General features: G+C 71.6%; 49 protein-coding genes, 1 tRNA gene and 1 pseudogene (2 of these 51 only partly in view). 22 read left to right on the top strand and 29 right to left on the bottom strand.

Annotation, left to right across the window (positions count from 1 at the left end; genetic code table 11):
* Window positions 1-600, bottom strand: the 5' portion of a protein-coding gene (locus ACZ6BG_RS28960) for a LacI family DNA-binding transcriptional regulator (RefSeq protein ID WP_030357814.1). Its footprint begins 522 nt before the window's first position; only the first 600 of its 1,122 coding nucleotides appear in the window; the start codon lies at window positions 598-600; the stop codon falls past the left edge of the window.
* A gap of 482 nt (window positions 601-1,082) precedes the next feature.
* On the opposite strand from ACZ6BG_RS28960, the gene hisC reads away from it, so the two are divergent.
* The 6 genes from hisC (at window position 1,083) to ACZ6BG_RS28990 (ending at window position 11,804) form a co-directional block, all read left to right on the top strand.
* On the top strand, window positions 1,083-2,171 hold the full coding sequence (hisC, locus tag ACZ6BG_RS28965; RefSeq protein WP_469006832.1) for a histidinol-phosphate transaminase: 1,089 nt from the start codon (window positions 1,083-1,085) through the stop codon (window positions 2,169-2,171).
* A 269-nt stretch (window positions 2,172-2,440) separates the two neighbouring features.
* Window positions 2,441-3,985: a cytochrome ubiquinol oxidase subunit I gene (locus ACZ6BG_RS28970; RefSeq protein WP_469006835.1), complete on the top strand. Its 1,545-nt coding sequence runs from the start codon at window positions 2,441-2,443 to the stop codon at window positions 3,983-3,985.
* A gap of 14 nt (window positions 3,986-3,999) precedes the next feature.
* Window positions 4,000-5,019 carry a cytochrome d ubiquinol oxidase subunit II gene (gene cydB / locus ACZ6BG_RS28975; protein ID WP_469006840.1) on the top strand — a complete coding sequence of 340 codons (1,020 nt, stop codon included), beginning with the start codon at window positions 4,000-4,002 and terminating at the stop codon, window positions 5,017-5,019.
* Window positions 5,020-5,064: 45 nt separating this feature from the next.
* Window positions 5,065-8,721 carry a thiol reductant ABC exporter subunit CydD gene (gene cydD / locus ACZ6BG_RS28980; protein WP_469006843.1) on the top strand — a complete coding sequence of 1,219 codons (3,657 nt, stop codon included), beginning with the start codon at window positions 5,065-5,067 and terminating at the stop codon, window positions 8,719-8,721.
* A 115-nt stretch (window positions 8,722-8,836) separates the two neighbouring features.
* Window positions 8,837-10,573, top strand: a complete 1,737-nt coding sequence (locus tag ACZ6BG_RS28985; protein ID WP_469006845.1) for a sensor histidine kinase — start codon at window positions 8,837-8,839, stop codon at window positions 10,571-10,573.
* Between the two features lie 151 nt (window positions 10,574-10,724).
* Complete coding sequence (locus tag ACZ6BG_RS28990; protein ID WP_469006848.1) at window positions 10,725-11,804, top strand: M23 family metallopeptidase; 1,080 nt, start codon at window positions 10,725-10,727, stop codon at window positions 11,802-11,804.
* 134 nt (window positions 11,805-11,938) lie between these two features.
* On the opposite strand, the gene ACZ6BG_RS28995 is transcribed toward ACZ6BG_RS28990, so the two are convergent.
* The 7 genes from ACZ6BG_RS28995 to ACZ6BG_RS29025 all read right to left on the bottom strand — a co-directional run bounded on the left by ACZ6BG_RS28995 (window position 11,939) and on the right by ACZ6BG_RS29025 (window position 19,464).
* Window positions 11,939-12,805, bottom strand: a complete 867-nt coding sequence (locus ACZ6BG_RS28995) for an HAD hydrolase family protein (RefSeq protein WP_469006851.1) — start codon at window positions 12,803-12,805, stop codon at window positions 11,939-11,941.
* Window positions 12,806-12,919: 114 nt separating this feature from the next.
* Window positions 12,920-13,822: an LLM class flavin-dependent oxidoreductase gene (locus tag ACZ6BG_RS29000; RefSeq protein ID WP_469006853.1), complete on the bottom strand. Its 903-nt coding sequence runs from the start codon at window positions 13,820-13,822 to the stop codon at window positions 12,920-12,922.
* A 136-nt stretch (window positions 13,823-13,958) separates the two neighbouring features.
* Window positions 13,959-14,405, bottom strand: a complete 447-nt coding sequence (locus tag ACZ6BG_RS29005) for a hypothetical protein (protein WP_469006855.1) — start codon at window positions 14,403-14,405, stop codon at window positions 13,959-13,961.
* Window positions 14,406-14,637: 232 nt separating this feature from the next.
* On the bottom strand, window positions 14,638-15,600 hold the full coding sequence (locus ACZ6BG_RS29010; protein WP_469007205.1) for a MerR family transcriptional regulator: 963 nt from the start codon (window positions 15,598-15,600) through the stop codon (window positions 14,638-14,640).
* A gap of 176 nt (window positions 15,601-15,776) precedes the next feature.
* Window positions 15,777-16,793, bottom strand: a complete 1,017-nt coding sequence (locus ACZ6BG_RS29015) for a metal-dependent hydrolase (RefSeq protein ID WP_469007207.1) — start codon at window positions 16,791-16,793, stop codon at window positions 15,777-15,779.
* A 53-nt stretch (window positions 16,794-16,846) separates the two neighbouring features.
* Entirely contained in the window at window positions 16,847-18,628 is a 1,782-nt protein-coding gene (locus ACZ6BG_RS29020; RefSeq protein WP_469006857.1) for an SDR family oxidoreductase, read from the bottom strand.
* Window positions 18,625-19,464: a M24 family metallopeptidase gene (locus tag ACZ6BG_RS29025; RefSeq protein ID WP_469007209.1), complete on the bottom strand. Its 840-nt coding sequence runs from the start codon at window positions 19,462-19,464 to the stop codon at window positions 18,625-18,627. The genes ACZ6BG_RS29020 and ACZ6BG_RS29025 overlap by 4 nt, the downstream gene beginning before the upstream one ends.
* A gap of 359 nt (window positions 19,465-19,823) precedes the next feature.
* Here ACZ6BG_RS29025 and ACZ6BG_RS29030 point away from each other — a divergent pair, with 359 nt between their 5' ends.
* The 5 genes from ACZ6BG_RS29030 (at window position 19,824) to ACZ6BG_RS29050 (ending at window position 23,804) form a co-directional block, all read left to right on the top strand.
* On the top strand, window positions 19,824-20,861 hold the full coding sequence (locus tag ACZ6BG_RS29030; protein ID WP_469007211.1) for an ABC transporter ATP-binding protein: 1,038 nt from the start codon (window positions 19,824-19,826) through the stop codon (window positions 20,859-20,861).
* Window positions 20,851-21,732 carry an ABC transporter permease gene (locus ACZ6BG_RS29035; protein ID WP_469006860.1) on the top strand — a complete coding sequence of 294 codons (882 nt, stop codon included), beginning with the start codon at window positions 20,851-20,853 and terminating at the stop codon, window positions 21,730-21,732. The genes ACZ6BG_RS29030 and ACZ6BG_RS29035 overlap by 11 nt, the downstream gene beginning before the upstream one ends.
* Before the next feature lie 52 nt (window positions 21,733-21,784).
* A complete protein-coding gene (locus ACZ6BG_RS29040) occupies window positions 21,785-22,696 on the top strand; it encodes an ABC transporter ATP-binding protein (RefSeq protein ID WP_469006863.1) in 912 nt (303 codons plus the stop codon).
* Window positions 22,697-22,707: 11 nt separating this feature from the next.
* Window positions 22,708-23,430: an ABC transporter permease gene (locus ACZ6BG_RS29045; RefSeq protein WP_469006867.1), complete on the top strand. Its 723-nt coding sequence runs from the start codon at window positions 22,708-22,710 to the stop codon at window positions 23,428-23,430.
* Window positions 23,431-23,537: 107 nt separating this feature from the next.
* Window positions 23,538-23,804 carry an SGM_3592 family protein gene (locus ACZ6BG_RS29050; protein WP_469006871.1) on the top strand — a complete coding sequence of 89 codons (267 nt, stop codon included), beginning with the start codon at window positions 23,538-23,540 and terminating at the stop codon, window positions 23,802-23,804.
* Window positions 23,805-24,287: 483 nt separating this feature from the next.
* Here ACZ6BG_RS29050 and ACZ6BG_RS29055 read toward each other — a convergent pair whose 3' ends face one another.
* The 9 genes from ACZ6BG_RS29055 to ACZ6BG_RS29095 all read right to left on the bottom strand — a co-directional run bounded on the left by ACZ6BG_RS29055 (window position 24,288) and on the right by ACZ6BG_RS29095 (window position 34,739).
* Window positions 24,288-25,118 (bottom strand): HAD family hydrolase, encoded by an 831-nt coding sequence (locus tag ACZ6BG_RS29055; RefSeq protein ID WP_469006873.1) that lies wholly within the window; start codon window positions 25,116-25,118, stop codon window positions 24,288-24,290.
* Window positions 25,115-26,404, bottom strand: a complete 1,290-nt coding sequence (gene serS, locus ACZ6BG_RS29060; RefSeq protein ID WP_469006875.1) for a serine--tRNA ligase — start codon at window positions 26,402-26,404, stop codon at window positions 25,115-25,117. The genes ACZ6BG_RS29055 and serS overlap by 4 nt, the downstream gene beginning before the upstream one ends.
* Before the next feature lie 702 nt (window positions 26,405-27,106).
* The gene (gene pheA, locus ACZ6BG_RS29065; RefSeq protein ID WP_469006877.1) at window positions 27,107-28,042 is read right to left on the bottom strand and encodes a prephenate dehydratase; all 936 of its coding nucleotides are present in this window, start codon (window positions 28,040-28,042) and stop codon (window positions 27,107-27,109) included.
* Between the two features lie 98 nt (window positions 28,043-28,140).
* On the bottom strand, window positions 28,141-29,400 hold the full coding sequence (gene efeB / locus ACZ6BG_RS29070) for an iron uptake transporter deferrochelatase/peroxidase subunit (RefSeq protein WP_469006879.1): 1,260 nt from the start codon (window positions 29,398-29,400) through the stop codon (window positions 28,141-28,143).
* Window positions 29,401-29,406: 6 nt separating this feature from the next.
* On the bottom strand, window positions 29,407-31,533 hold the full coding sequence (locus ACZ6BG_RS29075) for a copper resistance CopC/CopD family protein (protein ID WP_469006882.1): 2,127 nt from the start codon (window positions 31,531-31,533) through the stop codon (window positions 29,407-29,409).
* A gap of 16 nt (window positions 31,534-31,549) precedes the next feature.
* On the bottom strand, window positions 31,550-32,158 hold the full coding sequence (locus ACZ6BG_RS29080) for a copper chaperone PCu(A)C (protein WP_469006884.1): 609 nt from the start codon (window positions 32,156-32,158) through the stop codon (window positions 31,550-31,552).
* A complete protein-coding gene (locus ACZ6BG_RS29085) occupies window positions 32,155-32,853 on the bottom strand; it encodes an SCO family protein (protein ID WP_469006886.1) in 699 nt (232 codons plus the stop codon). Before ACZ6BG_RS29085 ends, ACZ6BG_RS29080 begins: the two co-directional genes overlap by 4 nt.
* 72 nt (window positions 32,854-32,925) lie before the next feature.
* Window positions 32,926-33,660: a YcnI family copper-binding membrane protein gene (locus ACZ6BG_RS29090; protein WP_469006888.1), complete on the bottom strand. Its 735-nt coding sequence runs from the start codon at window positions 33,658-33,660 to the stop codon at window positions 32,926-32,928.
* Between the two features lie 191 nt (window positions 33,661-33,851).
* Window positions 33,852-34,739 carry a hypothetical protein gene (locus ACZ6BG_RS29095; protein WP_469006890.1) on the bottom strand — a complete coding sequence of 296 codons (888 nt, stop codon included), beginning with the start codon at window positions 34,737-34,739 and terminating at the stop codon, window positions 33,852-33,854.
* A gap of 204 nt (window positions 34,740-34,943) precedes the next feature.
* Here ACZ6BG_RS29095 and ACZ6BG_RS29100 point away from each other — a divergent pair, with 204 nt between their 5' ends.
* The 3 genes and pseudogenes from ACZ6BG_RS29100 (at window position 34,944) to ACZ6BG_RS29110 (ending at window position 36,225) form a co-directional block, all read left to right on the top strand.
* Window positions 34,944-35,450 (top strand): ATP-binding protein, encoded by a 507-nt coding sequence (locus ACZ6BG_RS29100; RefSeq protein WP_469006893.1) that lies wholly within the window; start codon window positions 34,944-34,946, stop codon window positions 35,448-35,450.
* A 61-nt stretch (window positions 35,451-35,511) separates the two neighbouring features.
* Window positions 35,512-35,922 (top strand): annotated as a pseudogene (locus ACZ6BG_RS29105) (SDR family oxidoreductase); the annotation flags it as partial.
* Window positions 35,923-36,075: 153 nt separating this feature from the next.
* Complete coding sequence (locus ACZ6BG_RS29110; RefSeq protein ID WP_469006896.1) at window positions 36,076-36,225, top strand: hypothetical protein; 150 nt, start codon at window positions 36,076-36,078, stop codon at window positions 36,223-36,225.
* Window positions 36,226-36,240: 15 nt separating this feature from the next.
* Here the strand turns inward: ACZ6BG_RS29110 and ACZ6BG_RS29115 are convergent, their stop codons facing one another.
* Complete coding sequence (locus tag ACZ6BG_RS29115) at window positions 36,241-37,047, bottom strand: NAD(P)H-binding protein (RefSeq protein WP_469006898.1); 807 nt, start codon at window positions 37,045-37,047, stop codon at window positions 36,241-36,243.
* A gap of 115 nt (window positions 37,048-37,162) precedes the next feature.
* On the opposite strand from ACZ6BG_RS29115, the gene ACZ6BG_RS29120 reads away from it, so the two are divergent.
* Complete coding sequence (locus ACZ6BG_RS29120) at window positions 37,163-37,597, top strand: winged helix-turn-helix transcriptional regulator (RefSeq protein WP_469006901.1); 435 nt, start codon at window positions 37,163-37,165, stop codon at window positions 37,595-37,597.
* Window positions 37,598-37,607: 10 nt separating this feature from the next.
* Here the strand turns inward: ACZ6BG_RS29120 and pdxR are convergent, their stop codons facing one another.
* Entirely contained in the window at window positions 37,608-39,098 is a 1,491-nt protein-coding gene (gene pdxR / locus ACZ6BG_RS29125; RefSeq protein ID WP_469006904.1) for a MocR-like pyridoxine biosynthesis transcription factor PdxR, read from the bottom strand.
* 41 nt (window positions 39,099-39,139) lie between these two features.
* On the opposite strand from pdxR, the gene ACZ6BG_RS29130 reads away from it, so the two are divergent.
* Window positions 39,140-39,676 (top strand): carboxymuconolactone decarboxylase family protein, encoded by a 537-nt coding sequence (locus tag ACZ6BG_RS29130; RefSeq protein WP_469006906.1) that lies wholly within the window; start codon window positions 39,140-39,142, stop codon window positions 39,674-39,676.
* Here the strand turns inward: ACZ6BG_RS29130 and ACZ6BG_RS29135 are convergent.
* The 3 genes from ACZ6BG_RS29135 to ACZ6BG_RS29145 all read right to left on the bottom strand — a co-directional run bounded on the left by ACZ6BG_RS29135 (window position 39,639) and on the right by ACZ6BG_RS29145 (window position 44,150).
* On the bottom strand, window positions 39,639-40,874 hold the full coding sequence (locus ACZ6BG_RS29135; protein WP_469006908.1) for an MFS transporter: 1,236 nt from the start codon (window positions 40,872-40,874) through the stop codon (window positions 39,639-39,641). The two genes, ACZ6BG_RS29130 and ACZ6BG_RS29135, sit on opposite strands and share 38 nt — an antisense overlap.
* A 222-nt stretch (window positions 40,875-41,096) precedes the next feature.
* The gene (locus ACZ6BG_RS29140) at window positions 41,097-42,617 is read right to left on the bottom strand and encodes an aminopeptidase P family protein (protein ID WP_469006910.1); all 1,521 of its coding nucleotides are present in this window, start codon (window positions 42,615-42,617) and stop codon (window positions 41,097-41,099) included.
* A gap of 75 nt (window positions 42,618-42,692) precedes the next feature.
* Window positions 42,693-44,150 (bottom strand): PP2C family protein-serine/threonine phosphatase, encoded by a 1,458-nt coding sequence (locus tag ACZ6BG_RS29145; protein WP_469006912.1) that lies wholly within the window; start codon window positions 44,148-44,150, stop codon window positions 42,693-42,695.
* Between the two features lie 614 nt (window positions 44,151-44,764).
* Here ACZ6BG_RS29145 and ACZ6BG_RS29150 point away from each other — a divergent pair.
* Window positions 44,765-45,583 (top strand): bifunctional DNA primase/polymerase, encoded by an 819-nt coding sequence (locus ACZ6BG_RS29150; protein ID WP_469006914.1) that lies wholly within the window; start codon window positions 44,765-44,767, stop codon window positions 45,581-45,583.
* A gap of 54 nt (window positions 45,584-45,637) precedes the next feature.
* Window positions 45,638-46,255: a hypothetical protein gene (locus ACZ6BG_RS29155; protein ID WP_469006916.1), complete on the top strand. Its 618-nt coding sequence runs from the start codon at window positions 45,638-45,640 to the stop codon at window positions 46,253-46,255.
* 283 nt (window positions 46,256-46,538) lie between these two features.
* Here ACZ6BG_RS29155 and ACZ6BG_RS29160 read toward each other — a convergent pair whose 3' ends face one another.
* From ACZ6BG_RS29160 to ACZ6BG_RS29170, 3 genes are all read right to left on the bottom strand, one after another.
* On the bottom strand, window positions 46,539-47,567 hold the full coding sequence (locus ACZ6BG_RS29160; protein WP_469006918.1) for a DUF5926 family protein: 1,029 nt from the start codon (window positions 47,565-47,567) through the stop codon (window positions 46,539-46,541).
* A gap of 147 nt (window positions 47,568-47,714) precedes the next feature.
* Window positions 47,715-48,353: an ATP-binding protein gene (locus ACZ6BG_RS29165; RefSeq protein ID WP_469006920.1), complete on the bottom strand. Its 639-nt coding sequence runs from the start codon at window positions 48,351-48,353 to the stop codon at window positions 47,715-47,717.
* Between the two features lie 53 nt (window positions 48,354-48,406).
* Window positions 48,407-49,249 carry a glycerophosphodiester phosphodiesterase gene (locus ACZ6BG_RS29170; RefSeq protein WP_469006921.1) on the bottom strand — a complete coding sequence of 281 codons (843 nt, stop codon included), beginning with the start codon at window positions 49,247-49,249 and terminating at the stop codon, window positions 48,407-48,409.
* Between the two features lie 197 nt (window positions 49,250-49,446).
* On the opposite strand from ACZ6BG_RS29170, the gene ACZ6BG_RS29175 reads away from it, so the two are divergent.
* Together ACZ6BG_RS29175 and ACZ6BG_RS29180 are read left to right on the top strand one after the other, a co-directional pair.
* Window positions 49,447-51,027, top strand: a complete 1,581-nt coding sequence (locus tag ACZ6BG_RS29175; RefSeq protein ID WP_469006922.1) for a S1C family serine protease — start codon at window positions 49,447-49,449, stop codon at window positions 51,025-51,027.
* Window positions 51,028-51,079: 52 nt separating this feature from the next.
* Window positions 51,080-51,164 (top strand) — tRNA-Ser (locus ACZ6BG_RS29180).
* 361 nt (window positions 51,165-51,525) lie between these two features.
* Here the strand turns inward: ACZ6BG_RS29180 and ACZ6BG_RS29185 are convergent.
* Window positions 51,526-52,866 carry a tetratricopeptide repeat protein gene (locus tag ACZ6BG_RS29185; protein WP_469006925.1) on the bottom strand — a complete coding sequence of 447 codons (1,341 nt, stop codon included), beginning with the start codon at window positions 52,864-52,866 and terminating at the stop codon, window positions 51,526-51,528.
* Window positions 52,867-53,527: 661 nt separating this feature from the next.
* On the opposite strand from ACZ6BG_RS29185, the gene ACZ6BG_RS29190 reads away from it, so the two are divergent.
* Complete coding sequence (locus tag ACZ6BG_RS29190) at window positions 53,528-54,112, top strand: hypothetical protein (protein WP_469006927.1); 585 nt, start codon at window positions 53,528-53,530, stop codon at window positions 54,110-54,112.
* A 5-nt stretch (window positions 54,113-54,117) separates the two neighbouring features.
* Here the strand turns inward: ACZ6BG_RS29190 and ACZ6BG_RS29195 are convergent, their stop codons facing one another.
* Both ACZ6BG_RS29195 and ACZ6BG_RS29200 read right to left on the bottom strand, forming a co-directional pair.
* Window positions 54,118-54,519, bottom strand: a complete 402-nt coding sequence (locus ACZ6BG_RS29195) for a hypothetical protein (RefSeq protein ID WP_469006929.1) — start codon at window positions 54,517-54,519, stop codon at window positions 54,118-54,120.
* A gap of 460 nt (window positions 54,520-54,979) precedes the next feature.
* Window positions 54,980-55,213, bottom strand: a complete 234-nt coding sequence (locus tag ACZ6BG_RS29200) for a hypothetical protein (RefSeq protein ID WP_469006931.1) — start codon at window positions 55,211-55,213, stop codon at window positions 54,980-54,982.
* Window positions 55,214-55,873: 660 nt separating this feature from the next.
* On the opposite strand from ACZ6BG_RS29200, the gene ACZ6BG_RS29205 reads away from it, so the two are divergent.
* Window positions 55,874-56,113, top strand: a complete 240-nt coding sequence (locus ACZ6BG_RS29205; RefSeq protein ID WP_468453723.1) for a hypothetical protein — start codon at window positions 55,874-55,876, stop codon at window positions 56,111-56,113.
* 127 nt (window positions 56,114-56,240) lie between these two features.
* Here ACZ6BG_RS29205 and ACZ6BG_RS29210 read toward each other — a convergent pair whose 3' ends face one another.
* Window positions 56,241-56,629 carry the final stretch of a bifunctional DNA primase/polymerase gene (locus ACZ6BG_RS29210; protein WP_469006933.1) on the bottom strand. 754 nt of this gene lie beyond the right edge of the window, so only the last 389 of its 1,143 coding nucleotides appear in the window; its start codon lies off the right edge, out of view; its stop codon occupies window positions 56,241-56,243.

The following is a 56,629-nucleotide window of genomic DNA, read 5'->3' on the forward strand; positions in this document are numbered from 1 at the left end:
GGCCGCGAGGTGTTCGAGGATCTCCAGGACCGCGGCCTCGTGGTCGTTGTCGACCCAGGCCGTGACCGGCAGGGACCCGGCGGGCCGCCCGTCGGAGACCACCGGAAGCCCCTGCCGCACCAGCTCGCTGACCACCGGGTCGTGGTCGGAGGGGTCGACGACGACGGTGCCGTCGAGGGCGACGTTCGACCACACGTCGACCGGGCTGCGGCGCGAGGTGGCGGGGAGGATGACCAGGGCGTAGCCCCGGGCGAGGGCGGCCGAGGTCGCGGCTCTCGCCATCTCCGCGAAGTACGCGAATTCCGTGAAGGTGAAAGGTTCATCCCCGTACGTCGTCACGGTGAGGCCGATGAGGCCCGACTTCCCGGTACGGAGTGTTCGGGCCGCGGCCGACGGGCGGTAGCCCAGGCGGTCGGCGACCTCGCGGACATGGCGTCGCGTGGCGTCGGGCAGCCGCCCCTTGCCGTTGAGTGCGTCGGAGACAGTCGTGATCGAGACACCGGCTGCGGCGGCGACGTCTCTGATGCCTGCTCGGCTCTGCCGGTTGCCCCGGCGGGCGGTCTCCGCTCGGCTCACCTGGTGCTTCCCTGCTGCTGTCATGGCGAGCCGATAGTAGGGCTCATGAGGGTGGGTAGTGCGGACGCATATGCACCCATTGACAGGCACGTTTCTGCATGGCGGAAAACACCCAATGACCTTCGAAACAAAGGGAGTTGGGTGTTCAGGGAGGTATCGCTCCCTTGTCGTCGCGCAGGGGCCTGCCAAATGGCCGAGGTCTCGAAGAGGTCTCAACTCACCTTCACGGGTGATGCGCGCCACGGAGTGAGCCACCGGCGCGCGCAGCCGAGGGGAGCGCTCCCCCCGTTTCGCACGCTGTCGCCCCCGGAGGCGGCTTCCGGTGTACGTCTGCGGCGGCTGGTGCGTACGGTGGCAGTGGGCCCGTGCGGCCGCGGCTCAAACCTGTCGCTGACCCGGCCCGGAGGCGTCCTGCCCAGCCGGGAGCCGTCACCCCATTCGCAGGGGCGCCGAATCCTCATAGGGTGAGAATCATTGAAGACCGGATGATCACGAGGAGGACCGCGGTGAGCGAGACGAGCCCCAGGCTGCGCGCCGAGCTGGAGGGGATCCCCGCCTACAAGCCGGGCAGGAACGCCGAGACCGGCGAGGGCGGCGGCCCCGTCGTGTACAAGCTGTCCTCCAACGAGAACCCCTACCCGCCGCTCCCCGGCGTCATGGAGCGCGCCGTCGCGGCGGCCGGCTCCTTCAACCGCTACCCGGACTACGGCTGCGACCGCCTCCTGAACGAGATCGCGGACCGCTTCGGGGTGCCCGTCTCGCACGTCGCCACCGGCGTCGGCTCGGTCGGCCTCTCGCAGCAGCTGGTCACGGCGACGGTCACGCCGGGCGACGAAGTGCTGTACGCCTGGCGGTCCTTCGAGGGGTACCCGGTCGTCACCACGGTCGGCGGCGGCAAGTCCGTGATGGTGCCGCTGGCGCCGGGGGAGGTCCACGACCTCGACGCGATGGCCGACGCGATCACCGACCGCACCCGCCTGATCTTCGTCTGCAACCCGAACAACCCCACCGGCACGGTCGTCAAGAAGGCCGACCTGGTGCGGTTCCTGGACCGGGTGCCGAAGGACATCCTGGTCGTGATCGACGAGGCGTACGTGGAGTTCGTCCGCGACCCCGAGACGCCCAACGGCCTCGAGCTGTACCGGGACCGGCCGAACGTCTGCGTCCTGCGCACCTTCTCCAAGGCGTACGGCCTCGCGGGCCTGCGGGTCGGCTTCGCGATCGCCCACGAGCCGGTGGCCGCGGCGCTGCGCAAGACCGCGGTGCCGTTCGGCGTGAACCAGCTCGCGCAGGACGCGGCCGTGGAGTCGCTGCGGTCCGAGGACGAGCTGCTCGGCCGGGTCGGCGCGCTGCTCGGGGAGCGGACGCGGGTGCAGGACGCGCTGCGCGGGCAGGGCTGGACGGTGCCCGAGACGCAGGCCAACTTCGTGTGGCTGCGTCTTGGCGACCGGACGGCGGAGTTCGCGGCCACCTGTGAGGCGGCCGGAGTGATCGTGCGGCCGTACCCGGGCGAGGGCGTCCGGGTCACGATCGGCGAGACCGAGGGCAACGACATCTTCCTGAAGACGGCGGAGGCGTTCCGCAAGGAGCTCTAGCCCTCCTGGCCGGGGAGAGGACGTCCCGGCCGGGGAGAGGACGCGGGAACTCGCGAGGTGGCGGCTGCTGCCTCGCGAGTTTTGTTGTGCGCGGGCCCCGCCCCGTTCCCGCCGGTAAGGGGGACCCCCCTGACGAACCTCGACCGTACGTGCGACATAATGCTTGTGAATGTGAACGCGTTCACAAGCGTGTCCCAGTTGCTCCAGGGATGTCTATGACATAAGGGGCAAACTGCCGCGTAGACCACGGCACGTAAGGAGAAGTCGACGTGGACCTGGCTCTGGCGCCGGAAACACTGGCGCGATGGCAGTTCGGCATCACCACCGTCTACCACTTCCTCTTCGTCCCCCTGACGATCTCCCTGGCCGCCCTCACGGCGATCCTTGAGACGGCGTGGGTGCGGACGGGCAAGGAGCACTACCTCAGAGCGACCAAGTTCTGGGGCAAGCTGTTCCTGATCAATATCGCGATGGGCGTCGTCACCGGCATCGTCCAGGAGTTCCAGTTCGGCATGAACTGGTCCGACTACTCGCGCTTCGTCGGCGACGTCTTCGGCGCCCCGCTGGCCTTCGAGGCCCTGATCGCCTTCTTCTTCGAGTCGACCTTCATCGGCCTGTGGATCTTCGGCTGGGACAAGCTCCCGAAGAAGCTGCACTGCGCGACGATCTGGATGGTGTCGATCGGCACGATCCTCTCGGCGTACTTCATCATCGCCGCGAACGCCTTTATGCAGCACCCGGTCGGCTACAAGATCATGGAGCGGGACGGCACCAAGCGTGCCGAGCTCACCGACTTCGCGAAGGTGCTGTTCCAGGAGACGACGCTCGTCAACTTCTTCCACGTCATCGCGGCGTCGATCCTCGTCGGCGGCGCCTTCATGACCGGCATCGCGATCGTCCACCTGCGCAAGAAGCAGCACATCCGGACCATGCGGATGTCGCTGCGGCTCGGCCTGGTGACCGCGTTCGTCGGCACCCTGCTCACCGTGATCAGCGCGGACACGCTCGGCAAGGTCATGTACGAGCAGCAGCCGATGAAGATGTCGGCCGCCGAGGCCCTGTGGGAGTCCGAGAAGCCGGCGCCGTTCTCGCTCTTCGCGTACGGCGATGTCGCCAAGGGCCACAACGAGGTCGCCATAGAGATCCCCGGGGTCCTTTCCTTCCTCGCGAAGAACAACTTCAGCGCGGAGATCCCCGGCATCAACGACCTCAACAAGGAAGCCCAGGAGAAGTTCGGGCCCGGCGACTACCGGCCGAACATCCCCACCGCGTACTGGTCCTACCGCTGGATGATCGGCTTCGGCGGCGTCTCGATGGCCCTGTGCACCGCCGGACTCTGGCTCACCAGGCGGAAGTTCTGGCTCGCCCCCGAGCACCACACCGGCGCGGACGACGTACCGAAGCTGATGCTCACCAAGAACAAGGAGCTGGCGCCGAAGCTCGGGATCTGGTGGTGGCGGCTCTCGCAGTGGACGCTGATCTTCCCCCTCATCGGCACCGCCTGGGGCTGGATCTTCACCGAGACGGGCCGCCAGCCCTGGGTCGTCTACGGCGTCCTGAAGACCGAGGACGCGGTCTCCCCCGGTGTCTCGCAGGGTGAGGTCCTCACCTCGCTGATCGTCTTCACGCTGATCTACGCGATCCTCGCCGTCATCGAGGTCAGGCTGCTCCTCAAGTACGTCAGGAAGGGTCCGCCCGAGCTGACCGAGGCCGACCTCAACCCGCCCACCAAGATCGGCGGCCCGCCCGGCGGGGCGAGCGCGGACAGCGACGCCGACGCCGATGCCGACCGGCCCATGGCCTTCTCGTACTAAGGAGCTGGGCGCACATGGAACTGCACGACGTCTGGTTCGTCCTGATCGCCGTCCTGTGGATCGGCTACTTCTTCCTCGAAGGCTTCGACTTCGGGGTGGGTGTCCTCACCAAGCTGCTCGCCCGGAATCGGACCGAGAAGCGCGTTCTGATCAACACCATCGGTCCGGTCTGGGACGGCAATGAGGTGTGGCTGTTGTCGGCGGGTGGCGCGACCTTCGCGGCCTTCCCCGAGTGGTACGCCACGCTGTTCTCCGGCTTCTATCTGCCGCTGCTGCTCATCCTGATCTGCCTGATCGTGCGCGGCGTCGCCTTCGAGTACCGGGCGAAGCGGCCCGAGGAGCGCTGGCAGACCAACTGGGAACACGCGATCTTCTGGACCTCGCTGCTCCCGGCGCTGCTGTGGGGCGTGGCCTTCGGCAACATCGTGCGCGGCGTGAAGATCGACGCGCAGAAGGAGTACGTGGGCAACTTCTGGGACCTGCTCAATCCGTACTCGATCCTGGGCGGTCTGGTCACCCTCACCCTGTTCACCTTCCACGGCGCGGTGTTCACGGCGCTGAAGACGGTGGGCGACATCCGGATGCGGGCCCGCAAGACGGCGCTCGCCCTGGGACTGGTCACGGCGGTGCTCGCGCTCGGCTTCCTCATCTGGACCCAGGTCGACAACGGTGACGGCAAGAGCCTGGCCGCGATGATCGTGGCGGTGGTGGCGCTGGTCGCGGCCATCGTGGCGATCAAACTCGGGCGCGAAGGCTGGTCATTCGCCTTCTCGGGGCTGACGATCATCGCCGCCGTGGCCATGCTCTTCCTGACGCTCTTCCCGAACGTCATGCCGTCGTCGCTGAACGAGGACTGGAGCCTCACGGTCACCAACGCCTCGTCGACGCCCTACACCTTGAAGATCATGACGTGGTGCGCGGGCATCGCGACCCCGGTCGTGCTGCTCTACCAGTCGTGGACCTACTGGGTGTTCCGCAAGCGGATCGGTACGCAGCACATCGCGCCGGACCTTCCGGCCGACGCCGCGCACTGAGCCAACTCTCTGTATGCCCAAGGTTCTTGGGAGGGTGTGTTTCACGTGAAACCGATCGACCCGCGTCTGCTCCGGTACGCCCGCTCCACCCGTGTCTTCCTGGCCGCGGTGGTGGTCCTCGGCCTGGCCGGGGCGGGGCTGGTCGTCGCCCAGGCCATGCTGATCGCCGAGATCGTGGTGGGCGGCTTCCAGCACGGGTACGGCGTCGGTGACTTGAGGACACCGCTGGCCCTGCTCGTGGCTGTGGCCGTGGGCCGGGCGGCGGTGTCGTGGCTGACCGAGCTCGCCGCGCACCGGGCGAGCGCGGCGGTCAAGTCGGAGCTGCGGGGGCGGCTCCTGGAGCGGGCGGGGGAGCTGGGCCCGGGGTGGCTGAGCGGTCAGCGGACGGGGTCCCTGATCAACCTGGCCACGCGGGGCGTGGACGCGCTCGACGACTACTTCTCGCGCTATCTGCCGCAGTTGGGGCTCGCCGTGGTGGTCCCGGTGGCCGTGCTCCTTCGGGTGGTCACCGAGGACTGGGTGTCGGCGGCGATCATCGTGGGCACGCTGCCGCTCATCCCGGTGTTCATGATGCTGATCGGCTGGGCCACCCAGGCCCGTATGGACCGGCAGTGGCACCTGCTCTCCCGGCTGTCCGGGCACTTCCTCGACGTGGTCGCGGGACTGCCCACGCTGAAGGTGTTCGGCCGGGCCAAGGCGCAGGCCGAGTCGATCCGGAAGATCACCGGGGAGTACCGGCGGGCGACGATGCGGACGCTGCGCATCGCGTTCCTGTCGTCCTTCGCCCTGGAGCTGCTCGCCACGATCTCGGTGGCGCTGGTCGCCGTCACCATCGGCATGCGCCTCGTCCACGGGAACATGGAGCTGTACGACGGCCTGGTGATCCTGATCCTCGCGCCCGAGGCGTATCTGCCGCTGCGGCAGGTGGGGGCGCGGTATCACGCGGCGGTCGAGGGAGTGGCCGCGGCGGAGGAGATCTTCGCCGTCCTAGAGGTGCCGGTTCCGGCCGGGGGCACGGGGGTCGTGCCCGCGGACGGTGCGGTCGGCGTGGCGGTGGACGGGGTGGGCGTCCGGTACCCGGGACGGGCGGTCGACGCTGTCCGTGGGGTGTCGTTCGCCGTCGAGCCCGGGGAGACGGTGGCCCTGGTGGGGCCCAGCGGGTCGGGCAAGTCGACCCTCCTGAACGTGCTGTTGGGCTTTGTGCCGCCCACCGCGGGGCGCGTCCTGGTCGGCGGTGCCGATCTGGCCGACGTGTCCCTCGGCGGATGGCGGGAGCGGGTCGCCTGGGTGCCGCAGCGGCCGCACCTGTTCGCCGGGACCATCGCAGAGAACGTGCGGCTGGCCCGTCCCGGGGCGGCGGACACGGACGTCGTGGAGGCGCTGCGTGCCGCGGGTGCCTGGGAGTTCGTGGCCGGGCTGCCCCGGGGCGTCGAGACCGTCCTGGGGGAGGACGGGGCCGGGCTTTCCGCCGGGCAGCGGCAGCGGATCGCCCTGGCCCGGGCGTTCCTGGCCGATCGGCCCGTGGTGCTCCTGGACGAGCCGACCGCCGCGCTCGACGGGGAGACCGAGGCGGGCATCGTCGAGGCGGTGCGGAGGCTGGCCGTGGGCCGGACCGTGGTGATGGTGGTCCATCGGCCCGCGTTGCTGGCGGTCGCCGACCGGGTGGTCCGGGTGGACGCCGTGGTGAGCGGTGCTGTGGGAGACGGGCTGTGCCCGCCTGCCCCCGAACTCTCGGCTTCGCTTGAGCAGAGGACGCCCCTGACGCCCAGCGGCACGAGCCGCGAGGGCGGTGGTGGCGGTGCGGGCTCCGCCGCCGGGGAGAGCGGCTTGCTCGATCAGGCTGTGCCTCTTGGTGAACGGGCGGGCGGCGGGGAGGGTTCCCGCCGGCGGGGCGGGGATCTGGCCCGGGTGCGGGCGGCGGCGCGGCAGCGCAAGGGCAGGCTGGCACTGGCCCTGCTGCTGGGGAGCCTCGCCGTCGGGAGTGCCGTCGGGCTCATGGCCACGTCCGGGTGGCTGATCTCGCGGGCCTCCGAGCAGCCCCCGGTGATGTACCTGATGATCGCCGTCACGGCGACCCGCGCCTTCGGCATCGGACGGGCCTGCTTCCGGTACGCCGAGCGCCTCGTGTCGCACGACGCGGTGCTGCGGATGCTGGCCGACACCAGGGTCGCGGTGTTCCGGCGCCTGGAGCGCCTCGCCCCCGCGGGCCTGCGCACGACCCGCCGCGGCGACCTGCTGTCCCGCCTCGTCGCCGACGTGGACGCCCTCCAGGACTACTGGCTGCGGTGGCTGCTGCCCGCGGGCGCCGCGGCCGCCGTCGGCCTAGGAGCCGTCGGCTTCACCGCGTGGCTGCTCCCGGAGGCCGGCGCCGTCCTCGCCGTGGGCCTGCTGGCCGCCGGAGTGGGCGTGCCCCTGCTGAGCGGCGCCGTCGCCCGCCGCGCGGAGCGCAAGCTGGCCCCCGCGCGCGGGGTGCTCGCCACGAGGGTCGCCGACCTGCTCACGGGGACGGCGGAGCTGACGGTCGCGGGCGCCCTGCGCCGACGTACCGACCGGGCGAGGGAAGCCGACGCCGAGCTGACCCGGATCGCGTCCCGGACGGCGACCGCCACCGCGCTCGGTGACGGGCTCACCGCGCTGGCCACCGGCCTCACCGTCGCCGCGGCGGCCCTCGTCGGCGTCCAGGGCCTGCACGACGGACGGCTCAGCGGCGTCGCGCTCGCCGTGGTCGTCCTCACCCCGCTCGCCGCGTTCGAGGCCGTGCTGGGGCTGCCGCTCGCCGTGCAGTACCGCCAGCGCGTCCGCAAGAGCGCCGAGCGGGTCCACGAGATCCTCGACGCACCCGAACCCGTCCAGGACCCCGCCGAGCCCGCAGGGGCCCCGCGGACGCCCTTCCCGCTGCGCCTCGACGCGCTGCGGGCCCGCCACGACGGCCAGGAGCGGGACGCGCTCGTGGACGTCTCCCTCACCCTGGAGCGCGGCCGCCGCGTCGCCGTGGTCGGCCCGTCCGGGTCCGGCAAGACCACGCTCGCCCAGGTCCTGCTGCGCTTCCTGGACACGTCCGAGGGGACGTACACGCTGGGCGGCACGGACACGGCGGCGCTCGACGGCGACACCGTGCGCCGCTTCGTGGGCCTGTGCGCCCAGGACGCCCACGTCTTCGACAGCTCCGTACGCGAGAACCTGCTGCTCGCCCGCAAGGACGCGAGCGACGACGAGCTGTACGCGGCGCTCGGGCGGGCCCGGCTCGACGGCTGGGTGGCCTCCCTGCCCGACGGGCTCGACACGCTCGTCGGGGAACACGGGGCACGCCTCTCCGGAGGCCAGCGGCAGCGCCTCGCGCTCGCCCGCGCGCTGCTCGCCGACTTCTCCGTCCTCGTACTCGACGAGCCCGCCGAACACCTCGACCTGCCGACCGCCGACGCCCTCACCGCCGACCTGCTCGCGGCCACGGAGGGCCGGACGACGCTGCTCATCACGCACCGGCTCGCGGGGCTCGACGCGGTGGACGAGGTGCTCGTCCTGGAGGAGGGACGGGTGGCGCAGCGCGGGGCGTACGCGGAGCTCGTGGCCGTGGACGGGCCGCTGCGGCGGATGCGGGAGCGGGAGTCGGCTGGGGACGCGCTGGCCGGGGGCGGTGCCGGGGCTGGTGCCGAGGTCGCGGTCGGGGCCGGTGTCGAGGCCGAGGCCGGGGTCGGGGGCTGACGGTGACCGTGACAGCCTCGGTGGGCGGGTGACGCCGATGGCCGCCGTCCGCCCGGGCCAGGGGCCGGTGAAGGCTCGACTTTCCACGGCAAATCGGACTAACTACCCTCAAGGCATGTCCGTCCCCCCGGCCCCCGCCCCCACCCCGCCTCCCGAAGGCAGCCCGGACCCGGCGGAGGTCGCGGGCCAGGCGACCCGCAGCCTCCAGGGGCTGTCCACCGAGCTGACCGCGCGCGTACCGCAGCTCCTGGAGGCGATGCGTTCCGTCGGCACCGGCCTGGAGCTGCACACCACCCTGAACCGCATCTGCGAGACCGCGGCCGAGCTCACGGACGCCCGCTACGCGGCGATCGGCGTCGTCTCCGAAGACGGCGACGGGCTCGCAGACTTCGTCTACCACGGCATCGACGAGGCCGCCGCCGCCCGCATCGGCCGCCTCCCCGACGGACACCGCGGGCTGCTCGGGGCGCTCATCCACCAGCCGGAGACGCTGCGCCTCGCCGACCTGGCCGCCGATCCGCGCTCCTGCGGCTTCCCGGCCCACCACCCGCCGATGCGCGGCTTCCTGGGGGTGCCGATCCGCGTCCAGGGCGAGATCTTCGGCAACCTCTACCTCACGGAGAAGCGCGACGGCGGCGAGTTCAACGACTACGACGTGCACATGGTGCGCGTCCTCGCCACGGAGGCGGGCATCGCGATCGGCAACGCGCGCCTGTACGAGGCCGCCAAGCAGCGCGAGCGGTGGATCGACGGCTCCGTGGCCGTCACCACGGCGCTGCTCTCCGGCTCCGACGCCGAGGACGCCCTCGCGGTCGTCGCGGAGCAGGCGCGCCATCTGGCCGACTCGGCGGCCGGCATCGTGCTGCTGCCCGACGAGGAGGGCGGCATGGAGATCGTCGCCGTGTCCTCGGACCGGCCCAGCGGGGCGCTCGGCGTGGTGGTGCCTCCGGAGAGCCGCATCATCGCCGACCTGCTCGACGGGCGGGCCGTGTTCATCGACGACGCGGCCACCGACCCGCGCATCATGACCGACCTCGCCCGCACCTACGGGCCCGCCATGATGCTGCCCCTGCAGAGCGACGGCCGGGTCCTGGGGACGCTCGTCACGCCCCGCGCGCGTGGGGCACGCCCCTTCACGGAGGCCGAGCGGACCCTCGCCACCCAGTTCGCCTCGCAGGCCGCGCTCGCGCTGATGATGGCCGAGGCGCAGCGCGACCGGGAGCGCCTCGCCGTCTACGAGGACCGCGACCGGATCGCCCGCGATCTGCACGACCTCGTCATCCAGCGGCTGTTCGCCACCGGGATGATGCTGGAGAGCGCCCAGCGGCGGTCCGTCGTGCCGGAGGTGCAGCAGGGCGTCGGCAAGGCCGTCGACGAGCTGGACGTGACGATCCAGGAGATCCGTACGGCCATCTTCGCGCTCCAGCAGGGGCCCGCCGAGGCGCCCGCCGGGCTGCGCACCCGCGTCCTGCGCGAGATCAACATGGCGGCCGTGCCGCTCGGCTTCAAGCCCTCCCACCACTTCGTGGGCCCCGTCGACACGGTCGTCGGGGAACTCACCGGCAAGAACCTCATCGCGGCGCTCCGCGAGGCCCTGTCGAACGCCTTCCGGCACGCGGGGGCCGCCCGCATCGACGTCGTCGTGGACGCCACGCTGGTCCTGCCGGACGGGGAGCGGGGCGTACGCCTGACCGTGGCGGACGACGGCGTCGGCATCACGGAGGGCGGCCGCCGCAGCGGCCTGAAGAACCTCAAGCGGCGCGCGGAGTCCCTGGGAGGCGCCAGTTGGTACGGGCCGGGCATCGGGGAGGACGGGGGCGGGACGACGGTGGTGTGGCAGGCGCCGTACTGATGTGGGGCGGGGGCGTCTTCCGGGGGTGGCTCCCGGGGCGTGCGATGCGCCCCTGTTCGGCGGTACCGCGTGCCCCGTACGGGTCACCGGGTCCCCCGCGCGTACGAGTTCCCCGGTGCGCCGCGCGCCCGTGCGGGCAACGATCCGGGACATGCGTCCCCTGCCCTGCCGCTCCCTTGTCGCCCCGGTTCTGCCGGTCCTGCTGTGCGCGCTCGTCGCTCTCGGCGTGCCCGGGACGGCGGCCGCCGACGGGCGGAACGGAAGCGACGGGGGTGACGGGCACGGCGGGCCGAGCACCAGCGTGGAGGTGGCACGCCTCTACGTAGAGGCCCAGTCCGCGACCCTGCGCTACGAGGCGGGGCGGCGCGCGGCCGGAGTGCAGCGCGCCCGCGTCAAGCACCTGGAGCGGCTGCTCGCCAAGGAGCGGTACGAGGTCGGCGTGCTGCACGAGGACCTGGGCCGGATGGCCACCGCCCAGTACCGCACCGGCGGCGGCCTGCCGCTCACCGCGCGCCTGCTGCTCGCGGACAGCCCCGACGAGCTGCTGCGCGGCAGGCGCGTCGTGGGGCAGGCCGACCTCGCCGTCACCAACACCGTCGCCCGGACGCGGCGGGCCGCGGCCAGGCTCGCCACGGCCCAGCGGTCCGCCACCCGGGCCCGGGACGTGCTCGACCGGCGGGAGGCGCGCCTCGCCCGGCTCAAGCGGGACATCGAGGCGAAGCTGGAGTCGGCGCGCTGGACGCTGCAGGAGGAGGCCGACGCGTCGGCCGCCGCGGGCCGGTGCCGGGGCGCCGTCCGCATCGCGCAGCCGGAATCGTCAGCTACGCGCGCGTGGGTGACGCCCGTGGAGACGTACGAGCTGTCCGCGGGCTTCGACAGCGCGGGTGCGCGCTGGGCGGCCCGGCACACCGGGCAGGACTTCGCCGTCGGCATCGGCGCCCCGGTGCGGTCGGTGGGCGCCGGGCGGGTGGTGCGGGTGGCGTGCGGCGGCGGCTTCGGGATGGAGGTCGTGGTGGGACACGAGGACGGCTCGTACACGCAGTACGCGCACTTGGCGTCCGTCGCCGTCGACCAGGGGGAGCGGGTGCGCACAGGGCAGTGGGTCGGCCAGGCGGGCACCACCGGCAACTCGACCGGCCCGCACCTGCACTTCGAGGCACGGCTGACGCCGGACCTGGGCTCGGGGGTGGATCCGGTGGGGTGGCTCGCGGAGCGGGGAGTGGGGCTCTGAGGCCCGTCCGGTGCGTCGGCGCGGACGGCGTCCAGGCCCAGGGCGTCCGGGCCGGGGTGTTTGGGTCCAGGGCGTTCAGGCCGGGGCACAGGCACCCCGGACAGCGCGTCCAGTGCGGGGCGGCCTCGCCGGATCTACCGCTCGGCCAGTATTCGTTCGATGACCACCGCGACGCCGTCCTCGTTGTTGGCGACCGTGCGGCCGGACGCCGCCGCGATCACGTCCGCGTGGGCGTTGGCCATGGCGTACGAGACACCGGCCCAGGTGAGCATCTCGATGTCGTTCGGCATGTCTCCGAAGGCGACGACTTCCTCGTGGCTGATGCCGCGCTCGGCGCAGCACAGGGCGAGGGTGCTGGCCTTGGAGACGCCGGGGCCGCTGATCTCCAGGAGGGCGGTGGGGCTGGACCGGGTGATCTCCACGCGGTCGCCCACGGCCACCCGGGCCAGGGTCAGGAACGCGTCCGGCGACAGCTCGGGGTGGTGGGCGAGAACCTTGAGGACGGGCTGGTCGGCGCTGTCGGACTCGGCCTTGAGGAGCTTCTCGGCGGGCGCCACGCTGACGGCGGGGTCCAGGTGCAGCGGCGGGTAGGCCGGTTCGTGGTGCACCCCGCCGGTCCGCTCGATCGCGAAGGACGTGCCGGGCGCCGCCGCGCGCAGGATGCCGATCACGTCAAGGGCGATGGCGGGGTCGAGCTCCCGCACCATCACGAAGCGGTGGCTGCCGGGGCTGCCGTGCAGGTCGACCACCGCGGCGCCGTTCCCGCAGATGGCCAGGCCGTGGCCGTGCACATGGTCACTGACGACGTCCATCCAGCGGGCCGGGCGCCCGGTCACGAAGAAGACCTCGATCCCGGCGGCCTCGGCTGCGGCGAGCGCGGCGACGGTCCGTTCCGAGACGGACTTGTCGTCGCGCAGCAGCGTGCCGTCCAGGTCCGTGGCGATCAGCCGGGGCGGAACGGAGGGGGCCGGGACGTGGGGCCGCGGGGTGGTTGAGGTCACGTACGCGATTGTCCCGCATATGCGCGCACGGGTGTGTGGCGGGGCGCACATCTGAGTACGTCTCACGCCCGTGCGCCCCTGCCGCACCTCCGGCCCGCCGGGCGGGCGCCCGCGTCAGAGCTGCGCGAGCGCCTCCGTGGCGATGCGCTCGAAGACCTTCTCGTCCGCGCCGAAGTCCGTGCCGGGCAGCGGCCAGTGCAGAACGATCTCGTCGATGCCGAGCGCGGCGTGCTTCCCGGCGAAGTCGACGAAGGCGTCGAAGGAGTCCAGCGGGCGGTCCGGGGTGAAGCCGGTGAGCAGCACCTTGTCCAGCTCCTCGACGTCACGGCCGACGTCCGCGCAGGCCTTGCCGAGCTTGTCGAGCTGGCCGCGGATGGCCTCCAGGGACTGCTCGGGGGTGCCCGTCGCGGAGATCTTCGGGTCGCCCGTCGTCACCCACGCCTGCCCGTGCCGCGCGGCGAGCCGCAGGCCGCGGGGCCCGGTGGCGGCCACGGCGAACGGCAGCCGGGGGCGCTGCACACAGCCGGGGATGTTCCGCGCCTCGTACGCCGCGTACCGCTCGCCCTCGTACGTCACCGAGTCCTCGGTGAGCAGCCGGTCCAGGAGCGGCAGGAACTCTCCGAAGTGGTCCGCGCGTTCCCGGGGTGTCCAGGGCTCCTCGTCGGCGCGGCGGAGCGTGGTGGCGTCGAAGCCGTTGCCGCCCGCGCCGATGCCGAGCGTGATCCGGCCGTTCGACACGTCGTCGAGGGTGATCAGCTCCTTGGCGAGCGTCACCGGGTGCCGGAAGTTCGGCGAGGTCACGAGCGTGCCCAGGCGGATCCGCCCGGTCACGGCCGCGGCGGCCGTCAGCGTCGGCAGCGCGCCGAACCAGGGCCCGTCGCGGAAGGTCCGCCAGGAGAGGTGGTCATAGGTGTACGCGGTGTGGAAACCGAGGTCCTCCGCGCGCTGCCAGCGCTCCTTGCCCCCCTCGTGCCAGCGGCGGACGGGCAGGATGACGGTGCTCAGACGCAGACTCATGTCTTCGAGCGTACGACCGTCCGGAGGCTGGCCTTCCCCTTGTGGCCGGGTGACCGCGCGGTCCGTGTGATCCGGCCGGGCCCGTCGGCGGCCGCGCCACGGCTCCTGCCGGGTGTTTCGCCCTGTGGGCCCGTGCTCAGCGGACCCGGGCGTTCAGCCAGGGCGTGAGCGAGATCATGGGGATCAGCTCTTTGTACGTCTCGTCGCCGGGCAGCGGTACGACCAGCCAGTAGCCGGGCGGGAAGCGGCGCCCCTTGACGTACGCGAGGCCGCCGAGGACCGACCGTACGAACGCGGGGACCGAGTCGCGCGGGATGTCGTGGCACTGCACGCCGTCGACCTCGATCAGCGCGTCGTCGTCGGGGTAGAGGCGCACGGAGAGCCGCGGGGAGCCGCCGAACTCCACGAACGCCTCGTGCGGCAGCGAGCCGTCCGGGTCCGTCGCCACCTCGAAGCCGGCGGCGGTACGGCGGGAGGTCCGGTCGGCGCCGATGTCGTGCGTGACCTCGATCTCCCGCTCGTGCTCACGCGCTATCGCGCGCAGCGCGCCGACGGCGGCCTCGGTGCTGTGCAGGTGCTCCATGGCTCCCGATCATGCCTGGTCGGCGACGCCCTCGCTCGCTCTCCGCGCTCCTGCTCGCTCTCGGCACGGCTGCTCGTTCTCCGCGGGCCTGCTCGTTCTCCGCGCGTCCGCCCGTTCTCCGCGCACTCGATTTCTCGCCACCGACTTTTCATCGACGAATTCGAGCCCAAAGGTTTGATCCACAACCAAGTCCGGTTATCCACAGGCTCGTTGACGATTCTGTGGACAACTCTCAGGCGAATGGGGGCTTTTGGGTAACTGATGTCTGTTTGTTGTCAATTGAGGCAAGTCTGTCCAATGTCCGGTTGTGGACTTCCCGTTCGGCGGCCGCCGCGATGAACTCCGCCGCGTTCTCCCGCCCAACCAGCTCCTGAACAGCGCGCATTGTGTCGGCGGGCAGACCCACGTACGCGGGCTCGTCGCCCGCTCGGAGGGGTTCCTCGGCGACGAGGTGGCGGCGCAGGTTCCGGGTGGCCAACAGGCGCATCGCGCGCGCCAGTTCCGCGTCGACCGACTTCTGCGCCAGCGGGCGGAGGCGGCGGATGAGCGAGGCGGCCTCGGCCGCGTCGGCCTCGGTCGGCTGGTGATCGCCGAGATAGCGCGCGAAGACGTACTCGTTGGTGAACTCCAGGAAGCGGGCCGCGATGTGCTCGACCTGCCCCCTCAACTCCCGCAGATGGCTGGAGATCGCCGAAAGCGGCACCCCGGCCGCGTGCAACTCGGCCGCCACCGCCAGCTCTTGCGGGCTCGGCACCAGGAACTCGTCGTCGATCCCCGGCAGCGGCTCAAGCACGCCGAGTGCGACCGCGTCCGCCACCGCCGCCGGGTCCGGGACGCCGCCGAACGTCTCGATCAGCTCCGCCCGCGTGATCCGGTCGGCCTTCTCGTCCGTCCAGGGCCCGTCGACCTCCGCGACCAGGCCGAGCACACCGCCGAGGCCGCGGCCCGCGTCCCAGGCCTCCAGGAGCTCCTTGATGGAGGCGAGGGTGTACCCCCGGTCGAGCAGGTCGGCGATCTGGCGAAGCCGGGCCAGATGCGCGTCCCCGTACACATTGGACCGGCCGCGCCGCTCGGGCCGGGGCAGCAGCCCGCGGTCCTGATAGGCGCGGATGGTGCGCACCGTGGCCCCGCTGTGGTGGGCGAGGTCCTCTATGCGGTACTCCACGCGGGGCTCACCCGGGGCGGGCGCCGACACCTGGGGCGCGCCCGTCCCGCCCGCGGCCTCCGCGGCCTTCGCACCCTCCGCGGTCTCCGCGTCCCCCGTGTCCTGCGCGCCCTCGGCGTCCCGTGCGTCCCGCGCGTCCCACCGCTCCGTACGCGACCCCGTGGCCGACCCGTCCTCCACCACGCTTCCGCCCTTCCCGACGCTCACTAGGCGATCGCCGCGCGCCCCGCCACCGCCGCCGCGGTCCGTGCCGCGGGCGACTGCGCCAGATAGTCGACGGCCTTGCGCAGCGAGCCCTCCTGCGACGGATGGTACGACCGCCGCAGATAGCGGGGTACGGCCGCGCCGAGCTTCCGCATGGACGGCAACAGACCCTTGTCCACGGCCCTGTTGTACGCCCGGGGGGTCAGCCGGGGCCGGGGCCTCCCCGCTGCCCCTGTGCTCGCCGCCGCTCCCGCGGTCCCCGTCGGCCTCGCGAAGCGCGGACGCAAGCCCGGATCGAAGCGCGGATCGTGGCGGAGCAGATACGCGCTGCCCCAGATCCACAGGTAGAGCATCACGGGTGCCGTGACCGCCATGGCCGCGACCCTGCGCGCGTACCGGGGCGCGCCCGTGCCGCCGCAGTGCTGGTACATGTCGAACGCGACCGCGCGGTGCTCCACCTCCTCCGCGCCGTGCCAGCGCAGCAGGTCGAGCATGACGTCGTCCGCCCCGGCCCGGTCGAGCCCGTCGGCGGCGAGCACCCAGTCGCCGAGCACCGCCGTGAACTGCTCGATGGCGGCCACCACCGCGAGCCGGAACCGCAGCCACTCCTGCGTCGACACCAGCGGCCCGAGCGGCGCCCGGTCCCCGAGGAGCCGCTCGAAGAGGAAGTCGACGTACTTCGTGAAGCCGGCCGTGTCCAGGCGCTGCGCCGCCAGGTGGTCGAGCACGTGCGCGTGCTGCACGCTGTGCGTCGCCTCCTGCCCCATGAAGCCCTTGACGTCCTTGAGGAGCACGGGGTCGGTGACCAGCGGCAGGCCCTCCTTGAAGACCTTCACGAACCACCGCTCCCCCGCCGGGAGCAACAGGTGCAGGACGTTGGTGACATGCGTGGCGACGGGCTCGTCCGGGATCCAGTCCAGCGAGGTCTCGTCCCAGTCGAACGAGACCCGGCGCGGCACGATCGCGTAGTGCTCTTCCGGCTCTTCCGGCTCTTCCGGCTCTTCCGGCTGCTCTGGCAGCTCTGGCTGCTCTGGCTTCTCCGGCTTCTCCGGCTTCTCCGGCTTCTCCGTGCTCACAGCGGTGGCTCCAATCGGGCTATCGCGCGCAGGGCCTTGGGCGTGAAGCGGGACATGAGGTGGGCGCCGCGCGCCTCCGGGGTGACGGGGACGACGGCCTGATTGCGCACAACGGCGCGCAGGACGGCGTCGGCGACCTTCTCCGGGGGATAGTTCCGCAGGCCGTAGAGGCGGGCGGACTTCTTCTGGCGGCGCTTCTCCTCGTCGGCGGAGACCCCCGTGAAGCGGGCGGTCGCCGTGATGTTCGTGTTCACGAAGCCCGGGCAGATCGCCGAGACCCCGATGCCCTGCCCGGCCAGCTCCGCGCGCAGGCACTCGCTGAGCATCAGGACGGCGGCCTTCGACGTGCTGTACGCGGGGAGGGCCTTGGAGGGCTGATAGGCCGCCGCCGACGCGGTGTTGACGATGTGCCCGCCCTGGCCGCGCTCGGCCATCTGCCTGCCGAACAGACGGCACCCGTGGATCACGCCCCACAGGTTGACGTCGAGGACCTTCTTCCAGTCCTCGGAGCTGGTGTCGAGGAAGGAGCCGGACAGGCCGATGCCCGCGTTGTTCACCAGGACGTCCACCACGCCGTACTCCGTGGCGACCTTCTCGGCCAGCTTCTCCATGGCCTGCTCGTCGCTGACGTCGACCGTCTCCGCCCAGGCCGCCGGGGCGCCCACGAGCCGGGAGAGCTCCGCCGTGCGCGCCGCGCCCTCCGCGTCCCGGTCGACGGCGATCACCCGCGCGCCCGCCTCCGCGAACGCGAACGCCGTGGCCCGCCCGATGCCGCTGCCCGCGCCCGTGACCAGGACGAGCTGGCCCGCGAACCGCTCGGCGTGCTTGCCGCGCGCCGGGGCCGCCGCGCTCGCCAGGGCCGTCGGACCGCCGTCCTCATGGGCCGTGACGAACTCCGTGATCCACGCGGTGAGCTGGTCCGGGCGGGTGCGCGGCACCCAGTGCTTGGCGGGGAGGGTGCGCCGCGTCAGCTGCGGGGCCCACGACTCCAGGTCGTCGTACAGCTTCTCCGAGAGGAAGATGTCGCCGGAGGGGACGATGAGCTGCACCGGGACGTGCGCGTAGGCGTCCGCGCGGGGCCTGCGCAGGCGGGCGCGGACGTTGTCGCGGTAGAGCCAGGCGCCGTGTGCGGCGTCCGACGGCAGCGACAGCGTGGGATAGCCGTCGGCGGGGACCTTCTCCAGGCGCTGGAGGATCTTCGGCCAGCGCTTGCCGAGCGGGCCGCGCCAGGCCAGCTCGGGCAGGACGGGGGTGTGCAGCATGTACACGTACCAGGACTTGGCGCCCTGGCCGACGAGTTGGGCGGCGCGGCGCGGGGTCGGCCGCGTCATGCGCTTCTTGAGCCAGTGCCCGAAGTGGTCGAGGGACGGACCCGACATCGAGGTGAAGGACGCTATCCGCCCCTGCGTGCGCTCGACCGTCACGAACTCCCAGGCCTGCACCGAGCCCCAGTCGTGGCCCACCAGGTGCACCGGCTCGTCCGGGCTGACCGCGTCCGCGACGGCGAGGAAGTCGTCGGTGAGCTTCTCCAGCGTGAAACCGCCGCGCAGCGGCTTCGGCGCCGTCGACCTGCCGTGCCCGCGCACGTCGTAGAGCACCACGTGAAAGCGGTCCGCGAGGCGCGTGGCCACCTCGGACCACACCTCCTTGGAGTCCGGATAGCCGTGCACGAGCAGCACCGTGGGCCGGCCTGTGTCCCCCAGCTCGGCGACGCACAGCTCCACGCCGCCCGTGCGCACCCAGCGCTCACGCGCACCCAAGAGATCCACGGTGGTCATGCGGCAGCCCTTTCCTCGGCCCAGCGCCGCACATGCGGCAGATCGTCGTCCAGCCAGAAGGCGCTCTGCTCGGGGTCCTTGGAGTCGGTGACGACCAGGATCTCCTCGAACTTCGCGCCCGTGCCGCGGAAGCCCAGATGCGGCTCGACCGCCCACAGGCCCGGCTGCGGCGGGTGGTCGGAGAACTTGTACGGCGACCACAGGGGCGACCAGCCGTCCCGGTGGCCGTGCAGCGCGTCGCTCGCGAGGCCCTTCAGGGACTGCGTGCCGAACCCGAAGACGTGCGGGGAGAGCCGGCGCTCCTTGACCCGGTCGACCTTGTGCGCGATGACGCCGAAGGGATACGCGCGATGGCGGTTGGCGTACCCCTGGCGGACCATGAGCCGGTCCACGTCCTCGTAGATCTCGCGCAGCGAGCGGCGCTCGCGGACCTCGCGCAGGATCAGCTCGCGGTGCGCCTCCAGGTCCGCGAGCAGCTTGTCGTGCACGGGGTTGAGGCCGAGGCAGCCGGAGTAGCCGATGTCGGCCGTGCAGCCCTGGAACACCGGGGCCATGTCGAGGATGAAGGGCATCCCCGGCTCCAGCCTGCGGTTGGTCGGGAAGAACTGCAGCGGTATCCGGAAGTTCGTGAACGCCGTGCGGTCGCCGAACCAGGCGAACGGCAGATGGAACCAGTCCCGCACCCCCCGCTCGCGCAGCCAGTCCCGCTGCATCCGCGCCGCCTCGCGCTCCGTCACCCCCGGCTTCAGCTGGGCGGCGACGGCCTCCGCGCACGCGTACGCGAGGGCCTGCACCTGCCGGAACCCCCGCAGCTCCGCGGAGAGTTCACCCTTCATTGCCGAGGTCACTGCCGAGCTCACTGCCGAGGTCCCCGTCGAGGTCATGGCTGAGGTCATGCCACCGTCCGTCCGTCGTGTCCGCACGCGCCGTGCCGCTCGCGCCCGCGCTCCGTCGTCTCCGTACGCGCTCGTAACTTGACACTGATGAATGTGACAATGGCTGACGGCTGCGTCAATAGTTCTGCCCAACCCCGCGGGACAGGTCCGGAAGTTCCCCGAGGCGGTCCCCGGGAGAACCTGTAGGGGGCGACTTACGGACGACCCCTACGGGCCCGTAATACTCGAGAGTGACGGTCGATCGAGCCCCAGGGCTGACGCCTTCGTGTGGTGCGCGCCACTACGTTCGAAGCGTGACTGTGATCGCGACCGAAAGCCTGAGCATGCGGTTCCCCCGGGTGACCGCACTTGACCGGCTCTCCTTGGACATCGGACCCGGTGTGACCGGACTCGTCGGAGCCAACGGAGCCGGCAAGTCCACCTTGATCAAGATCCTGCTGGGTCTGTCCCCCGCCACGGAGGGCCGTGCCGCCGTGCTCGGCCTCGACGTCGCCACCGAAGGCGGCCGGATTCGCGAGCGCGTCGGCTACATGCCCGAGCACGACTGTCTGCCACCCGACGTCTCGGCCACCGAGTTCGTCGTCCACATGGCACGCATGTCGGGCCTGCCGCCGGCCGCCGCGCGCGAACGCACCGCGGACACCCTGCGCCATGTCGGGCTCTACGAAGAGCGCTACCGACCCATCGGCGGCTACTCGACCGGCATGAAGCAGCGCGTGAAGCTCGCCCAGGCGCTGGTGCACGACCCCCAGTTGGTCTTCCTCGACGAGCCGACCAACGGCCTCGACCCGGTCGGCCGCGACGAGATGCTCGCCCTGATCCGCCGGGTGCACACCGACTTCGGCATCTCGGTCCTGGTCACCTCGCACCTCCTGGGCGAACTGGAGCGCACCTGCGACCACGTCGTCGTCATCGACGGCGGCAAGCTCCTGCGCTCCAGCTCCACCACGGACTTCACCCAGACCACGGCGACCCTCGCCATCGAGGTCACCGACAGCGACGAGCACCCGGACGGCACCGCCGCCCTGCGCAAGGCCCTCCAGGGCCGCGGCGTCGCCACCCAGGACGACGGCGGGGGCCTCCCCGGCGCCGGGCACACCGTGCTCCTGGAGGCGGCGAGCGAGGACACCTACGACCTCGTCCGGGACGTGGTGGCCGACCTCGGCCTCGGCCTGGTCCGCATGGAACAGCGCAGGCACCACATCGCGGAGGTCTTCCGCACCAAGGACCAGAGCGACGAGAGCGACGAGAGCGACGGGAACGACGGGAACGACGCACAGGGGCGTGCGTCCGAGCACGTCACCGCGCAGACGGGAGGCGGCCGCGATGCCCGCTGACTCCACACAGATCCACAACATCGGCTACCGCCACTACGACGGCCAGCGCCTCGGCCGCGCGTACGCCACCCGCTCGCTGTTCTCGCAGAGCCTGCGCGGTGCCTACGGCCTCGGCCGCTCCGCCAAGTCCAAGGTCCTGCCGATGATCCTCTTCGGGGTCATGTGCGCCCCCGCGCTGATCATGGTCGCGGTCGCCGTGGCCACCAAGGCCAACGACCTTCCCGTCGACTACACGCGCTACGCGATCCTGCTGCAGGCCGTCATCGGCCTCTACCTGGCCGCGCAGGCGCCGCAGACCGTCTCCAGGGACCTGCGGTTCAAGACCGTGCCCCTGTACTTCTCGCGCCCCATCGAACGCGTCGACTACGTACGCGCCAAGTTCGCGGCACTCGCGAGCGCGCTGTTCATCCTGACGGCCGTCCCGCTGATCGTGCTCTACGTAGGAGCACTGCTCGCCAAACTTGACTTCGCCGACCAGACGAAGGGATTCGCCCAAGGGCTGGTCTCCGTAGCGCTGCTCTCGGTGTTGTTCTCCGGGATCGCGCTGGTCATCTCGGCGGTCACGCCGCGCCGCGGCTTCGGCATCGCCGCCGTCATCGCCGTCCTGACCATCTCCTACGGAGCGGTCTCCACCGTCCAGGCCATCGCCCACGAACAGGGCAGCTCCGAAGCCATCAGCTGGCTCGGCCTGTTCTCGCCGATCACCCTCATCGACGGTGTGCAGACCGCCTTCCTGGGCGCCACGTCCGCCTTCCCCGGGCAGGAGGGCCCCTCGACCGGCACGGGCGTCGTGTACGTCCTCGTCGTCCTCGCCCTCATCGCCGGAAGCTACGCCGGCCTGATGCGCCGCTACCGAAAGGCCGGGCTCTAGCCATGTCCCTCCCGTCTCCCGCCACCACCCTTCCAAGGAATGGGCTGCGCCCATGAGCACTCTGAGCATCGACCATGTCTCCCGCTGGTTCGGCAACGTGGTGGCGGTCAACGACATCACCATGACGATCAGCCCCGGAGTCACCGGCCTGCTCGGCCCGAACGGCGCCGGGAAGTCCACGCTCATCAGCATGATGGGCGGTTTCCTCGCCCCCTCCACGGGCAGCGTCACCCTCGACGGCCACCCCACCTGGCGCAACGAACAGATCTACAAGCACCTGGGCATCGTCCCCGAGCGCGAGGGGATGTACGACTTCCTCACCGGCCGCGAATTCGTCGTCGCCAACGCCGAGTTGCACGGCCTCGGCAAGAAGGCCGCCCAGCGCGCCCTCGCCACGGTCGAGATGGAGTACGCGCAGGACCGCAAGATCTCCACGTACTCCAAGGGCATGCGGCAGCGCGTGAAGATGGCCTCCGCGCTCGTCCACGAGCCGTCCGTGCTGCTGCTCGACGAGCCCTTCAACGGCATGGACCCCCGCCAGCGCATGCAACTCATGGAACTGCTGCGCAAGATGGGCGACGACGGCCGCACCGTCCTGTTCTCCTCGCACATCCTCGAAGAGGTCGAACAGCTCGCCTCGCACATCGAGGTGATCGTCGCCGGACGCCACGCGGCCAGCGGCGACTTCCGCAAGATCCGCCGCCTGATGACGGACCGGCCGCACCGCTACCTGGTGCGCTCCAGCGACGACCGCACGCTCGCCGCCGCACTGATCGCCGACCCGTCCACCGCGGGCATCGAAGTCGACCTCGACGAGGGCGCGCTGCGCATCCAGGCCGTCGACTTCGGGCGCTTCACCACCCTGTTGCCACGCATCGCCCGCGAACACGACATCCGGCTGCTCACCGTCTCGCCCTCGGACGAGTCGCTCGAGTCGGTCTTCTCCTACCTCGTCGCGGCCTGAAGGGAGTCACCGTGTACGACCCGACTGTCGCCCGGCTCACCTACCGGGCCCTCCTCGGCCGCCGCCGCGCCCTCATCCTCTGCGCCCTGCCGCTGCTGCTCATCGTCATCTCCGTGGCGGTACGCGCCCTCAGCGGCGCCGACGACCAGGTCGCGTCCGACCTGCTCGGCGGGTTCGCGCTCGCCACGATGGTGCCGATCATCGGCGTCATCGCGGGCACCGGCGCGATCGGCCCCGAGATCGACGACGGCTCCGTGCTCTACCTGCTGTCCAAGCCGGTCAAGCGGCCCACGATCATCGTCACCAAGCTCACCGTCGCCATCGCCGTCACCATGGCGTTCTCGGCGCTCCCGACGTTCATCGCGGGCATGATCCTCAACGGCAACGGCCAGCAGATCGCCGTCGCCTACACGATCGCCGCCCTCGTCTCCTCCATCGCGTACGCGGCGATCTTCCTGCTGCTCGGCACGATCACCCGGCACGCGGTGGTCTTCGGCCTCGTGTACGCCCTCGTGTGGGAGGCGCTGTTCGGCTCCCTGGTCTCCGGGGCGCGCACGCTCAGCGTCCAGCAGTGGTCCCTCGCCGTCGCCCACAAGGCCGCGGACGGCGGTGACCTGGTCACCTCCGACGTGGGCCTGCCCGCAGCAGTGGTCCTGCTGATCGTGGTCACGGCCGGGACCACGTGGTACGCCGGGCAGAAGCTGCGCACGCTGACGCTGGCCGGCGACGAGTAGGTCCTCGCAGGGACGAGCAGGTGCTTGAAGTCTTGACGGCGTCTTCACCCTCCCACCCGGACACTGGTGGGAGGGGGATGCTTCAGCTGTGGCCGGGAGGTGCCGCGATGGCATCGGACGAGGGACGGGACGAAGGGACCGGGGAGACCGGCGGGGCCGGTGAGCCCGGGAGCGCCGGGGACGGGCCGTGGGACGACGTGGTCCTCGACGACGACTTCGTACGGTCCGCGGAGGCCGCCGAGCCGTCGGCCCGCGCCCGGATGCTCTCCGCGCGGTGGCGGGACCGGGCGCCCGAGCCGCAGCCCTGGCGGTCCGACGAGCCGCCCGCGGGGTGGTTCTTCAGTCGGCGGCGGAAGAAGTGGCGTCGGAAGTAGGGCGGCGGTGGGCCGCCGTGCGTGGGCTTCCTGCGCGGGCTTCCGCGGCGGCTTGTCCGGCTTCCGCGGCGGCTCGCGACGGTTTCCGTGGCGGCTTCTGCGGCGAGAAAAATCGGTGGCGGCGCGTGGCGGTGGTCGGCAGAGTAGTGGGTGTCACCGCGTCGGGGCCTCGCCCCGGTGCTCACCTTCTGGGAGAGGAGCCGACGATGTTCAACCACCCGTCGTCGTGCTCCCGGCAGGGCGGTCCGCGGCAGGCTCCGGAGTAGTCACTGCACTCCGTCCGAGCCCGCGCCACGGGGGATCGCCCGGGGCGGCCGCTTCGAGCGCGCACACTTCGCTGCGCGGGCCGCCCACCCAACGTTGCACTGGCCGGGCCTGGGGTCACGGGAACATTCCCGTGCCCTGGGCCCGGCCTTCTGCACGTCCCGTGACAGAGGCCGTCGGCCGGGGCTGTGCCCACAGCGGTGGTCGTAGAACGCTGCGCTACGGCAGCAGGCGTTCCAGGACCGCCGCGATCCCGTCCTCCTGGTTGGAGGCCGTGATCTCGTCCGCCACCGCCTTGAGGTCCTCGTGGGCGTTGGCCATGGCTACGCCGTGGGCGGACCAGGCGAACATCGGGATGTCGTTGGGCATGTCGCCGAAGGCGATCGTGTCCGCGGCCTTCACGCCGAGGCGCCGGGCCGCCAGGGACAGTCCCGTCGCCTTCGTCAGGCCGAGCGGCAGGAGCTCCACTATGCCCTCGCCCGCCATCGTGACGCCGACCAGATCGCCCGCGGCCTGCTGCGCCACGGCCGCCAGCTCGTCGTCGCTCAGCCCGGGATGCTGGACGTACACCTTGTTGAGCGGCGCCGACCACAGCTCCGCCACGTCGGTGAACGGGATGACGGGGAGCGGGCCCTCCTGGACCACGTACCCGGGGCCGACCAGGACCTCGCCGTCCAGGCCGTCGCGGCTCGCGGCGAGCGCCAGCGGGCCGACCTCCGCCTCGATCTTGGCGAGGGCCAGGCCCGCGAGCTGGCGGTCCAGGGTCACGGAGGTCAGCAGGCGGTGCTCACCCGCGTGGTAGACCTGAGCGCCCTGGCCGCACACGGCGATGCCCTCGTAGCCCAGGTCGTCCAGGACGTGCCGGGTCCAGGCGACGGAGCGGCCGGTGACGATGATGTGGGCCGCGCCCGCCGCGGTGGCCGCGGTGAGCGCGTCCCGGGTGCGCGCCGAGACCGTGTCGTCGGGGGACAGGAGCGTCCCGTCGAGGTCGGTCGCGACGAGCGGGTACGGGAAGGACGGGCCGGGGCCGCCCGTGCGCGCGGTGCTCACTTGGCGAGGGGCTCCAGGATCTCCCGGCCCCCCAGATACGGCCGCAGGACCTCGGGGACGCGCACGGAACCGTCGGGCAGCTGGTGGTTCTCCAGGATCGCCACGATCGTGCGGGGCACCGCGCACAGCGTGCCGTTCAGCGTCGAGAGCGGCTGGACCGCCTTCTTGCCGTCGCGCTCCTCGCGCATGCGCACGGACAGGCGGCGGGCCTGGAAGCTGTCGCAGTTCGACGCGGACGTCAGCTCGCGATACTTGCCCTGGGTGGGGATCCACGCCTCGCAGTCGAACTTGCGCGAGGCCGATGCGCCCAGGTCGGCGGAGGCGACGTCGATCACCTGGAAGGGCAGTTCGAGGCCGGTCAGCCACTGCTTCTCCCAGTCCAGGAGCCGCTGGTGCTCGGCCTCGGCGTCCTCCGGGGCGACGTACGAGAACATCTCGACCTTGTCGAACTGGTGCACCCGGAAGATGCCGCGGGTGTCCTTGCCGTACGTCCCGGCCTCGCGGCGGAAGCAGGGCGAGAACCCGGCGTACCGCAGGGGGAGCTTGTCGGCGTCGATGATCTCGTCCATGTGGTACGCCGCGAGCGGGACCTCGGAGGTGCCGACCAGGTAGTAGTCGTCCTTCTCCAGGTGGTACACGTTCTCGGCGGCCTGGCCGAGGAAGCCGGTGCCCTCCATGGCGCGCGGGCGGACCAGGGCGGGGGTCAGCATCGGCGTGAACCCGGCCTCCGTGGCCTGCGCGATGGCCGCGTTGACCAGCGCGAGTTCGAGGAGCGCGCCGACGCCCGTCAGGTAGTAGAAGCGCGATCCGGAGACCTTCGCGCCGCGCTCGACGTCGATGGCGCCGAGCGCCTCGCCGAGCTCCAGGTGGTCCTTGGGCTCGAAGCCCTCGGCGGCGAAGTCGCGGATCGTGCCGTGCGTCTCCAGGACGACGAAGTCCTCCTCGCCGCCCACCGGCACGTCCTCGTGCACGAGGTTGCCGAGCTGGAGGAGGAGGCGCTTGGTCTCCTCGTCGGCCTCGTCCTGCGCGGCGTTCGCGGCCTTCACCGCGGCGGCGAGCTCGCCGGCCTTCTTCAGGAGCTCGGCCTTCTCGTCACCGGAGGCCTTGGGGATGAGCTTGCCGAGGGCCTTCTGCTCGGAGCGGAGCTCGTCGAAGCTGAGCCCGGACGACCGGCGCCGCTCGTCGGCGGAGAGCAGGGCGTCGACGAGGCCGACGTCCTCTCCACGGGCGCGCTGAGAAGCGCGAACACGGTCGGGGTCCTCACGGAGCAGGCGAAGGTCAATCACCCCTCAAGGCTACCGTCGCACGGTTCCGGCCCACGACTCGATATTCACTTCATGGGCGATATGACCGTTTTGCCGGAATGGGAATTCCCGTGAGTGTCGTGCGGGTGTCGTGCCGGTGGCCGGAGATCGCCGCGAGTTCCCGGGGTCAATAAACCGGACACGAATCCCCGAAACGGGGCAGATGCCTGCCACCGCCTTGACCCGATCCCCTTGTGGGAAACGGGACTTGGGGAGCCGGTTGTCCACAGGAATGGAGGCATCCGGAAAGTTATCCACAGGCTGTGCGAAAGATCTGTGGACACCGGAACGTGGCGCTCCGAATGCCGCTTCCGCGTCGGTGTATTCCTGCCCCAAACCCCCTCTCGACCAACTTTCGAGTGGAAATGGTTAACTCCAAAGAGTTGATCAATGGAAAAGGATGGACGAGGGGTGATGTGCGGGGCTGTGGACGCAACTGGGGTCTGAGGATCGCTATGTCGACGATGTCGTACTTCGTTGTCGACTTGTCCCCAGATCGAGAAGGGCACCTGTGGATAACTTCTGTGGACAACGTAAATCTGCAGGTAGTACTGCTTTTTCAGCCACGAGGACGGCCGACGGGGGCCCATGACGAAGCGCCGGGAAACGTCAGGCGAAGGCGCGGCGAACGCCCGGGTGAAGGCTCGCTCGAAGGTTCAGTGATCGCTCAGAACGGGCGGATGCTCAGAAGCGGCCGTCCTGGCATTGCGTCAGCCAGTCCGACGCCGCCAGGAATTCCCCGTCGGACGTGCCGGCCCGCAGCGGCCGCACATCCTCCACCGCCACCCCCGCGCGCGGATACGACCCGAGGAAGCGCACCTTCGGGCAGATCCGCTTCAGGCCCATCAGCGCCTCGCCCACCCGGCGGTCGGTGATGTGGCCCTCGGCGTCCACGCTGAAGCAGTAGTTACCGATGCCCTGTCCTGTCGGCCGGGACTCGATCCGCATCAGGTTGACCCCGCGCACCGCGAACTCCTGGAGCAGTTCGAGCAGGGCGCCCGGGTGGTCGTCGCCGAGCCAGATGACCACGGAGGTCTTGTCCGCGCCGGTGGGCGCCGCGGGCCGCCCCGGGCGGCCGACCAGGACGAACCGGGTCTCCGCGTTGGCAGCGTCGTGGATCTCGGTGACCAGCGCCTCCAGGCCGTACGTCGCCGCGGCGAACTCGCCCGCGAACGCCGCGTCGAACCGGCCCTCCTGCACCAGGCGGGCACCGTCCGCGTTCGACGCCGCCGACTCCCACAGCGCGTCCGGCAGGTGCTCGCCGAGCCAGTTGCGCACCTGCGGCTGGGCGACCGGGTGGCCGGTGACCGTCTTGATGTCCTTGAGGTCCGTGCCGGGGCGGACCAGGAGCGCGAAGGCGATCGGCAGGACCACCTCGCGGTAGATCATCAGGGGCGTGCCCTTGGCGAGCTCGTCGACGGTCGTCGTGACACCGCCCTCCACCGAGTTCTCGATCGGCACCAGCGCCGCCGCGGCCTCGCCGCCGCGCACCGCGTCCAGGGCGGCCGGGACGGACACCATCGGGACGAGCTCCCGGGTGGCCGCCTCCGGCAGGGTGCGCAGGGCCGCTTCCGTGAAGGTGCCCTCGGGGCCGAGGTAGGTGTAGCGCGTCGCCGACATGGACTCACCCTAATGCGCCGGATGAGGCGAAGGTTGGCCGTTGTCCAACATGCGACTGATGACAAACTCTGGTCGACAGCTGGCGACAGCCGTCACCGCTATCCCTCCAGCAACCTCTGCCCCACGTATTCACCGCTCCCCGCGCCCCCCGGCACCGCGAACAGACCGCTCGCCTCGTGCCGGATGAACTCCGAGAGCGCGTCCCCCCGGTCGAGCTTGCGCTGCACCGGCACGAAGCCCTTCAGCGGGTCCGCCTGCCAGCAGATGAAGAGCAGCCCGGCGTCCGGTTCGCCCTTGGCGTCGAAGCCGTCGTGGTACGAGAAGGGGCGCCGCAGCATCGCGGCGCCGCCGTTCTGGTCGGGCCGGGTGATGCGGGCGTGCGCGTTGAGCGGGACCACGAGCTTGCCGTCGGCGCCGGTCTTCTCCAGCTTCATCTCGGTGGTCTCCGTGCCGCCCGTCAGCGGCGCCCCGTCGGCCTTGCGGCGCCCGATGACCTCCTCCTGCGCCCTGGTGGCCAGCTTCTCCCAGTCGTCGAGGAGCATGCGGATGCGGCGTACGACGGCGTAGGAGCCCCCGGCCATCCAGGCGGGGTCCGTGCCGTCCGGCTTCTCGGGCACGAAGATCCGCTTGTTGAAGTCGTCGTCGGACGGCTTCGGGTTGTTCGTGCCGTCGATCTGGCCCATCAGGTTGCGGGCCGTCATCGGGCGGGCGGTGGCGCCGGGCGAGCGGTTGAAGCCGTTCATCTGCCAGCGCACCTTCGCCGCCGCACCGGCCTGCTGCTGCAGGGCGCGCAGCGCGTGGAAGGCGACGAGCGGGTCGTTCGCGCCGATCTGCACCCACAGGTCGCCGCCGCTGCGGGACTTGTCGAGGCGGTCGGAGGAGAAGTCGGGCAGCGGGTCGAGGGCGGCCGGGCGTTGCTTCTCCAGGCCGGTGCGGCGGAAGAAGCCGTGGCCGAAGCCGAAGGTGACGGTGAGCGCGGACGGGCCCGCGTCCCGGGCGATGTCGGTGTCCGGGCCCCCGCCGTCCACCGGCTCGCCCGCCATCAGCCGCGCGGCGGTGGCCGACCAGCGGCGCAGCAGGGCCGCGGCCTCCTTGCGCCCGGCGCCCGGCGCGAGGTCGAAGGCGATCAGATGGCCGCGGGACTGCACGGGCGTGGTGATCCCCGGCTGGTGTTTCCCGTGAAACATCACCTCGTCCGTGCCGAGCGACGTCAGGGCCGCCCGTGACTCGCCCGCGGAGTCGGAGGAGCCCGAAGACGCCGCGGCGTACCCGGCGGCGCCGCCCGCCGCGCCGAGCGCGAGGCCGGTGGCGCCCGCTGTGCCGAGCAGGCGTCGTCGCGAAATGGTGTGGTCCGCCATGGTGGGTCAGCCGATCTGCACGTTCTTGTCGAGGGTCACTTGGTCGATGTCGGAGGTGCGCACGGTCAGTTTGACCTGCCACTTGCCGGCCATCGGGACTTGCACGCCGCTCGCGCTCCAGTGTCCGGTCGCGATGCGGTCGGGGGCGACGGGCAGCGGGCCGACATCCTTCGCCTTGAGGGTGAAGGACACCTTGACCTCGGGCAGGTCGAAGGCGCTGCCGTTGGGGCGGGTCGCGTAGACGTGCAGGTCGTTGCTGCCGGTGCGGCCCGGGGTCAGCTCCATGCGGACGGCGCCCTTGCCGTCCTTGCCGCCGGTGTCGAACGGGAAGTCGACCTTGACCGGGCCCGCGGGCTGCTGCGCCGAGGCGGCCGAGGCGTTCTTGGCCTCCTCCTCGGTGCGGCCCGGTTCGGTGCTGGTCAGGAGCGTGGTGACGGCGAGCACGACGACGGCGACGCCCGCCTCGGCGAACACCGAGCGGCGCAGGCCCGAGCGGTGCGGGTCGGCGTCACGGACGCGCTTCTGGCGGGCGGTGTCCATGGCGGCCTGCTGCCGGGCGAGCTGGACGGCACGCTTGTCCTGGCCGGGGGCCTTGGCGGCGGACGCCTTGGCGCCGGACGCCTTGCCGCCGTTGCTCTTGGCCGCGTCGGTCTTGTCGCCGCCGTCGCTCTTGCTGCTGCCCTTGCCGCCGCTGCCCTTGCCGCCGCCGCCCTTGCCGTTGCTCTTGCTGTCGCCGCTCTTGCCGTCGGCGGCGTCGAGGTCCGCCGAGACGCCCGTCTTGGAGCTGTGCGCCACGGCGACGGGCTTCTTCTTCTTGGTCGAGCTGCGCTGTTCGACGACCGCCGCGGCCGCGGCCTCGGGCACCATCCCCCCGGCCTGCCCCGCGATCCGCCCGGTCCACCGCCGCGACACCGAGGCGACGCCCACGAGGACGGCGACGAGGCCGATCTTGACGAGCAGCAACTGCCCGTACCCGGTCTCGACGAGCGCGGTCCACGAGCCGACCTGCCGCCACGACTGGTAGAGGCCGGTCGCCGCGAGCGTCACGACGCTGACGAAGGCGACGCCGGAGAAGCGCCGCACCGCGGCCGCCTCGATGTCGGGCGCGCGGTACAAGGACAGCAGCAGCGCCGCGAGCCCGCCGAGCCAGGCGGCCACGGCCAGCAGGTGCAGCACGTCGACGGGCATCGCGATCCCGGCCTGGATGCCGGTCGAGGCGTGCTCGGCGAGCGCCCAGGTGGCCGCGATGCCGATGGCGACGACGCTGCCGCCGATGGCCAGGCCGAAGGCGAGGTCCCGCTTCTCCTTGGCGTCCTCGCGCCGCTCGTACGCCCCGAAGAGCACGGCGATGAACAGCGCGGCGGCCGCGAGGAGCAGCAGCCGGGAGACGAGGGCGGCGCCGGTCTTGGTCTGCAGCACGTCGCCGAGCTTCGCCAGGTCGAAGGCGTCGCCGAGCTTGCCGGAGCCGGTGTAGGGCGCCCGCAGCAGCAGGGTCACCAGGGTGGCGCCGGTGAGGGCGAGCCAGCCGCCGACGACGAGGCGCTGGAGCGGCCGGACGCCCGCGCCGCGCTGCCAGCAGCCGAGGACGAAGGCGGCGCCGCCGACGACGACGGTGAACCCGGCGTAGGCGACGTAGCGCGCGATGTCGTAGAGGGCGCCGACGAGTCCGCCGCCGACGTCCTGGTCGGGCAGCGAGACCTTGGTGGCGGAGGGTGCCCCGATGGAGAAGGTGAAGGCCCCGGCGATGGGGTGGCTGTCGGCGGAGACGACCTGGTAGGCGACGGTGAAGGTGCCGTCGGGCAGGCCCGGCTTCAGCTTCACGCCGTACGCGTTCGAGCCCAGGTCACTGGTCTTGCCGGTGTCGACGCGCTTGCCCGCGGGGTCGAGGACCCGGACCGAGCCGTCGGACATGGCGACCTTCTCGGAGAAGGTCAGTGACACCTGCTCGGGTGCCTTGTCGACCACCGCTCCCTGCTTGGGGTCGCTCCCGGTGAGCGCGGCGTGCGCGCCGGCGGGCGCCGCGGCGGCGAGTACGGAGCCGAGGACGGCGCCGATCAGGGCGACGGCGACGAGCAGCAGTCGTCCGTAGCCGGTCAGGGCGGCCGGCCCCGGGCGGGGAGCGGTGGTCCGCATCAACTCTTCAGTCCCCTCAGTGCGACGAGTGCTTGTCGGTCGACGAGTGCTTGTCGGTGGTGGAGTGGGTCTTCGCGTTGCTCGGGTCGTGCTGCTTGGTGCTGTCGGAGGAGCTGTCCGGGTTGTACGTGGCGGACTTCACCGGCACCTGGACGGTGATCGGCTTCGACTTCTCGAAGCGGAGGGTGACCTCCACCTTGTCGCCCTGCTTCGGCTTGTGCTTGAGCTCCTCGAGCATGATGTGGTTGCCGCCGCGGGAGAAGTCGAGGGTGCCGTCGGCGGGCACGGTGAACGACTTCCGCTCCTTCATCGTGGAGCCGACGGTGGCGTGCAGGGTGACGCTGCCCGCGAGCGGGCTGGAGGCGCCGACGAGCTTGTCGGCCGCGCCCTTGTTGGTGACGGTGAAGAAGCCGCCGGCCATGTCGTCCATCGCCGGTACGGGGATGTAGGCGCCGCCGACCGAGAGGTCGGGCTTCTTCGCGGACGCGCTGCCGACTGCTTCCTTGCCGGACTTGCCGGACTTCTCGGACTTGTCGGAGTCGCCGCAGCCCGCGAGGACGAGGCCCGCGGTCAGGGCGAGGGCTCCGCCGGTGAGGAGACGGCGGCGGGTGGTGCGGTGGTTCACGGGTTCTGTCCCTTGAGGATCTTGGGGAGGTCCTGCTCGTAGTCCTTGGACGTGGCGTCCTTGCCGTTGTAGACGACATAGCCGGTGTCGGACTTCGGCGAGAAGGCGATGACCTGAGTGCCGTGCATCGACTCGAACTTGCCGTTCTTGAGCTTCTTGGTCGGCTCGACGTTGATGCCTACGGTGCGGCCGCTGGCCTGGATGGTCGGGAAGTCACCGGTCAGGCCGATGAACTCGGGGTCCTGGGCCTTGAGCCACTTGCCGAGTTCCTTCGCGGTGTCCCGCTCGGGGTCGGTGGTGACGAAGACGACCTGGAGCTTGTCGAGCTCGGCCTTGGTGACGGTCTTCTTCTGCAGCAGCGTCTTCTTGGCGACGGCGATGTTGCTCATCGTCAGCGGGCACACGTCGGGGCAGTTGGTGTAGCCGTAGTAGAGGAGCACCGGCTTGCCCTTGGTCTGCTCGCGCAGGTCGTACTTCTTGCCGTGGGTGTCCTTCAGGACCAGGTCCGGCTTCTTGAACGGCCTGTCGAGGACCGTCGCGGCCTTGTCCGACCCGGGCTCCATCGACACGTCGGCGACGGACTCCTTCTTGCTGTCGCCGTCGCCCGAACCGCACGCGCTCAGGGTGAGGGCGGCCGCGGTCAGGACGGCGGCGGCGGAGAGCGTCTTCGTGGTCTGCTTGGTCAACTTGCGCATACGAAAATGTCCCAGATGTGAGGGGGCCGGGACGCGCCGGGGCCGGGGCCCGCGGCGCGTCCCGCGGGTGGCTCAGCTGCTGCGGCGGCGTCCGGCGAGCACACCGAAGGCCACGCCCGCGGCGCCGACGACGATGCCGACGATGCCGAGGGTGCGGGCGGTGGTGTCGCTGCTGTCGCCGTCGGAGGCGCTCTCTTCCTTGCCGTCGGACTTCGCGGCGGCCTTGGCGGCCTTGTCGTCGGCGGCGCCGCCGTGGTGGTCCTCGGAGGCGGCGCTCAGCGCGAGGGCGGGCGCCGGGAACTCCGGCTCCTCCTGGCCCTTCTGCTGCGGCTCGATCCAGCGGACGACTTCCTTGTTGCTGTACGTCTGCAGCGCCTTGAACACCATCTGGTCGGCGTCCTCGGGGAGCTGGCCGAGGGACAGCGGGAACTTCTGGAAGGTGCCGGGCTCGACGCCCTTGCCGTCGGCGGTCCAGGTGACCTTGGAGACGGCCTCGTCGATCTTCTCGCCGTGGATCTCGATCGGCTTCTTCAGCTTGGTCTTGGTGACCTTCGCCTTCCAGCCCGGGATGGGCTGCGTCATCACGGACGCGAGCGGCTGGTCGGCGGGGAAGGTGATCTCGAGCTTGGTGGTGGAGGCGTCGTCGCGCTCGTTGGGGACCTTGAAGTTGACGGTCGCGTAGCCGCCCTTGGCCGCGACGCCCTCGGGGCTGACGCTGACGTGCGCGAAGGCGGGGACGGCGGAGAGCAGCAGGACGGCGGAGGCGGCGGTGCCGGCGACGACGGAGACGCGGGTCAGGGACTTCATGGCGGAATGCTCCAGTTTCGGCAGGTGGTCACGGCGGTCGTGCCCGTGGTGAACGGTGAATACGGCCGTACGCACTGTGGTGTTCGGAAAGGGGACGCGGCGCGCCGGGCCGTGCGGCCGTGCGCGGGTGCGTGCGGGTGCGCGACGCGGCACCCCTCCGATCCGATGGATGCCGGGAGGAGCGGTCCGCGTCAGGCGGCGAGCGCGAGGGCGGCGGTCGCGGGCGGACCGCGCCGGATCACCGTGTCCTCGAGGGCGGCGGCCACGAGCCGCGGCGGCGGCGGGGTGCCCGGGGCGTGCGCGGGGCCCGTCAGGGGTGCGCCGACGAGCCCGGCGCGCATGACTCGTACCAGCGCGAGGGCAGCACGGAGGGAGCGTACGAGTGCCGCCTCGGCGACTCCGTACGCCCCCTGGGCGGAGAGCCGCACGAGGCGGGCGAGCGCGAGGTCGCCGCGGCGCAGCAGCCAGCCCGCGGCGAGGGCCGCGAGGACGTGGGCGAGCAGCATCGGCAGGGACGGCAGCAGCGCGGCCATCGACGACGAGCCCATCGAGCCCATCGACGGCATCGACGTCGTCGAGGGCATCGTGCCCGTCGCCTGCGCGGCCGCCTCGGCCCCGGCGTGGGCGTGCGCGCCGTGGGCGCCGCCGGACGGTTCGAGGCCCGCGGTCCGCAGGATCTGCCGGGCCTGGACGGGCGTGAGGGTCGCCCCGCTCGCGCCGCACGCGATGCGGGCCGCGCGCTCCACGAGCGACGCGGCGTCGGAGCCGCCGCCCGCCCCGGCCGTGGTCATCGCCATGCTGTGCTGCTGGCCGAGGCCGAACAGCGCGTGCAGCGCGAGCTGGCCGACGGCGAGTGCCCCCGCGATGCCCGGCAGCGACCGCGCGCGCCCGGCGAGGGGCACGGCGACGGCGAGGACCACGACGAAGGCGGCGATCAGCGTCCACAGGGGGACGGCGGCACAGGACGCGAGCACATGGCCCCCGGCGGACAGCACGACGCAGACCGCGGCGAAGGTCGCGGCCCGCAGGAGCCGGACATCGGCTCCGGCGCGTGTCTGACGCGGGTGGGGGGCAGTCATGGCCGGGCCATCATCGCACCAGGCTTACCCGTCTCCTACGGCAGGTCGGTGGGCGGCGGCGCGTTCCCGGGGGTGTCGGGCTACACCGGACGGGGTGCCCGGCGCGTCCGCCGTATGGGCGGCATCACGTCAAGTGGGCGCTTATTCGCGGTTACTCGCGGCAATACGTATCGGTATGTCGAGCCGCAGCCAGGAGGCTGGAGCATGAGCATCTGGTGGTCACTCCATTTGCGGCGCGAAGCTGCGAGCGTTCCGCTCGCCCGGCGCCTGCTGATGGGCACGATGGAGAGCGCGGGGGTGCACCCCGACGTCTCGTACGAACTGTCGCTGGCACTCACGGAGGCCTGCGCCAACGCGGTGGAGCACGGCGGGGCCGCGACACCCGGGGCGCCGGGCGGCGCGTACCGGGTCACGGCGTATCTGGACGGCGAGACCTGCCGCATCGAGGTCGCCGACTCCGGCCCCGGCTTCCCGCCGAGCCGCATCCGGATGTCCGCCCGTCGCCGGGGCCGCCGCCGCACCCGCCGCCCGTCCCGCGCCCGCAAGGCCGTCACGCCCCCCGAGAACGCCGAGAGCGGCCGGGGCCTGTGTCTGATCCGCGAGCTGGCCGACCACGTGGACTTCGGCAACAAGCCGGGGCGCGGCGGCGCGGTGATCAGCTTCGACAAGGTCCTGAAGTGGCGGGAGGACGCGCCGCTCGTCAGCGCGTAGGGGCCCCGGCCTTGTCCGGGATGACGATGACGAAACGGGACTCCGGGCACTCCATGGGTCGGAAAACGTGACTCGGCGTGCCTCCCGGCGGATGCTGTGGGCCCGCCGGGGCCGCATCGTCTTCATCTCCTCGGTCGTCGGTGCCACCGGTGGCGCGGGCCGGGCGAACTACGCCGCGTCCAGGGCGGGCCTGGTGGGACTCGCCGGGTCCATCGCCCGGGAACTGCGCCCGCGCGGCATCACCGCGAACGTCGTCGCGCCCGGCGTCGTCGCGTCCGGCCTCGTCACGTCCGACATGACGGCGGTCCTGTCCGAGGAGCGGCAGCACGCGATCCGCGCCCGCACCGCGAGCGGCCGGGCCACGGAGCCGGACGAGATCGCGCGGTCGGTCGTGGATCTCGCGAGCGAGGCGGCCGTGACCGTCAACGGCTCGGTGCTGACGATCGACGGCGGGCTGAGCGCCGGGGTGTGACGGGGGCCGCTCCGGCCCCGCGCCGCCCGGTCGACCCCGACCCACCCCCCTCAGGACCCTCTCCGATGGCCTCCCCCACATCCCCCACGGCTCCCGAAGCCACCGGCACACCGGCACACCGGCTCGCCGACCGACCACCGCGGCTCCGTCGCCATGCGCTGCCGGGTCACCGTCGGCCGGGCCACGCACACGTGTCGGCTCGACGAGCCCAACCTCGGCCCCGAAGTCCTCGACGGCGCCGCCGAGTTCATCGCCTGGTCCGTCCTGCGCGCACTCGACGCGGAGCCCGGAAACGGGGCCTGACCCGCACCGGTCAGGTCACCGCACCGTCGCCGCGTACACCTCGAGGGCCGACCGCGGCGCCCGGCCGAGCAGCGCGCGCAGTCGGTTGTCCGTGACCGACGTGCCGTCGAGGAAGCCGCCCGCGATCGCCGAGTAGGTGCTCAGGAGCATCGGTACCTGGAACGGCAGGGCGTCGCCGGACGCGGCGACGGCCTCGCGGGTCGCGGCGAGGGTGCCGGGTTCGTAGCGGCCGTCGACCGCGGCGGCCAGGTCGGCGCCGCCCAGGGCCTGTTCGCCGACGAGTTCGTAGGTGCGGCCCGCGTGCGGGGCCGGGTCGGTGGCCACGCGGACGGCGACGTCGGCGAGGTCCTCGCGGGCCACGGCGGCGAGGCGGCCGTCGCCGAGGGGCGCGGCGACGGTGCCGTCGGGGCCCGGGGCGGCGATGGCGGCGAGGAACTCCGCGTACAGGCCGTTGCGAAGGACCGTCCAGTTCAGCGTGGAGCGGCGCAGCCTGCGCTCGGTCCAGCGGTGGGCGAGGGCGTACGTGAGGTGGTCGCCGTCGCCGCTGAGGCTGGTGTAGACGAGGTGGCCGACGCCCGCCTTCTCGGCGGCGGAGATCACGGCCTCGTGGCGGGCGGCGACGACGTCGTCCTCGGCGGCCCCGGCCGAGATGACGAGCAGGGTGTCGACGCCGGTGAAGTCCAGGGACGAGGGGGCGTCGAAGTCGACGCGGCGCTGACCGGGGGCCGGGGCGCGGGTGCCGATGACGACGTCGTCGCGGTCGGCGAGGCGGGCGGTGACGAGCTTGCCGAGTGCGCCGGTGGCGCCGGTGATCATGAGCATGGGAAGTTTCCCCCGTTGTGCTGGGTTCCATGGATGCGTGGGAGCGGGTGGCGGTGGTCGCCGGGCCCGGGATCATCGTGGTCGGCGGCGGACGATCACGTAAGGAGGCACTTTGATGTCAGCAGGGCACACGGCGGTAACCACTCCCGGCGCGGGCACGGACGAACCGGTGATCAGCTGCGAGACGCCGCAGGACGAGTGCGGTGTCCGGGACGTCCTGGACCGGCTCGGCGACAAGTGGTCCGTCTACGTAGTGGTCGAACTCGCCTCCGGAGTCCTGCGGTTCAAGGAACTCCAGCGCCGCATCCACGGCGGCGTCTCGCAGCGCATGCTCACCCTGACGCTGCGCCGTCTGGAGCGCGACGGCCTGGTGAAGCGCACCGTGCGCCCCACGATCCCGCCGCAGGTCGAGTACGAGCTGACGGAGATGGGCCACAGCCTCACCCACCTCGTGAAGTCCCTCGCGGACTGGTCGATCGCCCACCGCCCGGCGATCGCGGAGGCGCGGGCGACGTACGACGCGCGGACCACCGAGGACGTCCGGCCCTGACGGAGCGGCCTCAGCCCTCGTCCGGCGCGGGCGGCAGCACCCCGCACAGCGCCTCGATCGCCGCCGCGTACCCGTGCTCGGGCGGCGTCGCGTACCCGACCACCAGGCCGTCCGGCGCGTGCGCGGCCGCCGGGTGCCGGTAGTCGGACAGGCCCTCCAGGCCGACGCCCTGCCACGCGGCGGCCTTCACGGCGGACGCCTCCGTGCCGGGCGGCAGCCGCAGCACGGCGTGCAGCCCGGCCGCGATGCCGGTGACGGTGATGTGCGGGGCGCGCTCGGCGAGGGTGGCGACGAGGTGGTCGCGGCGGCGCCGGTAGCGCTGGCGCATGCGGCGGACGTGCCGGTCGTAGTGGCCGGAGTCGATGAGGTCGGCGAGGGTGAGCTGGTCGGGGACGCTCACCCAGGCCTCCCGCTCGCCCTTGGCGGCGAGGACCGCGTCGACCAGGTGCTCCGGAAGCACCATCCAGCCGACGCGCACGGCGGGCGACAGGCTCTTGCTCACCGACCCCATGTACACGACGCGTTCGGGGTCCAGGCCCTGGACGGCGCCGACGGGCTCCCGGTCGTAGCGGAACTCGCCGTCGTAGTCGTCCTCCAGGATCAGCCCGCCGTGCGTGCGGGCCCAGTCGACGACGGCGCTGCGGCGCGCGGGGTGCAGCGGCCCGCCCGTGGGGAACTGGTGCGCGGGCGTGAGCAGCACCGCCCGCACGGGCCCCGGCAAGTCCGCCAACTCCTCGACGCGGGCGCCGTGTTCGTCCAGGGGCAGGGGAAGCGTCCGCACCCGCGCCGCGTCCAGGAGCGAGCGGTGGAAGCCGAGCCCGTACGCCTCCACGGCAATGGGGTCTCCCCTGTTCGAGCGGAGCCGAGAACCCGGGGAAGGCCCGCGCAGCACCCCGCCGCCCGCGCCGCCCCCGGGCCCGCCGAACAGCAGCCGCAGCGCGTGCGCGAAGCCCGAGCACACCACGATCCGCTCCGGCTCGGCCCGCACCCCGCGCACCCGCGCCAGATACCCGGCGAGCGCCCGGCGCAGCTCGATCCGGCCCTGCGGATCGCCGGGCCCGAAGGCCTCGTTGGGCGCGGCGGCGAGGGCGCGGCGGGCGGCGGCGAGCCAGGCGGCGCGGGGGAAGGAACCGGCGTCCGGCTGGCCCTGGACGAGGTGGTGCGCGGGCTTCGCGGATGCGCCGGGCGAGCGCTTGGGCACGCGGACGGGGGGCGGGGGCGCGGCGCGCTCGGCGACGCGGGTGCCCGAGCCCTGCCGGGCGGTGAGCCAGCCCTCGGCGACGAGTTCGGCGTAGGCGTCGGCGACGGTGTTGCGGGCGACGCCGAGGTCGGCGGCCAGGGAGCGGTACGGGGGCAGGCGGGTGCCGGGGGCGAGGCGGCCGTCCTGCACTGCGGCGCGCAGCGCGCGGATGAGCGCGGCTCTGCGGCTGCCGCCGCCGGACAGCTCCAGGTGCAGGTCACTGCCGATGCGCTCCGCCGAATTGACCCAGGATTCCGCCATGGAACTGCACCCTACTCGTGGTCTTTGATCACCGTAGATTCATGGTCATGACGAACAACACGACGTACGCAGAGACCGCCCGGCCCGCCGGGACCGCCCCGACCACCGGGGTCGACGGGACCACCCGGCCCCTGCCCCGCATCGACTTCGCCAAGGCCGCCCCGAAGGTCTTCAAGGCCGTCATCGGCCTGGACGCCGCCGCCCGCGCCGGACTCGACCCGGCCCTCGTCGAGCTGATCCAGATCCGCGCCTCGCACCTCAACGGCTGCGCGTACTGCCTGCACATGCACACCAACGACGCGCGCAAGGCGGGCGAGAGCGAGGACCGGCTGCACATGGTCGCCGTCTGGCGCGAGGCCAGGAACTTCTTCTCCGCCAAGGAGCAGGCCGCACTCGCCCTCACGGACGCGGTCACCCGGGTCGGCGAGGCCGGGGTTCCGGATGCCGTCTACGCCGAGGCCGCCGCCCACTTCGACGAGACCGAGCTGGCGCACGTGCTCGGCCTCGTCCTCGCCATCAACACGTGGAACCGGATCGCGCTCAGCACCGCGAAGGTCGCAGGGACGGACGAGCGTTAGAGCCGGCCCCGTCGGCCCACCGCACCGCAGGACCCATCGCGTACGACGCCACCAGGATCACCCCGCCGAGCAGCAGCCACCCCGGCGCCCCCCACTCCACCAGGAGCGTGGTGAGGACCAGGGGGCCGAGGGTGCGGGCGACGGTGACCCCGGTGCCGAAGAAGCCCTGGTACTCGCCGATCCGGCCCGCGGGCGCCAGGTCGAAGCCGAGTTGCCAGGAACCGGCGGACTGCAGCATCTCGGCGGCGAGCAGCGCCACGGACGCGGCGACGAGCACCGCGGCGGCCGTCCACGCCCCGCCCGCGGCGGCCGACAGGGCGAACACCGCGCACGCGGCCAGCATCAGCACGCCGGACCTGCGCACGGCGCGTACCGCCGTCGGGATCCCGGAGACCGACCGCGCCGTACGCACCTGGAAGGCCATGACACCAAGGGTGTTGAGGACGAACAGCGCCGAGACGAGCCACGCGGGGGCGTTCGTGCGCTCGGTGAGCCACAGCGGAATGCCGAGGCTGAGCAGCGGCATCCGCAGCAGCAGCACGGTGTTGAGGAGCGTGACGAGCGCGTACGGCCGGTCCCTGAGCACCGCGAGCCGCTCGCCCGCCACCGCCGCCGTCGGCGCGACGGCGGGCAGCCGCCACAGCACCGCGGCGCACACCACGAAGCCGACGGCGTCCATCGCGAACACCGAGAGGTACGCGGCCTCGCTGCCGTGGTGCAGCGCGATGCCGCCGATTCCGGCGCCCACCGCGAGCCCCGCGTTCAGCGTGGACTGGAGGTGGGCGAGGAGCCCGGTGCGCTCCTCCTTGGTGACGAGCCCGGCGAGCAGCGCCTGGCGTGCCGCGGCGAGGCCCGACTGGGCGGTGGCGTACACGAGGGCGGCGGCCACGAACGGCACGAAGTCGCGGACGACGAGGAAGGACGCGACGGCGGCGCCGGTCGCGAGGGCGAGCAGCACCGCGGTGCCGCGCGGCCCGCGCCGGTCGGCGAGCCGCCCGAGCGGCACCCCCACCACGGACCCGACGGCCCACGCGAGCGTGAGCCCGAGCCCGATCCGCGCCGGGGCGAGCCCGACGACGTGCGTGAAGTAGAGGGCGGACGTGACGTAGTACGCGCCGTCGCCCACGGAGTTGGCGAGCTGCGCGAGGGCGAGCTGCCGCGCGGGGCCGGGGGCCGGAAGAAGGCGGGATGTCGTCATGCCCGGAACGCTAGAGGCCGAGTGGCACGCTCAGATGGTCCATTATGCGGCCCGGTTCATGGGCCACTTCAAAGGCGTCGGGTGGGGCGGAAAGAGCCCGTCCGGCGCTTGAGGGCGAGGCCGAAGGCCGATCGGCGGCGCGCCGGGCCGGGGTACGCCGAGGGCCGGGCCCCCGACCCCGGGAACCCGGCCCTCGCCGACAAGAACGGCCGCGGCCGCGGGCTAGCCCTTCAGCTCGGCCATCCAGCGCTCGACCTCGTCCGACCGCCGGGGCAGCGCGGCGGACAGGTTCCGGTTGCCGTCCTCGGTGACGAGGATGTCGTCCTCGATGCGCACGCCGATGCCCCGGTACTCCTCGGGCACGGTCAGGTCGTCCGCCTGGAAGTACAGACCGGGCTCGACGGTCAGGCACATGCCGGGCTCCAGGGTGCCGTCCACGTACGTCTCGGTGCGCGCGGCGGCGCAGTCGTGGACGTCCATGCCGAGCATGTGACCGGTGCCGTGCAGCGTCCAGCGGCGCTGCAGGCCGAGCTCCAGGACGCGCTCGACGGGGCCCTCGACGATCCCCCACTCGACCAGCTTCTCGGCGAGCACGCGCTGCGCGGCGTCGTGGAAGTCGCGGTACTTGCCGCCCGGCTTGACCGCCGCGATCCCGGCCTCCTGGGCCTCGTACACGGCGTCGTAGATCTTCTTCTGCACCTCGTCGAAGCGGCCGTTGATCGGCAGGGTGCGGGTGACGTCCGCGGTGTAGTACGTGTGCGTCTCCACGCCCGCGTCGAGCAGGAGCAGCTCGCCGGAGCGGACGGCGCCGTCGTTGCGCACCCAGTGCAGGGTGGTGGCGTGCGGGCCCGCGGCGCAGATGGAGCCGTAGCCGATGTCGTTGCCCTCGACGCGGGCGCGCAGGAAGAACGTGCCCTCGATGTAGCGCTCGGAGGTCGCCTCGGCCTTGTCGAGGACCTTCACGACGTCCTCGAAGCCGCGCACCGTGGAGTCCACGGCCTTCTGCAGCTCACGGACCTCGAACTCGTCCTTGACGAGGCGGGCCTCGGAGAGGAAGACGCGCAGCTCCTCGTCGCGCTCGGCGGTGACCTTGTCGGCCAGGGCCGCCTCGATCCCGGCGTCGAAGCCGCGGACGACGCGGACGGGCCCGGTGGCCTCGCGCAGCGCGCCGGCCAGCTCGCGGACGTCGGAGGCGGGGATGCCGTACAGCGTCTCGGCCTCGGTCAGGGAGTGGCGGCGGCCGACCCACAGCTCGCCCTGGCCGTCGAGCCAGAACTCGCCGTTCTCGCGGTTGGAGCGCGGAAGGAGGTAGATCGTCGCGTCGTGCCCGCCGGTCCGCTTCGGCTCCATGACGAGGACGCCGTCCTCGGTCTGGTTGCCGGTGAGGTAGGCGTACTCCACGGAGGCGCGGAAGGCGTACTCCGTGTCGTTCGAGCGGGTCTTCAGGTTGCCCGCGGGGACGACCAGGCGCTCGCCGGGGAAGCGCGCGGAGAGCGCGGCACGGCGGGCGGCGGTGTGCGCGGCCTGCTCGATCGGCTCCAGGTCACGCAGCTCGGTGTCCGCCCAGCCCGACTTCATGCTCTCGGCGAGCTCGTCGGAGACACCGGGGTAGAGGCCGTTCTTGCGCTGCTTGATCGGCTCTTCTTCGGTCTCCACCAGCTCTTCCGGGATCTCCGGGTTGAGGGCGTCCGACACGGTCTGCCTCCTGTTTGACGGCTCTGTACGACTCTGGACCCCCTCCATCGTACGGTCGTACGTAAGGAGGCCCAGGGGCGGAAGACCCCTCACCGCGGAGGCTCACGGGCCGTGCGCGCCGCGTCACTCGAAGCGTGCCGCGAGCAGCACCACGTCCTCCTCGCTCGCCGCCGCGGCCGGGCCGTCCAGGCCCTCCGGGAGGACCGTGCGCAGCACGTGGTCGGCGATCTCCCCGGGGTCGTCGCGGGCCGCCTTCGGCACGCTCGCGGCGGCCGCGTGCAGCCGCGCGAAGGCCCGGTCCATGGCGTCGCCCGTGCGCTGAAGGAGCCCGTCCGTATAGAGAAGCAGCGTTTCTCCTGGCTCCGGGCGGATGTCCACGCTGGGCGCCTCCCAGCAGGCGAGCATGCCGAGCGGCGCCGACAGGGACGTCTCCACGAACTCCGTGCGCCGCTCCCCGACGATCAGCGGCGGGCTGTGCCCGGCCCCGGCGAGGACGATCTTGCGCAGGCCGGGCTCGCAGAACGCGAACAGCGCCGTCGCCGACCGCGCGGGCTCGGTGAGGCGAAGCAGCAGCTCCAGGTCGGAGAGGACGGCGACGGGGTCCTCGCCCTCCATCACCGCGTACGCCCGCAGCGAGGCCCGCAGCCGTCCCATCGCGGCGACCGCGCTCGGCCCGGACCCGGTGACGGAGCCGACCGCGAGGCCGAGCGCCGCGTCCGGCAGGGGCAGCGCGTCGAACCAGTCGCCGCCGCCGCGCGGTCCGGTGCTGTGCCGGGCCGCGAGCTGCACCCCGGCGACCCGAGGCAGGCGCGGGGGCAGCAGTTCCGCGCGCAGGGTCGCGGTCGTGGAGCGGGCGCGGTCCAGTTCCACCAGGCGCGCCAGGTGCTCGGTGGCGTACTGGAGGTAGCGGCCGATGAGGTGCCGCTGCCGCTCGGCCGGCTCGGCGGGCTCGTCGTACAGCCAGACCACCGCGCCGACGCGGCCCGCCGTGTCGGTGAGCAGCGGCAGGGCGTAGCTCGCGGCGTACCCGAGGCGGACGGCGACCTCACGGTGGTGGGGGTCGAGGGCCTCGTCGGCGAGGAGGTCGGGCTGCACGACCTCGGTGACGGGGGCCGCGGCGGGGGGCGCGGTCTTGGCGGCGGGCACGGACTCCGGCGCGCCGGGGACGGCCCCGGCGGTGGCGTCGAGGAGGCGGCCGAAGGAGGTGGCGGCGCGCGGCACCGTCTCCAGATGGCCGAGGTCGGCGCGGGCGAGGCCGAGGCCGACGGTCGTGGTGGGGCCGAGGCCGTCGGCGGGTTCCAGGACGACGAGGCCGCGGCGGGCGCCGACGAGGGCGGCGCCGGCGCGCAGGAGTTCGCCGAGCGCGCCGTCGAGTGCGGCCGTGCGGGACAGGCGTTCCGTGAGTTCGTGCAGCGTGGTGAGGTCGGAGACCCAGCCCGCGAGGCGGTCCTGGATCAGTGCTCCCGGGGCGTTCTGGGCACCGGAGGCGGCAGGGGCGCCCTGGACGGACGGGGCAGTGTGGGCCGGTGGCGGAACAGTGGAATCGATTCCGGCCACTTTCGGGAGGTGCGGGGCGTTCATGGCTGACGGCTTTCCGGCCAGCGCGTATTGCTCAATAGCATCGCAAACCCCCTGTCATTCTGCGCCGCTAGCAATGTCTCCACATCTACACGCAGGGGAGAGGGGATGTCCAGCATTGTCCTGCGAGGATTCCTGGTGTCCAGTGGGGCGCGAGTGAATTCCGGGAACTGTCAGCGATCTTGAGAACTTGTCTGAAAACTGTTGCAGGGAACGGCATATTGCGGTCGACTGACATTGTTCGAAGGAGCGTCACAGCGGCTGCGATGGGTACGTACTCGGTGATGGCCAGGGGCAGTTGCGGGACGCCCGGAACCTGGTGGCGGACCCGAGCGTCTTAACCCACGGCGGCCGTGCCCCATCCTCCCGCGGCACGGGCGGCAAGAATTACGCGGGACGGCAAACGCCAGGCGCCGCCACCCCACGCCACGTCAACGCTCGGCCCATAGGGGAGCCCCATGCCGCAGGCTGGGGTGTGATGCGCCAGCTTGTACGCACCTGTACGCACTTGCATGCACCTAGTACGCGCACCTCGTACGCACGTCGATAGTGATCCACACATGGTGTGATGTGGCCCGAAGTGTCCCTCTGCGTGTAACGGAAAGGAACGAGCGCTCATGCGCGAGATCCTCGGAAGGCGACGCAGGCTCCTGTCCTGGCGAATCGGTAGGAAGTCTGACCAGAGTCCCGCTCTGCTCGGCGCGGCCATCACCTTCGCGACCGTGTGGCGCTGGCCCGTGCTCCCGGGCGTCGGCATCGACAGCCAGGTCAGGCGTGGTCTCGGCACCCTCGACACCGACGGCGACCCGCGGGGCGACGCCCGCGAGCGGCAGGGCGACACCCGCAAGAGGACCGGCAAGGGCACCAGAAGGAACGCCGAGGGCACCGGCACGCCCGCCCCGCGCGACACCGCCGCGCGCTGCGCCTGCCCCGACCCCGAGTGCGGCTTCCCCGGAGCCCATCCGCTCGACCCCGGCCTGCTCGCCGCGACGACGGACGAGCGCATGGTGCGTTGGTGGTGGACCAACCGCCCCGGCGCCCCGGTGCTCCTCGCCACCGGCGGCCGCGCCCCCTGCGCCGTGAGCCTGCCCGCGGTGGCCGGCGCGCGCGCCCTCGCCGCACTCGACGAGGCGGGCGTCAGGCTCGGCCCGGTCGTGGCCACCCCGGCCCGCATCTTCATCCTCGTCGCGCCGTACTCGATGGAGCAGTTGGGCGCGCTCCTGTACGCCAAGGACTGGGTCCCGGGCTCGCTGCGGTTCCACGGTGACGGCGGGTACGTGGCGCTGCCGCCGTCGGAGACGGGCCAGGGCCAGGTCCGCTGGGAGCGTGCGCCCCTGCCCGGCTCGGCCGCGCCCTGGGTGCCCGACGTCGAGGCCGTCGTCGACGCGGTGGTCGACGCGCTCACTCGTACGGGTGTGAGCGCCCCCGAGTTGTAGGGCGTTGGGCGCGCGGTGAACGCTCCGCGTGCCCATCGTCGTTATCTTCGGGCCATGCACCCGCGCCCGGCCGTGAACCCCCGCCTGCTCGCGCTCCTGGGAGTCGTGGCCGTCGCGGTGCTCGTGCCGCTCGCCGGCGCCTCCGCGGGGCCCGTGCTCCATGACTCCGTACTCCGCGATGACTCCGTACTCCGTGACGACGCGAAGCGCCCCGCCGGGCCGCCGCCGTCCCGCCCCTCGGCCACGCAGCCGTCCACCCAGTCGTCCACGCCGCCGTCCCGGCCGCAGGACAAGCCCGGCGATCCGGCCGCCCCCGCGCGCCCCGCGCACGACGCGGAGCCCCCGCGGGAGACCACCGCCCGCTGCGGCCCCGAGCTGTCCTCCCCGCACGGCGTGGAGGCCCAGACCTGCGTCCTGTCCCAGGCCGACGACACCTGGGCGCGTACCTACTACCGCAACGCCACGGGTGAGGCGCTGAAGGCCGTTCTGAGCGTCATGGGGCCGAAGGGACGCACCGTGCAGATGCACTGCGCGGTGGGCGCCGACGACGAGCCGGCGGCGTGCGAGACGCCCCGTGAGCGCACGGCGGGAACGGCGGCGCGGTACACGGCGGTGGCGGAGTTCGCCCGTGCGGGCTCGGGTGCGCTGCTGCTGCGCTCCGGCAGCAACTGAGCGCTCTTCCGGTGCAGTTGGGAAGGTTGTTCACCGCTGTACGGGCACCGGGTGTGCACCGGGCACAGAAACGCCCGGTTGCTGGCGACGGGGGATGCACCAGCAACCGGGCTACCTGAACGGTAACAAGAGATCGGCGCTTGGCAAATTCGATCTCAGTTATCCGGACAGGGATTTACCTGCGTCCAAGGGGAGTTGTGACGGGAGTCACGCGTTCCGTTCCGACTGACTGGTGGGTCAGTGCGGACCGGCCGGACGCCGCGGCGTCCGACGCCCCGGGAGGTCAGCTGAGGGTGACCTGTCGGTTGGTGAGGCCGCCGCGCGCCCTGCGCTCTTCCGGAGTCAGCGGCTCCGTCGCCGCGAGCGCCGTCGCGAGGCGCGACGCGAACTCGGCGGCGGGCTGCTCGATGTCACCGGCCCCCATACCGCTCGGCAGGTCCCACACCGGCACCGTCAGACCGTGCGCGCGGAACGAGCCGACCAGGCGGGTGCCCTCGCCGAGGCTCGACGCGCCGGCCGCGTGCAGCCGCGCGAGCGCGTCGAGGAGCTGCTCCTCGGGATGCGGCATGACCCAGCGCAGGTGGTTCTTCTCCGGCGTCTCGCACCAGTAGGCGGCGTCCACGCCGGAGAGCTTGACCGTCGGGATGGCGGCGGCGTTCGCCCGCTCCAGGGAGGCGGACACCTCCGGCGTCGCGTTCTCCGCGTCCGGCACCCAGAACTCGAAACCGGGGTGCACGACCGGCTCGAAGGCGCTCTTCTCGTCGATGAGCTCCTGCAGGCGGGGACCATCGCCGGACACCGCGCGGCGGCCGGGGACCGGCTGGCCGGGCTCGGTGGTGAGGGCCCGCTGGAGGGTGTCGGCGAGGTCGCGGCTGATGTCGCCGGAGGAGGTGTCGTTCTGCAGGCCGAGCAGCACCGAGCCGTCGTCGCGGCGCAGCGCGGGCCAGGCCATCGGCAGGACGGTCGCCAGGGTCACGGAGGGCACGCCCTCGGGAAGGCCGCCCTCCCGTCGTCCACCACCACCCTTGTTCTGAAGCGCTTCGCGCACCTCTTCCTTCAGAGTGAGCTCGACGGTCGCGGCGGGGACCAGCTCGCGCAGGGCCACCCAGTCGCACTCGCCGGGCAGGCCGTCGAAGGGGCGCTGCACCAGCTCGGTCACGGCGTGCGCGGCGGCCCTGCCGTGACAGGCCTTGTACCGGCGGCCCGAACCGCAGGGGCAGGGTTCCCGGGCGCCGACGACCGGGACCTCGTGGTCCTTGAGCTGCGGCTGCTTGCCCTGGTTGCCCTTGGTCTGCGGGCGCTTCTTGGCCATCGTGGGTGTCTCCCGGTTACGGCTCGCTTGCGTACGGGCGCGAGCCTAGCCGTTCGCCGTCGGGTGCCCGGGGGACCGGGTGCGCGCCGGGGCGCGGTGGGAGCGGCTCGGGGACCGGGTGCGGCCCCGCTCGGTGCACGTACCCGCTCAGTCCACGTCGTCGAAGGGGTCCGCGAAGCCGAGGTCGGATATCGCGGCCGTGGCGGCGGCCGCCGACGGTGCGACGACGCGCGTAGCGAAGTCCTCATGGCGGTGCCCGGACTGCACCAGGGCCCAGACGGTGACCTCACCGCGGGTGTCGTCGCGCACTCCCCACGCCTCGGCGAGGGCGGTGATGATGTTGAGCCCGCGGCCGCCGTGGGCCGTGACCGACGGAGTGGCCGGAATCGGGCGGGTCGGGCCGCCGCCGTCCGTCACTTCGACCGTGAGCCGGCCGGTCTTCTCGACGCGCCACGCGGCGCGCACGTCTCCGTCGTCGCCGTCCCCGTTGAGTCCCTCCCCCAGCGGCCTGCCGTGTCGGCAGGCGTTGCTGAGGAGTTCGGAAAGGATCAGTACGGCATCGTCGATGACCGACTCCGACACCCCGTTGCCGCGCAGTTGATCGCGCATTCGGTGTCTGGCTTCCCCCACGCCCGCAGGACCATGGGGTACGGCCATGCTCGACGACGTGGGCACCTCCCGTGCCACCACAAACGCCACCCCCGAGACCTCCTTTGCCCCACGCCACGGTGTGAATGCCCCAATGGACTGGACCGGAAACCGGCCAACACCGCGATGGTGACGCACTCGACACGGTCGAATACGCACCGAACGCGCCGGTGCACTCCCCGTAATGGGCGTCAGGCGCGGCCGAGTTGGGACAGAACCTGCTTCGGGCGGTTGGTGATGATCGCGTCGACGCCGAGGCGGGCGCACAGTTCGACGTCGGCGGGCTCGTTCACGGTCCAGACGTGCACCTGGTGCCCGGCCCGCTGGAGCTTGGCGACGTACCCGGGGTGGTTGCGTACGATCCGGATCCCCGGGCCCGCGATCCGGACGCCCTCGGGGAGACGGCCGTCGCGGTGGCGGGGCGAGACGAACTGCATCAGATAGACGGTGGGCAGCGTCGGGGACGCGGCGCGCACGCGGTGCAGTGAACGCGCCGAGAAGCTCATGACGCGGACGGGCGAGGGGCCGTCGGCGGGCGGCGCGTCGAGGCCGAAGCGCTTCAGGAGATGCAGCAGCCGCTCCTCCACCTGGCCCGCCCAGCGGGTGGGGTGCTTGGTCTCGATGGCGAGCTGGACCCGGCGCCCGGAGGCATTGTTTTCGGCCACCAGCTCAAGGAGGCGCTCCAGGGTGAGTACGGAGGTGTCCTTGGCGTCGGACGGGTCCTGCCCCTCGTCCCAGTCGGGCCCTTCCCCGTCCCCGGGGTCGCCGCCGTTCTTCCAGGAGCCGAAGTCGAGGGCCGCGAGGTCGGCGAGCTCCAGGGCGGAGACGGCGCCGCGGCCGTTCGAGGTGCGGTTGACGCGGCGGTCGTGCACACAGACGAGATGGCCGTCCGCGGTGAGCCGTACGTCGCATTCGAGGGCGTCGGCGCCGTCCTCGACCGCCTTCTCGTACGCGGCCAGGGTGTGCTCCGGGGCGTCCTCGGAGGCTCCGCGGTGGGCGACGACCTGGATGTGGGGCTGTCGTGCGTGGGTCACCGCGTCATCGTGCCATCGCTGACGGGTTGCGCCTTCCGTATGGGTTGGTTTCGCCCGCCGTGAACGCACAGCATCGGCTTATGGTGCCCTGACAGCCCATGGGAAAAGCTGACTGCAGACAAAACTGAACCGAAATGATCGTCTGCTGCTCTCAGGCCGTGACCGAGTACGACAGCGTGGACCGAGGAGAAGAAGCTGTGAGCACCGAGAACGAGGGCACTGAAGTACCCCCGGCCCCGTCCGCACCTCCCGTGCCGGTGGACACTCCCGCTGCTTCCGCCCCCGACACCCCGGCGCCGACGCCACCGGCGGACAAGCCCGCCACGTCCGGACCGGCCCCGGCGGAGGCTCCCGCGAGCACTCCGCCCCCGTCGGCACCGGCCCCCGCCCCGAGCGTCCCCGATCCGTACGCGCACACGGCCGGCCATGTGGGCGCGGGCCAGTCGGGCGCCGCGTACACCCAGGCGGGTCAGCCCGGCGCGGCGTACGGCCAGCAGCCCGCGTCCGCCGCGTCGCCCTCCGGCGCGTGGCCGCCGCCCCCGCCCCCGGCCGTGCCGTCGTACGCGCAGGACGGCGCCGGGTCCGGCGGCTCGGGAGGTACGGGCTGGGGCGCGTCCTGGACGGCGGAGCAGCCGGCCGCGCCGAAGCCGGGCGGTCGGCGTGGCGGCCTGGTCGCGGCGGTGCTCGCGGCGGCGCTGATCGCGGGCGGTGTCGGCGGCGGCCTCGGCTTCTGGGCGGCGGACCGCAACGACGACAACAGCACGGACTCGACGACGGTCTCCGCGTCGGACAGCCCGGCCGACCTCAAGCGCGAGCCCGGCTCGGTGGCGGGCATCGCGAACAAGGCGCTGCCGAGCGTCGTCACCATCGAGGCCCAGAGCGGCAGCGGCGAAGGCGGCACGGGCACGGGCTTCGTGTACGACAAGCAGGGCCACATCCTCACCAACAACCACGTGGTGGCGTCCGCGGCCGAGGGCGGCAAGCTGTCGGCGACGTTCTCGAACGGCAAGAAGTTCGACGCGGAGGTCGTCGGCCGCGCCCAGGGCTACGACGTCGCGGTCATCAAGCTCAAGAACAAGCCCTCGGACCTCGCCCCGCTGCCGCTCGCCGACTCCGAGAAGGTGGCCGTCGGCGACTCCACGATCGCCATCGGCGCCCCCTTCGGCCTGTCCAACACGGTCACGACGGGCATCGTCAGCGCGAAGAACCGCCCGGTGACCTCCAGCGACGGCGGCAACAGCAAGAGTTCGTACATGAGCGCGCTGCAGACCGACGCGTCCATCAACCCGGGCAACTCCGGCGGCCCGCTCCTGGACGCCCGCGGCGCGGTCATCGGCATCAACTCCGCGATCAAGCCTGCCGACAGCGGCGGCATGGGCGGCGGCGGCCAGTCCGGCTCGATCGGCCTGGGCTTCGCGATCCCGGTCAACCAGGCGAAGAACGTGGCACAGCAGCTGATCAAGACGGGCGAGGCGACGTACCCCGTGATCGGCGCGTCGGTCTCCCTGGCGAACACCTCGGACGGCGCCACCATCTCCGACCGAGCCGCCGGCAACTCCGGCGCCGCCGTGGAGCCGGGCGGCCCGGCGGCCAAGGCGGGCCTCAAGTCCGGCGACGTCATCAAGAAGCTCGACGACACGGTCATCGACAGCGGCCCGACCCTCATCGGCCAGATCTGGACCCACCGCCCCGGCGACACCGTCAAGATCACCTACGAGCGCGACGGCAAGGATCGCACGGTCGACGTCGTCCTGGGCGCACGCAAGGGCGACAGCTGACCCGCTACTCTTGACCCCGCGCCACCGGCCGAACACCGGCCAGCCGGCGCGGGGTGGGTTGCCCGAGCGGCCTAAGGGAACGGTCTTGAAAACCGTCGTGGCGCGAGTCACCGTGGGTTCAAATCCCACACCCACCGCAGCAGGTCAGCTTGTGTGCTGGTCAGAACGGGCGCCCCCGATCGGGGGCGCCCCTTCTTCTTGATCGCCGTCTCACCTTGATCCGCCTCTGGCACGCTGTCGACCAGTGTCTGTGGACCAGGCGTGGACCAGATGTCTGACGAGATCGGCGCTTAGCCACCTCTTCGGGCCGGGGCCCGCGTCGGGCAAGGGCAGGGGGCCGCTCGTGCACATTGCGGGCAGCGGTGAAGCCTGCCCGAGTTGCCAGCCAGCGTACGGCCCCCTGACCATGCCCGACCCCAACCCGAACAGGACACCGGCCAAAGCCGCGTGCGCCGACCGCGTGGGCGGGTGCGTCGATCCAAGGGCTTGGGGAAGCGATCAACTGACCAAGGCAGGCGGGGCGATCGTCCGAGCGCGGTCGTACAGATCGCGAGCCGCCGCATTCCTCCGATGCGGGCGGATGAGCCCGAACATCGCCTTGATGCGGTCGTCTGCCCGTCCGGATTGGACCATGGGGTAGTCGTCGAGGGCTTGGTGCCAGGTGGCGCAGGCTGCTTCCAAGTGGCCCATCTCCAACTGCCGCTCGGCCAGCGTGGCCCGGTGCCGTACCCGTGCGCGCCGGTAGACGCTGAAGCGCACTTTGTCCGACTGCTGCATGGCTTCGACCGCTCCGGGCACATCACCGAGTTCGTAACGCAACTGGCTGATGTGGTAGTTGAGCGATGAGGGGTCGTACGAGCCGAACGCCTTGCCACGGGATTCGGCGCGGTCCATGGCCGCCTCCGCCTCGCGGATGTACCGCAGTGCGCTCGTTCGGTCGCCTGTCTGGGCGGCCGTGTGGGCCTGCTGGCCAGCGAGGAAGGCTCGCATCCGAGGCCCGGCTTTCGGGGACGCTGCGGCAGCGGCATCCGCGAGGTTCATCGCCTTGGTCCCATGCTTCAGGTCGACCGCTTGCACGCTCATGCCGCGCAGGGTCGTGCAGTACGTCAGGTGATCCGCAGCGGCGCCCGCCAACTCCAGGGCCTTGATGTAGTAGCGCTGGGCGAGCCCGTGGAGCCCTTCGTCCACAGCCATGTAGCCGGTCAGGTAGAGCAGGTCCGAGGCAGCGGACTGCATTGCTCGCCGCACGTCATCGGGAGCATCGGCGCGCAGGTACGAGGCAACCGTGTTGACCATGAACGAGGCAGCCATGGGGCGTGCATGGCGTCCGCCGAACTGATCGTCCAGCTCTGAGACACGCTCGGTCATGGCGATGACCATGTCCACTTCGTTCATGCCGATGCGCGACGCACGGCCGGACTGAACAGCCTCCGCGCGGCCGATCACGTCGGGCCAGCCGGGGATCGTCAGGGCCACCGAGAACAGACCCGCGCCGAGGAATCTGCGGCGGGACGGATCCATGTCTTGCCTCCCCAGGTCGATCAACCCTTCCACGGTATCCATGGATTCGGGAGATTGATCGAGGGGAGCCGGCAGCCCCGCCTCAGCATGGGTGACCGGACGGCCGAGCCGACGCGAGAAGGCTTCGAGGATGCAGGCCCGCACAGCGTCGCGGGGGATGGTGCCGCCGAGCCAGTGGCTCACGGACGACTCGTCGTAGCGCAAGGGGGTGCCGGTCTCGGTACCTATGCGGTTCACAGCCCGTGCGAGCTGGCGATACGTCCAGCGGCTCTCGGCGAGCAGGTGGCCGAGCGCTGCGTTCGGTTCGCGTTTCGCCATGGCCCTCAACTCCCCACGCTCTTGCGTGCTTTCCAAGGCTTTCAAGTCCCGACGCTGCGGCAACGGTACCGCTGTGCGTGGTCAGGCGGTTGCGTAGAGCACATGAAAGATCGGCGAAACGCTCGCCGCAGACGTCTCTCCTGAGGGGCTGAGTCATGAGAAGCAAAGCGCGGGCAGCACTTGCCCGAATGACCGAAGAGCGGGGCGCGGAGGGTGTGCTGAAGATCGACGTCGTGGACGGGTGGGAACTGCCCCCAGGGTCCATGAAGTACCCGCCGTGCCAGTGCCCTCTGCACCGGGCAGCCCAGACGCAAGAGGATCGCAACGGCGCACTTGGCAGCAAGGCCCGTGCGGCCAACGAGCGAAGCAGGGGCGAGCAGGTGTGAGCCGTCTAGTGGTCCGAGTGATGAGCCATGCCGGAGCCCTCCTGATCATCACCATCGCGAGATCGATCGGCTTCGTACTCGGCGTGGCTGCCACCATGCCGACCCGCTGAACTCCTCCCTGGTCGCATGAATCGTGGTTCAGCCACACGCGGCCGAGGAGGGCACGACTGCCGCCTGACAGGGCGGTAGATCCCGTCCGGCTGCCGTACGTGTGACGGCGGTCGGCAGCCGGACGGGGCCACCGATGCACCCAACCACCGAAGGAGAGTGCAGCAGTGTCCACAACGCTAGTGCGGCCCGCCCCGGAGATCGTGGCGCGGCGTGCGCGAGAGATCTTGATGATCGTCGAGGCCGATCGGGAGTACGACCGTCTGCGCACCGCATGCGCGAAGTACGACGAGGACTGGACGAGCTTCATGGGGTACGCCCTCGTGGACGCGTTCGACATCGCGAAGGACACCGAGCCGCTGTTCCCCGAGGCCATGCGCGCCATGGCGATCAAGTCGGCCGTCTACGAGATGACGGATGGCGACGAGGAGGCCGCCGAGATCCCCGTTGCCGTCCCCGTGGACGAGATGATCCACGCGCTGGCCGCGCAGTTCACGGTGCTGTCCCGCATCCAGGACCGCACCGGCATCAAGTTCGTACACGCCACCGACCGCGAGGCCATCGGGGAATGGGACCACGGCGACTACACGCACCAGGTCTACCGGGCGGCATGGGGGCCGATGAACGAGCGCTACTGGTTCGGGAGGGGTGAGACCGCGAAGCGCAGGGCCGCGGTCATGGCGAAGTACGAGCCGCTGGGCATTCTTGACGGTGGCCGTCGGTTCGCGCCCGGGTTCGCCACTGCCAGCTAGGAGAGCTAGTTGAACGCACGGCGCAGTGCCAAGGTCGAGTCGACCTCGGGGAAGGCACGTCGGATCTCACGGTCCGCCAGGTCGATCAGCACCTCAAGGGCACCGGGGGCTGCGCCGTGCACCAGCTCACGCAGGTACGCGTCGAGTTCGGCGACGTCATCGGGCAGCTCGACGTCTGCCACCAAGGCCACGCCTTCCGTCTTGTACGGAGCGGGTGGCAGGCCGACCTTCTCCGGATGGACACAGACGGGCACGCCTTGCAGCGTGTATCTGTGGCCGTCTTCAGGGTTGAAAGGGCACTCGCGAGACGGACGCTCGGCCACGTCGAACTCGCCCAGCGGGAAGCGGCGCGATGGACAGATGCCGCACGCGCGGTGGCCGTCACCGGTGACGAATGCCTCAGCCATGGGCGGCAGCGTAGCGTGGTCGACATGGCGAGGATGGCCGCTCTGGGAGGCCCCGCTGCGAACGGGTGACGGCTGGCAGGAGCGGCCCGGAACTGGCGCCCGTGGGTGTCCGGAGCGCAAGCCGGAGCCAGTGGACCAGGCGTGGACCACGGGGGCGCACGGCCCCGGCGCGAGGATGGATAGCGGCAGGTCAGCGTGGCTGCCTCGCCTGGAACGCGCACCCTCTTGAAAACCGTCGTGGCGCGAGTCACCGTGGGTTCAAATCCCACACCCACCGCGCAGTCGAACGGCCCCTGACCTGGGATTGAGGTCAGGGGCCCGCTCATGTTCAGGCACCGCAGAACACTTTGACTCCCCGTGAGTCCCCGACCGATCGGGCACGCGAGGGGCACGAGAGTGAGGTGGGCATGATGAACGATGAAGACAAGATGACGTGGGCAGTGGCTCAGGGGCTGCATCGCTATGAGCAGGAACGTAGGGCCGAAGCGCGCCGGTAGACGCTGAAGCGCACCTTGTCCGACTGCTGCATGGCTTCGACGGTTCCGGGCACATCACCGAGTTCGTAACGCACTTGGCGCATGTGGTAGTTGAGCGACGAGGGGTCGTACGAGCCGAACGCCTTGCCTCGCGATTCGGCGCGGTCCACGGCCGCCTCCGCCTCCTTGAAGGCCGACGTCACAGGCGCCGGTGCCAACCAGGCGGACCCGCGAGGGCTTTGCTGGGCAGCGGCGCGGCGGCCAGCATCCCGCCCGCCGCAAGAGCGACGACACCTGCGGAAGCAGCAAGACGGGCCCGGAGATTGCGGTTCACGGAGTTCCTCACCAGGGAGAGGTCGAAAAAGACCGGAGAGAGCTGGACGGAAGCCGGAATGTCAGCTTCCAGTCGGTCGGTCCGGTAGCCGGCTCACGCGACTTTCGCTTACGTCTCTCCGAAGTGGCGCTTCGCCGTCGGCCCGCTCCGGTGGGAAGTCGGCCATGCCTACGTAAGGCAAACCGCTCACCGGTGCTCTCGAACGGGTCGGGTGCCGGGAAGTGGCCGTCTGTTCACGGGAGTTGATTTACGGAGACCACGGGCACCGCTGGGATGGGTGCGTGCCGCCAAGCGGTGGTGGGGAATGTGGAATCGTAAATGATCATTAGGGATTGGCGTGTGATGTTCACCTCAAGGCGTGAGTATTTGCATGACCAACTTGCCTGCTATGCCCGCATGTGGGCGGGATGTTTTGTCGGATTCGCCATGACTGCGCGTTCGCTATTGAGGGTCCTTAACCGTTCTTGACATACGGATCGCGGGAAACGCATGATCTCCCGGCGTCGGCATTCTGGCGCCTGCAATTCGAAACGGGAGAATGAAAATGCGTAAGGTCTGCACGGCGATCCTGACGGGTCTGTTCAGCGTCACGCTGTTTGTCGCGCTTCCGGGCAACCACAGCGAGGCCCGCGCCATCACCTTCGACCCCAACGCGTGCCTCGATCTCTCCCAGGTGCAGGTGTGCAAGAAGGGCTACATCTGGAAGAACGTGCCGATGACCGGGCCCGTGGCGCCGGGCAAGTGCCGCCCGTGGGTTTCGGTGAAGACCAAGAAGAAGTGCTGACCACACTGCTTCGCAGTTCTCGCGTGTGAGTGGCGGGCCATCATCATGTGATGGCCCGCCACTTTCTTTTTGTCTGGGGCGATTTGGTGGCTGATGTGGAGGGGCAAGGGGGCGGTGAAGGCACGCGTTACGCATGGCCCGTCAGGCGCGCCGCCGACGCTATCGTCGACGCCGCCTCGCGCGCGGTCAGGCCCACGCGGACGGCCGCGTCGGTGAGCGGTGCGGTGAGTGCTTCGCCGAAGCCGTTCTCGTACGCGCGGCATGCCGCCCAGAACAGGCGGGTGTTGCGCTGCCCCGCGTGCGCGGCGAGGACGAACTGGACCAGGCCCTGGCCCTGTTGGGGGTCCGCGGGGGCGCCTGCGTGCGCGGGCCGCGGTCGGCGTCGGGGGGACGGGGTGAGCAGCCGCAGGAGCGCGGGCGGGCAGGTGGCCGGCGGGAGGTGGGCGGTGCCGGGGACCGCGCTGTAGACGCCGTGTTCGGTACGGGAGCCCGGGCCGACCAGATAGCCGCCCGCGC

It is taken from the genome of Streptomyces sp. NPDC041205, assembly GCF_055591765.1.

Coding starts and splice junctions, on each gene's coding strand:
- ACZ6BG_RS29120 (WP_469006901.1), top strand. CDS start 37,163: ATGTCAGCAGGGCACACGGCGGTAACCACTCCCGGCGCGGGCACGGAC.
- ACZ6BG_RS29090 (WP_469006888.1), bottom strand. CDS start 33,660: ATGAAGTCCCTGACCCGCGTCTCCGTCGTCGCCGGCACCGCCGCCTCC.
- ACZ6BG_RS29075 (WP_469006882.1), bottom strand. CDS start 31,533: ATGCGGACCACCGCTCCCCGCCCGGGGCCGGCCGCCCTGACCGGCTAC.
- ACZ6BG_RS29135 (WP_469006908.1), bottom strand. CDS start 40,874: ATGACGACATCCCGCCTTCTTCCGGCCCCCGGCCCCGCGCGGCAGCTC.
- ACZ6BG_RS29115 (WP_469006898.1), bottom strand. CDS start 37,047: ATGCTCATGATCACCGGCGCCACCGGCGCACTCGGCAAGCTCGTCACC.
- ACZ6BG_RS29095 (WP_469006890.1), bottom strand. CDS start 34,739: ATGACTGCCCCCCACCCGCGTCAGACACGCGCCGGAGCCGATGTCCGG.
- ACZ6BG_RS29085 (WP_469006886.1), bottom strand. CDS start 32,853: ATGCGCAAGTTGACCAAGCAGACCACGAAGACGCTCTCCGCCGCCGCC.
- ACZ6BG_RS29000 (WP_469006853.1), bottom strand. CDS start 13,822: ATGAGTCTGCGTCTGAGCACCGTCATCCTGCCCGTCCGCCGCTGGCAC.
- cydB (WP_469006840.1), top strand. CDS start 4,000: ATGGAACTGCACGACGTCTGGTTCGTCCTGATCGCCGTCCTGTGGATC.
- pdxR (WP_469006904.1), bottom strand. CDS start 39,098: ATGGCGGAATCCTGGGTCAATTCGGCGGAGCGCATCGGCAGTGACCTG.
- ACZ6BG_RS29100 (WP_469006893.1), top strand. CDS start 34,944: ATGAGCATCTGGTGGTCACTCCATTTGCGGCGCGAAGCTGCGAGCGTT.
- ACZ6BG_RS29205 (WP_468453723.1), top strand. CDS start 55,874: ATGCGTAAGGTCTGCACGGCGATCCTGACGGGTCTGTTCAGCGTCACG.
- ACZ6BG_RS28990 (WP_469006848.1), top strand. CDS start 10,725: ATGCGTCCCCTGCCCTGCCGCTCCCTTGTCGCCCCGGTTCTGCCGGTC.
- ACZ6BG_RS29160 (WP_469006918.1), bottom strand. CDS start 47,567: ATGGCCAAGAAGCGCCCGCAGACCAAGGGCAACCAGGGCAAGCAGCCG.
- ACZ6BG_RS29025 (WP_469007209.1), bottom strand. CDS start 19,464: ATGAAGGGTGAACTCTCCGCGGAGCTGCGGGGGTTCCGGCAGGTGCAG.
- efeB (WP_469006879.1), bottom strand. CDS start 29,400: ATGGCGGACCACACCATTTCGCGACGACGCCTGCTCGGCACAGCGGGC.
- pheA (WP_469006877.1), bottom strand. CDS start 28,042: ATGTCGGCGACGCGCTACACCTACCTCGGCCCCGAGGGCACCTTCACG.
- ACZ6BG_RS29035 (WP_469006860.1), top strand. CDS start 20,851: ATGCCCGCTGACTCCACACAGATCCACAACATCGGCTACCGCCACTAC.
- ACZ6BG_RS29040 (WP_469006863.1), top strand. CDS start 21,785: ATGAGCACTCTGAGCATCGACCATGTCTCCCGCTGGTTCGGCAACGTG.
- ACZ6BG_RS29005 (WP_469006855.1), bottom strand. CDS start 14,405: ATGGAGCACCTGCACAGCACCGAGGCCGCCGTCGGCGCGCTGCGCGCG.
- ACZ6BG_RS28985 (WP_469006845.1), top strand. CDS start 8,837: ATGTCCGTCCCCCCGGCCCCCGCCCCCACCCCGCCTCCCGAAGGCAGC.
- ACZ6BG_RS29145 (WP_469006912.1), bottom strand. CDS start 44,150: ATGAACGCCCCGCACCTCCCGAAAGTGGCCGGAATCGATTCCACTGTT.
- ACZ6BG_RS29155 (WP_469006916.1), top strand. CDS start 45,638: ATGCACCCGCGCCCGGCCGTGAACCCCCGCCTGCTCGCGCTCCTGGGA.
- ACZ6BG_RS29195 (WP_469006929.1), bottom strand. CDS start 54,519: ATGGCTGAGGCATTCGTCACCGGTGACGGCCACCGCGCGTGCGGCATC.
- ACZ6BG_RS29130 (WP_469006906.1), top strand. CDS start 39,140: ATGGTCATGACGAACAACACGACGTACGCAGAGACCGCCCGGCCCGCC.
- ACZ6BG_RS29185 (WP_469006925.1), bottom strand. CDS start 52,866: ATGGCGAAACGCGAACCGAACGCAGCGCTCGGCCACCTGCTCGCCGAG.
- ACZ6BG_RS29050 (WP_469006871.1), top strand. CDS start 23,538: ATGGCATCGGACGAGGGACGGGACGAAGGGACCGGGGAGACCGGCGGG.
- ACZ6BG_RS29140 (WP_469006910.1), bottom strand. CDS start 42,617: ATGGAGGGGGTCCAGAGTCGTACAGAGCCGTCAAACAGGAGGCAGACC.
- ACZ6BG_RS29150 (WP_469006914.1), top strand. CDS start 44,765: ATGCGCGAGATCCTCGGAAGGCGACGCAGGCTCCTGTCCTGGCGAATC.
- ACZ6BG_RS29110 (WP_469006896.1), top strand. CDS start 36,076: ATGCGCTGCCGGGTCACCGTCGGCCGGGCCACGCACACGTGTCGGCTC.
- ACZ6BG_RS29020 (WP_469006857.1), bottom strand. CDS start 18,628: ATGACCACCGTGGATCTCTTGGGTGCGCGTGAGCGCTGGGTGCGCACG.